The organism is Herpetosiphonaceae bacterium, from assembly GCA_036374795.1.
GTDB lineage: Bacteria > Chloroflexota > Chloroflexia > Chloroflexales > Kallotenuaceae > LB3-1.
This window is the reverse complement of the sequence record DASUTC010000112.1, coordinates 1-43,071: the sequence shown is the minus strand read 5'-3', so window position 1 is coordinate 43,071 and position 43,071 is coordinate 1. Positions and strand designations below refer to the sequence as shown.

General features: G+C 59.6%; 30 protein-coding genes. 13 read left to right on the top strand and 17 right to left on the bottom strand.

Annotated elements, in window-relative coordinates:
• The first annotated feature begins 761 nt into the window (after positions 1 to 761).
• From VFZ66_07620 to VFZ66_07605, 4 genes are all read left to right on the top strand, one after another.
• Positions 762 to 1,553: a thioesterase domain-containing protein gene (locus VFZ66_07620; GenBank protein ID HEX6289043.1), complete on the top strand. Its 792-nt coding sequence runs from the start codon at positions 762 to 764 to the stop codon at positions 1,551 to 1,553.
• A gap of 268 nt (positions 1,554 to 1,821) precedes the next feature.
• Positions 1,822 to 5,040, top strand: a complete 3,219-nt coding sequence (locus tag VFZ66_07615; GenBank protein ID HEX6289042.1) for an amino acid adenylation domain-containing protein — start codon at positions 1,822 to 1,824, stop codon at positions 5,038 to 5,040.
• A 252-nt stretch (positions 5,041 to 5,292) separates the two neighbouring features.
• Positions 5,293 to 5,673, top strand: a complete 381-nt coding sequence (locus tag VFZ66_07610; GenBank protein ID HEX6289041.1) for a DUF5655 domain-containing protein — start codon at positions 5,293 to 5,295, stop codon at positions 5,671 to 5,673.
• A 180-nt stretch (positions 5,674 to 5,853) separates the two neighbouring features.
• A complete protein-coding gene (locus VFZ66_07605; GenBank protein HEX6289040.1) occupies positions 5,854 to 6,351 on the top strand; it encodes a DinB family protein in 498 nt (165 codons plus the stop codon).
• An 83-nt stretch (positions 6,352 to 6,434) separates the two neighbouring features.
• Here VFZ66_07605 and VFZ66_07600 read toward each other — a convergent pair whose 3' ends face one another.
• The 14 genes from VFZ66_07600 to VFZ66_07535 form a co-directional block, all read right to left on the bottom strand.
• A complete protein-coding gene (locus VFZ66_07600) occupies positions 6,435 to 7,631 on the bottom strand; it encodes an AarF/UbiB family protein (protein HEX6289039.1) in 1,197 nt (398 codons plus the stop codon).
• Positions 7,632 to 7,896: 265 nt separating this feature from the next.
• Complete coding sequence (locus VFZ66_07595; protein ID HEX6289038.1) at positions 7,897 to 10,452, bottom strand: ATP-dependent Clp protease ATP-binding subunit; 2,556 nt, start codon at positions 10,450 to 10,452, stop codon at positions 7,897 to 7,899.
• Positions 10,453 to 10,561: 109 nt separating this feature from the next.
• The gene (locus VFZ66_07590; GenBank protein HEX6289037.1) at positions 10,562 to 11,065 is read right to left on the bottom strand and encodes a flavin reductase family protein; all 504 of its coding nucleotides are present in this window, start codon (positions 11,063 to 11,065) and stop codon (positions 10,562 to 10,564) included.
• 293 nt (positions 11,066 to 11,358) lie between these two features.
• Positions 11,359 to 12,075 carry a helix-turn-helix transcriptional regulator gene (locus tag VFZ66_07585; protein ID HEX6289036.1) on the bottom strand — a complete coding sequence of 239 codons (717 nt, stop codon included), beginning with the start codon at positions 12,073 to 12,075 and terminating at the stop codon, positions 11,359 to 11,361.
• A gap of 374 nt (positions 12,076 to 12,449) precedes the next feature.
• Positions 12,450 to 12,980, bottom strand: coding sequence for a hypothetical protein (locus VFZ66_07580; GenBank protein HEX6289035.1), 531 nt, complete (start codon positions 12,978 to 12,980; stop codon positions 12,450 to 12,452).
• A gap of 90 nt (positions 12,981 to 13,070) precedes the next feature.
• Entirely contained in the window at positions 13,071 to 13,334 is a 264-nt protein-coding gene (locus VFZ66_07575) for a hypothetical protein (protein HEX6289034.1), read from the bottom strand.
• A gap of 21 nt (positions 13,335 to 13,355) precedes the next feature.
• On the bottom strand, positions 13,356 to 13,781 hold the full coding sequence (locus tag VFZ66_07570; protein HEX6289033.1) for an acyl-CoA thioesterase: 426 nt from the start codon (positions 13,779 to 13,781) through the stop codon (positions 13,356 to 13,358).
• Positions 13,782 to 13,844: 63 nt separating this feature from the next.
• Complete coding sequence (locus VFZ66_07565) at positions 13,845 to 14,360, bottom strand: SRPBCC domain-containing protein (GenBank protein ID HEX6289032.1); 516 nt, start codon at positions 14,358 to 14,360, stop codon at positions 13,845 to 13,847.
• Between the two features lie 111 nt (positions 14,361 to 14,471).
• A complete protein-coding gene (locus VFZ66_07560; protein ID HEX6289031.1) occupies positions 14,472 to 15,404 on the bottom strand; it encodes an enediyne biosynthesis protein UnbU in 933 nt (310 codons plus the stop codon).
• 18 nt (positions 15,405 to 15,422) lie between these two features.
• Positions 15,423 to 17,366 (bottom strand): CRTAC1 family protein, encoded by a 1,944-nt coding sequence (locus VFZ66_07555; protein ID HEX6289030.1) that lies wholly within the window; start codon positions 17,364 to 17,366, stop codon positions 15,423 to 15,425.
• Positions 17,363 to 18,319, bottom strand: coding sequence for a DUF1702 family protein (locus tag VFZ66_07550; protein ID HEX6289029.1), 957 nt, complete (start codon positions 18,317 to 18,319; stop codon positions 17,363 to 17,365). Before VFZ66_07550 ends, VFZ66_07555 begins: the two co-directional genes overlap by 4 nt.
• Before the next feature lie 334 nt (positions 18,320 to 18,653).
• Positions 18,654 to 18,890: a hypothetical protein gene (locus VFZ66_07545; protein ID HEX6289028.1), complete on the bottom strand. Its 237-nt coding sequence runs from the start codon at positions 18,888 to 18,890 to the stop codon at positions 18,654 to 18,656.
• A 289-nt stretch (positions 18,891 to 19,179) separates the two neighbouring features.
• Positions 19,180 to 19,854: a response regulator transcription factor gene (locus tag VFZ66_07540; protein ID HEX6289027.1), complete on the bottom strand. Its 675-nt coding sequence runs from the start codon at positions 19,852 to 19,854 to the stop codon at positions 19,180 to 19,182.
• The gene (locus VFZ66_07535; protein HEX6289026.1) at positions 19,851 to 22,271 is read right to left on the bottom strand and encodes a histidine kinase; all 2,421 of its coding nucleotides are present in this window, start codon (positions 22,269 to 22,271) and stop codon (positions 19,851 to 19,853) included. The genes VFZ66_07540 and VFZ66_07535 overlap by 4 nt, the downstream gene beginning before the upstream one ends.
• A 526-nt stretch (positions 22,272 to 22,797) precedes the next feature.
• On the opposite strand from VFZ66_07535, the gene VFZ66_07530 reads away from it, so the two are divergent.
• From VFZ66_07530 to VFZ66_07490, 9 genes are all read left to right on the top strand, one after another.
• Positions 22,798 to 23,178: a response regulator transcription factor gene (locus VFZ66_07530; protein HEX6289025.1), complete on the top strand. Its 381-nt coding sequence runs from the start codon at positions 22,798 to 22,800 to the stop codon at positions 23,176 to 23,178.
• 26 nt (positions 23,179 to 23,204) lie between these two features.
• Positions 23,205 to 24,563 (top strand): polyprenyl synthetase family protein, encoded by a 1,359-nt coding sequence (locus VFZ66_07525; protein ID HEX6289024.1) that lies wholly within the window; start codon positions 23,205 to 23,207, stop codon positions 24,561 to 24,563.
• Between the two features lie 1,083 nt (positions 24,564 to 25,646).
• The gene (locus VFZ66_07520; GenBank protein HEX6289023.1) at positions 25,647 to 26,258 is read left to right on the top strand and encodes a DUF6073 family protein; all 612 of its coding nucleotides are present in this window, start codon (positions 25,647 to 25,649) and stop codon (positions 26,256 to 26,258) included.
• Between the two features lie 387 nt (positions 26,259 to 26,645).
• A complete protein-coding gene (locus tag VFZ66_07515; protein ID HEX6289022.1) occupies positions 26,646 to 28,190 on the top strand; it encodes an aminotransferase class V-fold PLP-dependent enzyme in 1,545 nt (514 codons plus the stop codon).
• A 160-nt stretch (positions 28,191 to 28,350) separates the two neighbouring features.
• The gene (locus tag VFZ66_07510) at positions 28,351 to 29,094 is read left to right on the top strand and encodes a hypothetical protein (protein HEX6289021.1); all 744 of its coding nucleotides are present in this window, start codon (positions 28,351 to 28,353) and stop codon (positions 29,092 to 29,094) included.
• Positions 29,095 to 29,387: 293 nt separating this feature from the next.
• On the top strand, positions 29,388 to 31,322 hold the full coding sequence (locus VFZ66_07505) for an FG-GAP-like repeat-containing protein (GenBank protein HEX6289020.1): 1,935 nt from the start codon (positions 29,388 to 29,390) through the stop codon (positions 31,320 to 31,322).
• 19 nt (positions 31,323 to 31,341) lie between these two features.
• Positions 31,342 to 32,271 (top strand): enediyne biosynthesis protein UnbU, encoded by a 930-nt coding sequence (locus tag VFZ66_07500; protein HEX6289019.1) that lies wholly within the window; start codon positions 31,342 to 31,344, stop codon positions 32,269 to 32,271.
• Complete coding sequence (locus VFZ66_07495; GenBank protein HEX6289018.1) at positions 32,268 to 38,117, top strand: type I polyketide synthase; 5,850 nt, start codon at positions 32,268 to 32,270, stop codon at positions 38,115 to 38,117. The genes VFZ66_07500 and VFZ66_07495 overlap by 4 nt, the downstream gene beginning before the upstream one ends.
• Positions 38,118 to 38,307: 190 nt before the next feature.
• Complete coding sequence (locus VFZ66_07490) at positions 38,308 to 39,261, top strand: helix-turn-helix transcriptional regulator (protein HEX6289017.1); 954 nt, start codon at positions 38,308 to 38,310, stop codon at positions 39,259 to 39,261.
• Positions 39,262 to 39,406: 145 nt separating this feature from the next.
• On the opposite strand, the gene VFZ66_07485 is transcribed toward VFZ66_07490, so the two are convergent.
• The 3 genes from VFZ66_07485 to VFZ66_07475 all read right to left on the bottom strand — a co-directional run.
• A complete protein-coding gene (locus VFZ66_07485; GenBank protein ID HEX6289016.1) occupies positions 39,407 to 40,390 on the bottom strand; it encodes a DUF1702 family protein in 984 nt (327 codons plus the stop codon).
• Positions 40,391 to 40,757: 367 nt separating this feature from the next.
• The gene (locus VFZ66_07480) at positions 40,758 to 41,333 is read right to left on the bottom strand and encodes a hypothetical protein (GenBank protein ID HEX6289015.1); all 576 of its coding nucleotides are present in this window, start codon (positions 41,331 to 41,333) and stop codon (positions 40,758 to 40,760) included.
• Between the two features lie 535 nt (positions 41,334 to 41,868).
• A partial coding sequence (locus VFZ66_07475) for a hypothetical protein (protein ID HEX6289014.1) occupies positions 41,869 to 43,071 on the bottom strand: 1,203 nt, incomplete at its 5' end.

The following is a 43,071-nucleotide window of genomic DNA, read 5'->3' as shown; positions in this document are numbered from 1 at the left end:
GACGATCTCCAGCAAAGCATCAATCGTGTGTATCACGATCAAGATCACGTGTCCTACCTGATCCTGCCTATTATTGAGCGGTAATAGCACTCGTGTTGGAGACTCACAGGCTTGCCGGGAGGTGCGCACTCACGACCCCGATTCCTCATGCTGCACCTCCCGGTCGAGCCATACCAGCGGTCGGTGTGGCTTGAGAACATCTTCGGTATTTCGAGCTAACCCTGCTCGATCTGTGTCGCAATGAAGAGCTTTTCTTTAATGCACCGCGATCCGTTTACCTTCTTTAACACATCCAGACGGTAACATCCTGACGCTTAAGCAGCTTCTCTATCTTTGCATCTATTCACAAGATCAGGTGCTTTTCTTGGAGTCAGCAACATACAAGAAGTATTATCCAGACACTCATCGTACACTAGCTATGTCAAGGTCGAGAGGAACCGTTCACACATCATAGCTGGTGTCGTCGTATTGGTTGCCGGTTAGCGGCTTTGTACTCGGTCATAGCGGTCGTCTGGATCTGGTCCTCTCGTTCGTGGTGGGGCGTTGCGTCATGGCTGTGATCCAAGAACTCATCACGAGTCGAGAATTGACATGCGCATCCGGCCACTTTTTGAAGCCAGCCTTCAGCTCTTTCTCTTAACACAACTAGTGATTGTTGTTCGTGCCAGGATGCTTCGATAGAGCGGCCATCTATCGATCGGCACAAACATATCTTGTGCGTAGGTCATATCAATGAGGAAAACCCCTGAAAGGAGCACACCATGACCGACACTGCCGATGTATCACCGGGTACCTGGTTCGTTGAAAATGACGAGCTATTTGTTTCGTCCGACGGGTGGCTCCGGTTTCCCCGTCCGCGACCAGAGGCTGAAGCGCGGCTGATCTGTTTCCCGCCCGCCGGTGCTGAGGCCTTTATGTACGATCGATGGGTCAACTTCCTGCCCGAATCGCTTGAATTATGTGCCGTCCAATTGCCGGAAGGGGAAGAGTATAACGACGTTCAGCAGGTGATCGCCACCCTGTCCGAGTCGATTGTCGAGCAGAGCCGCGCCGGTCAGAAGCTGATCTTCTGCGGTATCTGCCTGGGCGCACTATGGGCCTACGAATCGGCGCGCTATTTACGTGCCACCCACAACGTCGAGATTGCGCATCTGATTGTCGTGACGTATCCAGCGCCGGATCAGCAGGCTCCAACGATTGCGTTTATGCGCACATCCAACTTTATAAACATCATGACGAGCTACTTCCCGGCAGAATCGCCTGAGCATCAGTATGTGCTCTCGCGCCTGCCGTCGATGATGTATGCGGCTGATCTGGCCGAGCAGAATCTTCCTCCATTCGATCGACCGCTCGATTGCCCGATCACGGCCTTCGCCTCCATCCACGACCAGGTCATCGATCCGCAAGTGTTGTCGACATGGAAGCCGTACACCACCGGCAGCTTCCACGTTCACATGTGTGATGGCGATCACTTCTACGGCGATCATCATATGGAGGAGTTTTTGCAGGCGCTGGTGGGCTATCTTGAAGCAAGTGGATTGCAAAAAGTCTAGTTGCTCAAGCATACACATCAGAAGCTGGCGCTTTCGACAAGCTAGAAAGCGCCTGTTTCCCTTGACTGGTCGGACGACGATTTGCACGCATTGCTGACCGACAAAAGCTCGTCCATATCACAAGGAAACATGCATGAGCGAGAACAATCGTGTACGCCCGCTGGCACAGCTTTCCTCGGACCCACGGATAGCGAGCTTTCGCAAGCGCCAACAGCAAAAAGCGCAGGTCGTATCCAAACCACCGCAGATCCCGCGTCAGAGCAGGGCAGTGGCTATATTTCCAACATCGTTTGCGCAGCGGCGCTTCTGGTTGCTCGAAGCATACGCGCCAGCGCTGGGCCTGTGCCATGTCTCACAGGCGTATGACATCAGCGGTCAGATCGATCCCGCGGTTCTCCAACGATCGCTGGATGCTCTGGTTGCGCGGCATGAAGCGTTACGGACGACGTTTCACGCGACCGACGATCTGCCGGTTCAGGTTCTTGCCACGCAGAGTACGTTTCCGCTCAGTGAGATCGATCTACGGGCAGAGTCGGCGACGACGGTCGAGGCGCTCGCTCTTGATCTGGCAGCTCAGGAAGCGCAACGTCCTTTCGATCTTCAGTGCGGCCCGCTTGTACGGGCTTGCCTGCTGCGGCGCAGCGACGATCGAGCGCTGCTGCTGCTCACGCTGCACAAGATTATCGCCGATGCTTCTTCAATCCATATCTTGATGCGTGAGCTTGCATCGTTGTACAGCGCATTTGCCACCGACCAAACGGCACATCTCCCCGAGCTGCCGATCCAGTATGTGGATGTTGCTGTCTGGCAGCACCAGCAGATGGAAGCCGACAGGCTTAGCAACCAGGTAGAGTACTGGCAGCGGCAGCTGGCAGCGCTTCCGGCGCTCGAACTCCCGACAGATCGGCCTCGATCCGCGACGCCAACCTTTAGTGGTGCCGTGCAGAGTCGCGTGATGTCCGCCCGTCTGAGCCCGGCGCTCGAGGATCTGGCGCGGGCCGAAGACGCGACGCTCTTCATGGTGCTGCTGGCGGCCTTCAACGTGTTGCTGTACCGCTACTCCCAGCAGACAGACCTGGCAATCGGCACGCCGATCGTCAATCGCAACCGAGCAGAGATCGCGGATGTGCTTGGCGTCTTCAGTAACACGCTGGTCATGCGTAGCGATCTCAGCGGCAATCCCAGCTTTCGCCAGCTGCTACATCGGGTGCGCCAGGTAGCGATTCAGGGGTATACACACCAGGATCTCCCGTTTGAACGGCTCATCGAGCTGGTGCAGCCGGAGCCTGATTTCAGCCGTCCCGCGCTCTTCCAGGCCATGTTTATGCTTCAGCCGCCAGTAGCTGATCTTGCATTCGCGGGATTGACGCTCACGCCCCAGCTCGTCTCCAGCCAGGCTGCCCAGTTCGACCTGAACGTATCGGTACAACCGGCGACGCAGGGGCTATGCGTCGCCGCCGAGTACAACACCCATCTGTTCGATCCGGCGACGATCGAGCGAATGTTGGGCCACTTTGAAACCCTGCTCACCGCCATTGCTAGACAGCCAGACCAGCGCATCGGGGTGCTGCCGATGCTGCCTGACGCCGAATACCAGCGCATCCTGGTTGATTGGAATCGAACCGACGCCGACTACCCGCGGACGTACTGCCTGCATCAATTGTTTGAAGCGCAGGCCGCTCGTTCGCCTGAACGTATCGCCGTGGTTTGCGACGGGCAGCAGATTACCTATGCCGAGCTTGACCGGCGGAGTAACCAGCTAGCACGTCTCCTGCGTGAGCGCGGTGTCTGCCCGGATGCGCTGGTGGCGATCTGTATGGAGCGCACGATCGACCTGATCGTCGGACTGTTGGGCATCCTGAAAGCGGGTGGCGCCTATGTCCCACTCGATCCAGCCTACCCCGCCGAGCGACTGGCCTATATGCTTTCAGAGAGTCAAGCGACGCTGCTGCTGACTCAAGCACAGTTGATGCCTGCGCTGCCCAAACATAGCGCGCAGATCATCTGTGTTGATCGGGATTGGCCGATGGTCGCACAACAAGCATCCGACCCGCTGGTGCCAGAGGCGCTGCCCGACAATCTGGCCTATGTCATCTACACCTCCGGCTCGACCGGTAAGCCCAAGGGCGTACAAATTCCTCACCGCGCGGTGGTCAACTTCCTCCATGCGATGCGCCAGCGACCCGGCCTGACCGAGCAGGATACGCTGCTTTCGGTCACGACTATCTCGTTTGATATTGCCGGCCTCGAAATCTTCCTGCCGCTGACCGTCGGCGCGAGGACTGTCTTGGTCAGTCGCAGCGCCGCCGCAGACGCCGATCAACTGCTGGCAGCGCTGGCGAGTTCGCAGGCAACCGTGATGCAGGCCACGCCTGCTACCTGGCGGCTGCTGCTGGATGCGGGCTGGCGCGGCGATCCCACGCTGCGCATTTTGTGCGGCGGCGAAGCGATCCCGCAGGATCTGGCGCAGCAGCTACGGGCCAAGGCAGGTGCGGTCTGGAATATGTACGGGCCAACCGAAACTACGATCTGGTCGGCTGCCACGCCGCTTGGAGCGGAATCCGTTCTGATCGGCGAGCCGATCGCCAATACGCAGCTATATATCTTGGATCGCCAGATGCAGCCCGTGTCGGTGGGCGTTCCCGGCGAGCTGTTCATTGGCGGCGACGGATTGGCCCGTGGCTACCGTAATCGCCCGGATCTGACCGCTGAGCGCTTTGTGCCGAATCCATTTGCCACAACAGCTCCGGCGGGCTCAGGGAGCCGTATGTACCGTACGGGCGATCTTGTGCGCTATACGTCGAATGGCTTGATCGAGTTTGTGGGCCGGATCGACCATCAGGTGAAAGTGCGTGGCTTTCGCATTGAGCTGGGCGAGATCGAGTCGGTGCTGCGCCAGCATCCTGCCGTGCGCGAGGCGATTGTCCTGGTGCGTGAGGCGGGTGCCCTTGGGGCGAAACAGATTGTAGCCTACATCGTTGAGAGCCAGGAGGCGCAGGAGCAGAACAACGAACAACCAGCAGCCAATCCCAAGCTCGATTCTGCCAGGTTCTCTGCTCGCTGCGCTCCCCAGGAGCTGCGCCGCTTTCTCCAGCAGCGGCTACCCGACTATATGGTGCCGAGCGGGTTCGTACCGCTGGATACGCTGCCACAAACGCCCAACGGCAAGATCGATCGCCAGCGATTACTGGCGCTCAATGTTCCCGTCTCGGAGCCCGATCGCGACATCATCGCGCCACGCACCCCGACCGAGGAGCTGCTGGCCGGGCAATGGGCTGCACTGCTTGGTCGGGAACAGGTAAGCATCCATGACAGCTTCACTAAGCTTGGCGGGAATTCGCTGCTGGGCATCCGGCTGATTGCCTGGGTCCGCGAGACATTTCAGCTAAACGTCCCAGTACGCACGCTCTTTGATCGTCCGACAGTCGCGAAGCTTGCAGCCTGGATCGATCTCCAGCGTTCCAAAGCCGCAGCAGCAGAGCTGTGACCAACCGCTCCTGTAGCACTGGTTTTTTGAGCGGCTGACGCCCCACAGCACGCCTGCACGGCCTGGCACCTGTCGAGTCCGACAGGAAGCATCTGCCATAGCTGGTAGCCTAAAACTGTCGTGAGCGCGCTGTTGCCTGGCCGCTGCATCTGCTAGAGTACCTATCAATCAACCTCATCCAGTTTCAGGATGTGGAGCTGTGACGGAAGATTCGAAGCCTCTCGCTTCACGCCGTCAGAAGGAGAATCTCTCATGGAAGCCACGGAAACCGTTCTGGAAACCCAGCCGACCAGCGACCCGGAGTTGGATCGAATCTACGCAGGTGCTAAAGCAAAACTCCGCCCGATCCACGAAAAGCTAATGGCTCGCATCCAAGAATTTGGCCCGTTCGAGATCGCCCCGAAGAAAACATACCTCAGCCTGCGCCGGAAAAAACAATTCGCTACCATCGGCCCGGCCACGAATACGCGCTTCGAGGTCGGCATGAACAAGAAGGGCATGCCCCCGACCGATCGCCTGATTGAGCTGCCCCCTGGAGATATCTGTTCCCACAAAGTGAAGCTGACCGACGAGTCGGAGGTTGACGACGAGCTGGTCGCGTGGATCAAGCTCGCCTACGATAACGCAGGCTAAAACCAGCGCGGGCAGCAAGTGCTGACGTGATCGGCACCTGCGGCAAAGCCCGATGCTCCAAGCTCCTAACCTGGCTATCACCCCAGCTTTGTTGTACCCTGCCTTAACTAATGGAACACATGCATTCGATGGGTGCGCGCTGTTGCCGCACCCATCACGGTATGCACGAAAGGAGTTGGTATGACAACGCTCCCTGATGCACTGAGTGTGGCATCAATGCCAACGCTTCCCGATCTGATCGCACTGGTGGATATGGTCGGGCAGGCACAAGTCGACCTCTTCGCCCAAATCACTCCCAGGCAGCTTGATACGCGTGAACGAGGCGGCTGGACAGGGCGCGAAATTCTTTCGCATATCATCGGCTCGTGGCAGCGGGTTCCGCTGTGGGCCAGCTTCTACCTTGATGCCGATTCGACCACGCCGGTGCCGATCCATACCCACGATCCATTTTGGATTCGTGAATGGCAGACAACCCCGGTGACGGGCTTTAAGCTGAGCCTGGCTGCGGCGATTGGTGGTAATCACGTGTTTCTTCGGTCGCTGGACCCTGACGTATTGGGCCGCACGCACCCAACGCCGTTCGGCGTGATCCCGTTAGCTGCGTTTCTTCAGATTAACTATCAGTTCCATATCGGCGGCAATCATACGCCGCAGCTACAATCGCTGCTGGTAAGCTAAACCAGCAGCGATTGCCGCCCACAGACCGCCTTCGTAGCAGCTCGTGAGCCGCGCACAAGCGGATGTTGATGATGCATGGTGTTTTACGCGGGCGTGGCTGCCGCTGCTGTCGGCTCTACCTGGGCTGTCGTGCCGCTTGCTCGGCGTGACCACACCGGGATCAGTACCTTGAGCAGAAACGGCTGAGCTTCGCGCTGAAAGTCCAGATCGGCACAGTACGTTTTAACGATTCCTTCAAAGACCAGCAGCGCAAGGATTGCCATTACGAAATTTGGTGAGGCGCGTAATCCGAAGCGTCGTTGAATATCGAAGAGCTGCATCGCGAAGCCGGCGACCTGGAACTTATCGGCGCGAGTCTTGGTGCTGCGGGCGATGAGATCGCAGACCGCGCGCTCAAACTCAGGATACTCGAATGCTGGTGGCACCGATAGCGCGATGTCGCGCATGATCGTCGCGCATTGTTGCCCGCCATTGGTGACAATCCCAAAGAAGAACTTGGCGAAGAGGATCTGCTCCTCCGGGGTAAACTTTTTCACGAAGCCCGTGTCCAGAAAAGTGACGTGACCATCGCTCTGAAAATACATATTTCCAGGATGCAGATCACAGTGGATAAAACCATCGATAAAAATCATCTGGTACAACGCCTTGAGCGCGGTCACGATCGAGCTGCGACAATCCACGCCCCGCTCATACAGCTCGTTAATATGGGTCAGATCCGGTAGAAACTCCATGACCAGCACCGCGTCGGTGCAATATTCCTCGACAAGGGCTGGCAGGCGTACGTGCTGATCATGGGCAAAGTGGCTGCGGAATCGGCGGTTATGGTCGGCCTCATGGCGGAAATTGAGCTGCTGCGTGATCGCTTCGCCTAGCTCGTCGATGACTTCAACCATCGGCACCGAGCGAAGCGCCGGGATGCGTACCATCAGGCCGGCGGTCCAGCGCATCAGCCGCAGGTCGGTGTCAACCATGCGGATAATACCGGGACGACGAATCTTGACCGCAACCGCCTGGCCGCTATGGAGCGTTCCCCGATACACACAGGCGACGCTGGCACTGGAGATCGGCTGCGCATCGAACGTCGCAAAAACATTTCCTGGGGCAGTGCCAAGCTCCCTGGTAAGAATCTCCGGAACGTGCCGGGGATCAAAGGGAGCGACGCGATCTTGGAGGCGCTCCAACGGCTTGAGGATAGCCGATGGGATGAGGTCGTAGCGGGTGCTGAGCAGCTGGCCGAACTTAATATAGGTTGTGCCGAGCGATTCACACAGCTCAGCCACCGTTTCGCCTAGCAGCGATTGCCAGGAATGTGGCCGTTTCGTGATGGAGTACCAGGCGCTGCGCGCGGCCCAGCCCGCTGCTGCGCGACCAAGGGCCAGTAAGCAAACGCTCGCCCGGCAAACGACCTGGAGTGCATGGGTTAATCGATCGTAGCGGTGCCGCATGACATAGCTCCTCGTACGATTTCGTGAGGCGGCTTCCGGAAATGCCAGGAGCGCGAGGCTTGGGCTTGTGCCGCAGGCCTCGCGCTCGGTGGCGGACGTTCTAAGCGGGAATGCCTTCTTCGGCCATCAGATCGTTGAAATCATGCAGCGGCTGGAGCTGAAGCTCCATCGAGCCATCCTCCGCTGTCGTCGTCGTGACGATCACGGTATCGCCGGATCTGAAGCGTCCCTCAAGGATGCCTTTGGTGAGCGGGTCCACGATCAAGGAGGTGATGACGCGCCGCATCGGGCGAGCGCCGAAGACCGGATCGTAGCCGCGCTCGACCAGCAGCTCGTAGGCATCTTCGCGGACCTCAAGGAACAGATCGCGCTCTTTAAGTTGCTGCTCCGTCCGTTTGATCATCAGCATGGCGATCTGGCGAATCTCGTTGTTGGTCAGGGGCGGGAAGATAATCGTCGCGTCCACGCGGTTCAAAAATTCCGGACGGAACAGCTGCTTGAGCGCGCCGTCCACCCGCAGCCGCACATCGTCGGCATCGATGTCGCTCCGACCCAGATTCGAGAAGCCCAGCCGCGACACGCGCTGAATCTGATCGGTACCAACGTTTGAGGTCATAATAATGATCGTGTTGCGGAAGTCCACGCGCCGTCCCTGGCCGTCGGTGAGCTGGCCGTCCTCTAGCACCTGGAGCAGCAGATTGAATGCATCGGGATGGGCTTTCTCGATCTCGTCGAAGAGCACCACCGCATACGGCCTGCGTCGTACCGCCTCGGTCAACTGGCCGCCTTCGCCATAGCCGATATAGCCGGGAGGCGAGCCGACCAGCCGCGCCAGGTTGTGCGACTGCTGGAATTCCGACATATCGATCTTGATCAGCGAATGCTCAGAGCCAAAGAGAAACTCCGCCAGCGCCCGCGACAGCTCGGTCTTGCCGACGCCGGTTGGTCCCAGGAAGATAAACGAGCCGATTGGACGCTTGGGATCATTCAGGCCCGCTCTGGCCCGCTGTACCGCATTGGTAATTTTCGTGATCGCCTCATGCTGCCCAATCACCCGCTCATGCAGCGCAGCCTCCATGTTGAGCAGACGACTCATTTCGTCGCTTTGCAGCCGTTGCACCGGAATGCCGGTCCAGCGGCTCACCACCTCGGCGACGTCTCCCTCGGTGACGTAGGGCCGCTGCGAAGCTTCGCCGTCTCGCCCAACGCCAAGCGCGTGCTCAAGCTGCGCGATCCAGTCGAGCATACGCGCTTCTCGCTCACGGAGGCTGGCCGCCAGATCCGGCTGCTGATGCTCGCTGATCGCGCTCTGCTCTTTGCGAATCGCCTCCAGTCCGCGCCGGGCCGTTCGCAGCGATGGCGGCGTCGTGGGACGAAACACGCGCACCCGCGCGGCAGCCTCGTCCAGCAGATCGATCGCTTTATCGGGGAGAAAGCGATCCGGCAGGTAGCGCGCCGAGAGCGTCACGGCTGCTTTAAGCGTGTCTTCTGAGATCTGGAGCTGGTGGAAGGTTTCGTAGCGGCTCTTGATGCCGCGCAGAATATTGAGCGCTTCTTCTTCGGTTGGCTGCTCCACCAGCACCGGCTGGAAACGACGTTCCAGCGCGGCGTCACGCTCGATATGCTTGCGATATTCCGACACCGTGGTCGCACCGATCAGCTGGATCTCGCCACGCGCCAGTGCGGGTTTGAGCAGGTTCGCCGCGTCCAGCGATCCCTCACCGCCGCCCGCCCCGACGATCGTGTGAAACTCATCGATGAACACGATGCACTGCGTATCCTTGATCTCATCGATCACCCGCTTCAGCCGATCCTCGAACTGGCCGCGATACTTGGTGCCCGCCACCAGCGCGCCCATATCCAGCGAGACGACGCGCTTGCCTTTAATCGTGTCGGGCACATCGCCGGAAGCAATGCGCTGGGCTAGCCCTTCCACGATGGCCGTCTTGCCAACGCCAGGCTCGCCGATCAGCGCGGAGTTATTCTTGGTGCGCCGCGACAGAATTTCGATCACCCGCTCGATCTCCTGGATGCGGCCAATCACCGGATCAAGCCGCCCAGCCGTCGCCCACTGGGTCAGATCGATGCTGAGCACATCGAGATAGGGCGTTTTGCTCTGGCTCTGATTGGCGCTAGCGCTGGCGCTGGCGCTGGCGCTGCGGCTGGGGTAGCTGCTGGAGCGATTGGATGACATCGCCGCTGGCGGTCCAGAATCGCGGAGTGCCTGCATCACCTGATGACGCACCTGATCCGGCGAAACGCCTAGCATGTCGAGCACGCCGGTAGCTAGACCTTCACCACCGCGCAGCAGACCGAGCAGCAGATGTTCGCTGCTCACCTCTTTTTGATTGAGCCGGGCAGCTTCCTCATAGGCGCGGTCGATCACGTGGAGCGCTCGTGCCGTCAGCGGATGCTCGATATACGTCGATCCGTGGCCTGTGCCAACCAGGAACTCCACGGTCTGTCGCGCCGAAACGAGCTTGATGTCCAGGTCGGCAAGCGCCTGTGCCGCGATGCCCTCGCTCTCATGCAGCAGCCCTAGCAAAATGTGCTCGGTCCCGATGTGGGGGTGATTGAAGGCGCGGGCCTCTTCGCTGGCGAACTGCATGACTTGCCTGGCTTGCCTGGTAAATTGGTCAAATATATGTTCGGCCATAATCCCTCTCCAACCACATAGTCGGGACCATTCTCCGCCCCGGTTGCTGTCAGTTTGTTGGCATTGCAGGATTTCAGCGATCCTGCTGATCGATGTTGCTCAGTGCGGTCTATACCTGGTAGGCCAGCCTGACTTTCTCGAACTGCTGGTACCCGCCGCGATAGTAGAGCAGCGGGCCGCTATCCACCGTCCTGGTTCCGGTAGCCAACACCTGTCCGATCAGAATCAGGTGATCGCCGCCGTCGTAGCACGAGCATAGCTCACAGTCCAGCCAGGCCAGCGCACCGTCAAGGATCGGCGCGCTCGTAGCTTCTCTGTGCCACTGCTCGGTCGCGAATTTATCCTGAACCCGCCGCGACGCAAAACGCTGCGAAATCTCGGCCTGGTCTTCGGCCAGAATATTGACCGCGAAGACCCCGGTGCGCTGAATGACTTCCAGGCTGCTGCTCTGGCGATCGATACAGACCAGGATCAGCGTGGGTGAGAGCGAGAGCGACGTAAACGCGCTCACGGTCAATCCAGCTCGCACCGTACCGTCGCTCGTCGTCACAACCGCCACGCCTGAGGCCCACATGCTCATAGTCGAGCGAAAGTTTTGTGGATCAACTGTCATCGCAGCACTTCCCTTCTCACCGCCCCTGCTTCCTGCGCGTAAGCGCGCGCCAACGTTTGTGGCGGGTTTGTCTTCAGTAGTGGTGATGGACTTACCTGTTGATAGGGATGATAGAGGAGATCCGGCATGCGATCTTCTTTGAACTTGCCAAGTTTCGCCGCCAGACCAATGATCGATCATATACCGTTCAGCATGGCTCCCGGCTCGATCTGGTGCTGCCGGTACCGCCCACATGGTGCGCGGTACCGGCAGCATCGTTCAGGAACGTGATTCAATCACTGCGTTCAGTCGGGTCAGGCAGCGGCAATGCTACTCGCCAGCGTGTGCTGCGCCATGAACGACGGGAGCGCCGTTAGAATCGGCGGGTCGATCAGGCTGGCCCGGCGTAGCCTGACATCGGCACTGCCTTTAATAATCTGGCTGTCTTTCACGGTCAGCGGGTCTCGCGTCGCACCCACATACAACAGCGACTGATCGGGCAGCAGGTACTCCAGCGAATCGGCGTGCTGCTGGTATGCCACGGCGCAAACGTAATAGTGGCCGTCCGGCACATCCGGGATCGCGAATGTTCCTAGCTGCGTGGCGCAGATACAGCCAGCCGGTCTGCCCTGGGGAACCGGCGTCGAGAAGAGGCCGACAAAGATCGGGCCGTTGATCATGGCGGTCGTGCTGATCTGGCCGGTCACGCAAGGACCAGCATGGAGCGGATCGAGGATCTGATCGTCATACTCGACAAAGCCTTCGACATCGAGCAGCGCGTGGTCATCGGCAAATCGCCGGAGCTGGCGCGGCGACACGCCGACGAACTGGGTAAAGAGCGTCGTAAAGGTTCCCTGGCTGTTATAGCCGACCTCAAAGCAGACCTCCGTCACGCTCAGGTCCGTCGTCAATAGGAGCCGCTTGGCCGCTTCGATGCGCAGCGCGGCCAGGAACCGGCGCGGCGGAATCCCGGTAATATTGCGGAAGATGCGGTTAAGATGATACGGGCTTAACATGGCGACATCCGCCATATCTTTCAACGAAAGCGGTTCGTCCAATCGCTCGTACATTGCCCGAATCACTCGCTGGACGGCATCCCAGCGGGCAGCTTTGGTATTCGCACGGCAGCCTGACGATAAACGTTCCAGGTTAGGTGCCGATGTGCTTTCACCATCGAAAACAGGAGCGGTCAGCGCGTTAGCAAACATGGTGCTTTCCTTCTCTATTCAGCGAACCGATGTTCCCAAAGGCGTTTTTGAGCACAGCGATCCTCAGGACGCTCGTACGTCTGCATCGAGCGCCGAAGCCTGGAGCGTCGTCAGCGACAGAACGCTCCCGGTGGCTCAGTCGGAGCGGATGGTTAGGCCGGTGATCAGCCGGTTGCAGATGCGCGGGCCGACGGCTACTATGGAGCCGACACGTACGGCCTTTGATGGACGGCGCAGCTACAGGTCGTCAATGCAAGCTCCTTTACCGAGGGATAGCGGTGGTAGAGCATGGCGATCACCATCGGCACAAACACCACGGCGTTGTAGAACAGGTGCAGCTCCAGGCGTGGGAAGACCAGCTGAAGAAGACTTGTGGGCGCCGCTGCGCCAAAGAAGGGAGTGAGAGTCAAGGCCTGGATCAGGAGCAGCAGATGCTCGAAGTGGTGCCAGACCTGGATGACGAGCGCGATGTCCCACCAGGTGCGGCTACGGCCTACAAAGCCGGGACGCAGCAGGATGAAGCCGATCAGCATGACGATCGCATAGCCGTAGTGCAGCCACTCCGACGAGACGAGCCAGGGAAAGACGAGGCCAAGCGCGCCGCCGGCAACGCTGCGGTGCCAGTGCATGCCGTACACCTGATACGCCTGCACCAGATGTTCTACCCAGTGCGCGAGCACGATCACCAGAAAGACCATCAGGGCTGGCTTGTGCCATGATCCGTTCAACCTTCGCATCCATCCTTGCCCGAATGACGAGGTACTCTGTTCATAAATCGCCATTGTCATCACCTTCTTTTTAGCGCTATACCATGCTGCTTAAAAGAGTCTACGCAGACCCAGCGTGTGGAAACCCCAGATCAGGAAGCACAGGCCCAGGCTGACAAAGACCAGCGAGGATTGAACCAGGTGGACCGGCATGCCATCGCCGCTGCCGATCGCGAGCGTAAGACCGGCGAGTGCCGAGATCGCCGCCATGCTCCAGGCAAGCTGGCGCTGGAGCGGCTGCATGGCTACGCTGAAGCTGGAATGTTGCGACGGCAGCGATAGCTTCAGCTCCGGGTGATACGTCATGTCCGACATGCTGATCTTCTCCCTGCCCCGCTAGGCCGCTTCATACATCCGTAATGCTTCGCGCAGTGCGTGTGGCACCGGCACGGGACCTAATGTTTCGCCGCTGCGGCGCATACACGCAATCTGCTGCTCGCCGCGCGCTACTAGCTGCTCGCCGTCGTTTGATCGTCGCCAATATTCAAAGATCATCGTGACCCGGTTTTGCACCAGCGCTCCCAGCTGCATCCGAATCACGATCTCATCCAGCGCGAACAGCTCCGATAAAAATTCACAGTTGACTCGTGTCGTCACCAGGGCAAGACCCTGGGAAAGATCGTTGAGCACCGAGGGCGCGTGATCGCGGAGGAAGAGTTCACGACAGCGGCCTTGCCAACGAATATAGTTCGCGTAGTACACGTTGCCGACGAGATTGGTTTCCTCAAAGCCCACGATATGGCTATACTCATAGGCACGCATAGTTGCCTCCGGCAGCGCGCTCTGGACAGGCGTGCTGCGATTAACTCAGACGCTCGACGAGAATCAGACCACCACCACGCGCTTGAACACCCGCTGGTCGGTCAGTGATGGCTTGGCGCCCACCGCGTGGGGTACGACGCCGTAGGTTACTCCGTATTCCAGGTAATATTTCAAGCGTGTGAGTGCCTCGCCCCAGCCGGCAGCCGAGTCGATTAATACCGCCAGATCCTGATCCGTCGCGGTGTGGCCTTCCTCAGTCAGCTTCACGAGCGTGCCGCCTTCAAGCTCTTCCAGCATGATCGTGACAGTCGTCGGCACGCTCGCGACGATCCATTGGAACATCAGCTTGCGGTTTGGCTCGGCCTCAAGCACAATCCCGTTCGCCCGCAGCGTCAGGTGATATGGCCCGAAATCTTTCCAGTAAAACTGGATCTGGCCGCCTGCCTGTGGGTCGATCCGGGTTCTGTAGGTAAACCACGTATCCCAGCCCTTGCTGCTGGTCAGGATCGCATACACCTGATCTGGCAACACGTCGATATACGTGGTGAAGGCAATACTGGGAACCCTGATTAACGACATACAAGCCCTCCTGATAGATGCCTAGAAGATCAAACACTTTTGAATCATGCTGCGGGCGCTGTAGCATATATGGCTTGCGAGCGCCACGCCCGACGCTCACAAGCCCACGTCTTATTGCTCGTTGCTGGTCGCCACGGCGAGTGACGGTGCGGCAACCTTGCGATCCGCGAACTGCTGGACCTGCTGGCTCAGGTACAGGATCAACCCGCGACCGAGGCAGACGATTGTTAGGGCGAAGAACAGGCCGAAGACGATATGCAGTGTCATCAGCAGGCCATAGAATGTGGCGATGGCAAGGCCGAACACGATCTGTCCTCGTGCGCTGCTCGGCGTTGTTGCCGGATCAGTCACCATGTAAAAGGTGAAGAGAATAAATGCCACGCCGGTCATCGGCCCAAGCGACGCTTGAAACGCCGTGCCAAAGATCAGGTTGCGTACCAGCGCCTGTGCTGCGAAGCCACTCAGCCAGGCCGCGATCAGCGGCAGCCGACGGGTGAATTTGGCGTTCAGCATGGAGCCGGTCATGATAATAAGCGCCGGTAAGAGCCAATCAACCAGGCCGGCCAGATTTTCCGTGAACTGGTAGGGCGGCGAGATACTGACCCACGGGAAGCAGAGCAGGGTGATCGTGATGCCGAAGTTGGACGGGTTCAGGATGTGCCGCGAGCCATTGCCCACCGCAACGCGGATCAGCGTCTTCGAGCTGATCGCGACGGCAGCGGCGAACACAATCGGGAGCAGCCGATCGTTCGGGTAGAGCAGCATCGACACCGCGCAGGCAGCGATATGCGCCGACAGCAGGAAATCCACCAGATTCCTGATCCCGCCCCTGAACGCCACGGGTCGCCGGTCGCGCCAGGCATTCAAGACTTCATAGAGCAACTCCAGGGTATAGGTGGTCGCGATAGCCACCAGCAGATGCGCCCAGGATGGCTCAAAGCCGAGAATTAAGCGACCGATAACATTCAAGATCGTGATCGCGATGGCGAAGCGGCGTAATCCTGCCAGGCGAGTTGATCGATCTTCCAGAACCTGTGTCGCCATGATGCACTTCCTTTGTGATTAAGAGCCGAGTTGGATCGTGTGCCAACCCGCCGTGAGATAGGTGGTTTCGCGGTGAATCGTGCCGCTGGTGTCGCGCCATTGCAGATTGACCTGTAGCGGTGTCGTGCTCGGCACATCGCCCAGGCCAAAGTGGAGATCCGAGCTGCGCTTGCCGGAATGACCATTTCCACCGTCGACCTGCGCCACCAGGGTGCGACCGTCAGGCAGGTGCACGGTTGCTGTCGCGCCGACTGCCGGATGACCCAGCGCCACCAATCCCGACTGAGCCTGGATGCTCGCCGTCGTGCTGGTGCCGACGGGTAAGCGTAGCCGCAGCCCAAGAAATGCATTGGTGTTCGGGCTCTGGTTACGGTACACGCCCGAGGCAGACCACTGGTTCGCGATCGCAAGATCCAGGCTGCCGTCGCCGTCCACATCCGCCGTTGCCAGACCACGGGTTACATGCGGCTCGTCAACGCCGATCTCAGCGGCCAGATCGTAGTAGCGCCCATCACCAGCCCGGACAAAGAATGGGTTGTGCTGATGTCCGGCAATATCGGCGCCTTCCTCGAAGCGCGGCCAGCTCTTGGGATTGGCGAGCAGTTCGTCACTACTCATCGCCAGCTCTTGCAGCTCAGGCCAGCGATTAACCGAACCTCGAATAAACCCTGTCGCCTGGAGCGCTTCAAGCACGCCGTCATTGTTGAAATCGTCGAGGCGGACATCCCATCCCCAGCCGCCACGCGATAGCCCGAGCGGCTCGCTCTCGTCCACAAAGGGCGCGGTCCCGCTGCGGATCTTGTCGAACTGGCCCGTGTTAACAAAGAGCATGTTGCTTTCTTCCAGGGCGTACTCGGTGGCGATATTGCTGACAAAGATGTCTGTCAGGCCGTCGCGGTTCAGGTCGCCAAAGTCCACACCCATGCCTTTGAACGAATCATGGCCCAGGATTTTGGAGCCGGGTGTGGTGATGGTTCGTTCGCCCAGGAGCGGCACAAAATCCAGCCTTCCCGGCGTGGAGCGGTTATGCAGCAGCCGGTCGGGGCCGAAGTCGTTAGCAAAATACAGTTCGGGGAGCATATCGCCGTCCAGATCGCTTGCGCCGATGGCGAGAGTCCAGCCGGTCAGCATCCGGTCATCGATGCGCAGCGGTGTGTCGGTGAAGCTCACCGAGGGATGAGCGCCGCTCGTCGCACCCGACCAGAGCAGAAAATGCTTCCATCCGGCGTTATAAGCCCGTGACATCGAATGCTGCATCTGCTCGGGATGCTTCGAATTGGCATCCAGAATATGCGCGCCGTCGGGGAAGTAATTGCCGACGATCAGGTCGAGATGACCGTCGCCATCCAGATCGGCAAAGGTGGCGGCGTTGGTAAACCAGCGCTCCTCGCCCGGCACGATCTCCTGGCGGGCGTAGGTTGCGGATGACAGCGGCTGCTCCGCGACGCGAGATTGCTGGATGAAGGCAACGGGCGTGCGGCCCCAGTAGTAGGCCACCACGTCCATCAGCCCGTCTTCGTTGAGATCGCCCGGCAGGCAGCCCATAGGTGCCATCGTCGCGGGATCAAAGCGCAGCGGCGCGGCGTCAAGGGTGAAGAGCGGGTAGCGCTCGCCCGTTCCTGGCACCGGCGCGACAATCACCCGATCCACCCGTGTGTCGACATAACATGCATCGTTGGCGAGGCTATCGCCGTCCAGATCGTTGAGCGCGATCGACGCGCCGACCGAGGAGATCCAGGCCGAGATTTGCTTCAGGCTGGGATTGACGTTGCGGATCGATTTGAGCGGCAGGCCAGGCACTTCGGGCAACGGGGTGTAGCTAAAGTCGAATTGAGCGGCAAGCTCGTCACGCTGGCTCTGGGCATACGCGGGCGGCCAGGTCAACGAGTAGAGTGCGGCGATGATCGCAAGCGCGACCAGCCGCGTGCTAAAGCGGCGAAGAAAGCTTCCTGGTCCGGTCATGATGTCACAGCCTCCTCAGCAAAATGGGCGCGAATGCGCCGACGCCAGATCTCATACATCGGATCGGCACCGTCGGCGGGTAGCTGCGCAAGGGCGATGTCGGTTACATGGGCGGCATCATCGGCGGAGCGACCGCACAGCACCTCACAGGCCATGTTTGCATGGCTGGTTGGATTGCCAGCCCGCTGCCGCGCTTTGGCAGCGAAGGACGCGCCCTGCGCGAGGTGTACCCGATATGCGCCCGCGCTCTGTTGCAACGCTTCGATCGCCGCTCGATCCACGCCGCCCGCATAGGTGCATGCTAGTCCGACACCGCTCCACAAATCGGCTTGTCGCTCCGAGGGAAACGACTCGATCCTGTTCACAACGCGAGGGATGTCGGTCCCTTCGACAAACCACAGGCTGCGTCCAAGGCCCTGGTCGAACGCCCGCTGCGCGTAGCCCGAGATTCGTGGCGGCATCGCCCGCTCGACAATATATTTCTGCCAGTGGAAGTAGCCCTGGTGAAAGCCGTAGCCATCCACGGCCAGCCAGCGCAGCATTGGATCGAGCTTGGCAAGCGGTCGCTCGATCCGCCAGCAGAGCCGCGCCCACATCCAGCCGATGCCCACATGAATCATGTACGCGTGATGGTTGCCGGGACCTTCCAGAAAGGCTTGCACGCGATAGGGCCGCCACGGTGTCAGCTGATCCAGCAGCGCCAGTCCCATGCCTGCGCCCTCATAGGCAAAGCCGCGAAACTCGGACTCAACCTCGTCGAGCTGGTGGGCAAGCGTGAGGGGCGCGCTCGTCTTGATCGCGGCATGGTAGCCCAGCAGAAACGTTTGCCCGACGCGCTCCAGGCGCAGCCGCACATCCGCCTGATCGACCCGAAAGCCGCGACGGGCCACGGTCGTCTCGCGCATTGAGATGCCAAAGACCGATCTTCGTACATGTCCAAAAGATACAGTCATGATGTAACCTACATGTGAAATACAGAGCGACAACGTTTGCGAATCAGCAGGACTCAGTACGGTACTGGTGACTGGTTATGATCGGGCTGAGAGCTCGCCTCAGCGCCTCTGCGATTGTTGTATCACGCTGCCCGATGGCGCAACAACGACCGAGACGACAGTTTTACCCACCGTTTACGGCATATCTCCCCTGTCGTTTGCGATAGGTTTCTCGACATGGAAATGGCAGATCGTGGTGCAGGTGCGCCCGAGCCGCTCTGCTGGACAGGCGGCACATCTAACAATATCTGCTCATGGCGTGGGAGGGGCGAGGCGAGCATCTTGGAGCGATGAATCAGTAGCCTGGCTGCAATTCGCTCATGAAGGCGTCGATGCGGGTAATAAACTCATTCTTGAACTTGATCGGTCGATCATATTCCAGGGTCACTAAATAGTCGCCGGAGCGAAAGCGCGGCCAGACATAAATAACTCTGGCTGGAATCGCCGCTAGGGGATGTGATGGATGATTCTTAAATGCCAGGATCATCCCAACCATCGGCTTCGATTCATGGACACGAGCGCGGAGTACCATGATTATCCTCCTTTGGCTGTGATCAGCGGGCATACAGTAGGGCTCAGGGAGCAGGCTATCCATCACGTCCATCATCCAGCGCCACAGATATTATGTGAATTTTGAGACTGTGCATGAGCGTGATGGATAGCCTTTGTTACTGTTATTTGTATAACCTGGCAGTGGTAGATACAACGACACCAGCGACAGTTTTGCCTTGCCGTTAAAAGCACCACGCGCCTGTCATCAACGACAGGCGCGTGGCAGTTGTTTTCGTCAGGTCGCACCCGATTGGGCGCGGCTGCGCGCGCTACTCTTCGCCTAAGCGATTACGCACGGCCCACGCGATGGCCTGGCCGCGCTTCAAGCCGAGCTTATCGTAGATATTGCGCAGGTGAAAGCGCACGGTACGTTCGCTAATACCGAGCTGCTCGCCGATCTCCTGATTCGACCGTCCCTCTGAGAGCAGGCGCAGGACCTCGGTTTCCCGGCTGCTCAGCTCAGGCTCGTCCAGCGTATCGGTATCGCGGACGGTGTGGTCGAGCACGGTATCAAGCACCTGCGGGCTGAGCCAGGTTTTGCCCCTGGCGACAGTCCGCACAGCGGTGGTGATCGTGGCAGGCTCCTCGTCTTTCAGAAGGTACCCCTTGGCGCCCGACTTGATCAGGGTGATGACGTATTCGGAGTCATTTTGCCCCGTGATAATCAAGACGCGGGTCGGGCTGCGCAGGGCTTCAAGCTCGCGCAGCAGATGCAGCGCTTTCAGCCCTGGCATATTAACATCCAGCACCAGCACATCTACGTCGTATGAGCGGACCAGCGCTAAGGCTTGATCACCGTTAACAGCCTCGCCGATCACCTCGATATCGGGATGTCGCCGCAGCTCATTGGCGATGCCAGAGCGCATAATCGGATGATCATCGGCGACGACAACTCGAAGCCGGTGTGATTCTGGTATGGCCTTATGAGAAAGAGGATCAGTCATGGCCGTACGATTCCTTCATGCGGGGAATTGGCTAGCGGTGTTAAAGGAACGGTTGCACGGATACAAGCGCCTTCTCCAGTTAAAGAAGATACGTACAATGTACCGCGAATCATTTCTAACCGTTCGCGCAACCCAACTAAACCAAAATGATGGTCTTCAATCAGTTGACCAAGTCGTTGCGGAACGTGAAAGCCTTTACCATCATCCCGCACGACGAGACAGATTTCGTCTGGCTGGATATAGATCTGCACTTCGACGGTCTGCGCCTCCGCGTGTTTTAGAACGTTGTTCAGTGCCTCCTGCATCACGCGAAACAGCGTGAGCGCTACGTCCTCAGGAATCGGCTGGTGCGGATCGCCGCTCACATGCAGGAAAGCTTCGATCGAACTCTGCTGCTGCAGCGCCCGCAGCCGTGACCGCACCGCAGAAACCAGACCCAAATTATCAAGGGCGGGCGGACGCAGATCGGCGCAGATGCGTCGCACATCGACCAGCGTTTGTTGCAAGTTGGATTGCACCTCAACAACTTGATCCCCCTGATCCGGGCTCAGCTGGCTACGGAGATTGGTCAGCTGGTAGTTCATGCTGGCTAGCGATTGAATGATCTGATCGTGGAGTTCCCGCGCCACACGCTTGCGCTCCTCCTCGCGAGCGTTGATTACCTGCTGGTGAAGCTTTTCTTTCTCAGCCGCCTGTTGTTGTAGCTCATCGATAAACTGGATATTTTGCATTGTAACGCTCGACAGGCGCATAATGACCTGCACGATCTCAAGGTCGGTGACATCGAATACTTCGCTGCCGCGCTTAGGACCCATAATGTAGAGACCAAGCAGGCGACTACCAGCAAACAAAGGTATCCAGAGCCAGGTGTGCTCGTAGCCTAACAGCCGTATTTCATGCGCTGAGAGCGCCTGGTCGTTCAAGTGCGTGTGCATTTCCGAGGTGTAAACCGGGTACGGATGGTCGCGCAGGTATTGGGCGATCTGACTGGTCGTTTTCAGGTACACCTGATCTTGCTCCCCGACGCACTGCTGGCAGGATAGCCCGGCTTGTGTGAACATGCCGGTTGCATTCAGGAGGAGCAGGCGCACACACTCCAGCTGCATGGCTTTTTGAATGCTGCTGCACAAAATCTGAGGCAAGACCTCGGGGTTGCGCGGTTGATCCAGCGTGCGGCTCACCAGCTGCACCGCCGATCGGTAATCGTACGAGCCGCCGTAGAACACATAGTTGGCGATCGTCTGGAGTCGTCGGTACAATGGGATCGATGTGCTCGTCAACGCGACGATTGTCACCAGATTCGCCGTTGCCTGCTGCTGCCCGGTGGCGGGTATCACTTTCGTGAGGGCAATGTTAAGCACCAGGTACATACTGATCAGTGTTGAAAGGACCAGCATATAGGCTGCGATCCGGCTGACATAGGAGTCGAGCTGGATCAGGCGGTAGCTGAGAATCGCATAGCCATACGTGATCGGGATGATCATGAGCAGCAAGAAGGCGATGTCATAGGGCAGCAGTGGTTGATGAATCAGCGCGTAGGGCACCAGCAGCAGAATCAGAAACGAGATAAATGCCACGCCCCCGCCAAGCGCCACGAGCCGCAGTTGCCGCTGAATCTCAAGCGTGGTGGCTCCGCGATACGCCTGCCAGAGCAAGAATACGACACTGAGCAGGCAGGCTGTCATCCAGATCAGGCTGCCGGAGAAGAAGCCTGAGGGTAGGCCACCCTCCTGCAGCGACGAGCCAACCAAGGGCAGCCCACTCCCGAGGGCGGCGATGAGGTAGCACGCCAATATACTGAGCCGGGTATAGCGTGATTGCAACGACAGAGGAAAGTAGAGATGAAAATGAATCGTAATCGGGCCAACCCACCAGAGCAGTGATTGAAAGAGGCGCACTGTCCAGGGCCTACCGGTGAAGTTGACTGCGCCAAATACCAGCGCGCCAACAAATACCTGACAGAAGAGCAGGAAGAGCCAGCTCTGCGTTCCGGTCGGCTTGAGCGCCAGCACTACCACGCTGACGAGCCAAAAGGTGATCGCAACTATCACGGGCATCAGTCGCCGCAGTGTTACCAGCAGCGGTGCAGCTTGCAAACGAACTTGAGCGTCGCTTATGATCCCGGAACGGGATATTTGAAATTGGATTGTGTCGCCAACAGCTTTGGTGGCGTGAGATGATGCCGCATGAAGAGGAATGCCATCGATGGCAATGATTCGGTCCCCAACCTGGATCAGTCCATTCGCTGGACCATCAACATCGACAGCAATCACCGCGCCCGTGCTTTGTGACCAATCAGCCCCCGTATATGGGCTGCTGATGAGTGCTCGTACCGACCAGCCAATCCCGAGTAGGCTGAAGACGATGACGATAAAAGGGGCGAAGAGCAGTGTGCGATGAGATAAGGGGCTGTGCATGGCGATTCCCCTTTTCTGTTTGTACGTTGATATGTTGCCAAAAATCGATGGTGGGCGTGCGGAATTCCTTGATGACTTCTGGTTATGTCTAGGACCCAGCCCTAGCAGAGGAACTCCTTGATGACTTCTGGTTATGTCTATGGCCCAGCCCTAGTATAAGAAATAGGAAAAAAATTGTCAACAACTCGCAGAAGTTTTGCAAAGATCCTCTTATGAGGAATACATACAGTAGAACAGGTGTGGCACTCGTCGCATGATTGGGTCAGGCCTACCAATCTAAAGCTGATTCATGGAGGTCGGTAGTTGTATCAGTTTCTGACGACGCATCCATCAGGTAGATCCGCGATCGGACCTGTCGCAAACGACAGGTACCGGCTTGCCAAATCTGGTAAGCTTAAACTGTCGCAGGGGGGCTGGTCCTGATTTAACCCCTCTGTTACAGTTGGGCCATAAGGTTACCACATAGGACATGCGTGTCTTAACGGTGAGTACCCCACCACAGTTTACTCCCACGCATGTAAGACTTGTGATTACATTTATTTCTTTTCTTATTGTTGATGATACTGATTCCTACCGAAAGCTCTTACGTCAGCTTGTCCAGACCCAGTGCAACTGGGCTGTGGTTGGGGAGGCTGCTGATGGTATAGAGGCAGTTAGATTAGCCCTCCGGCTTACCCCGGATTTTGTGTTCATGGATGTTACCTTGCCGCTGCTGAATGGCATTGAAGCCACTCGACGCATCAAGCAAGTCCTCCACAACACCCATATCCTCGTCTTGAGCGGCTACGACGACGAGGAGTTTCGCCAGCAGAGTTTGTTGGCGGGGGCAAGCTATTACCTACGAAAGGAAGATCTTGATGTCGAGTTGATCAAGCAGTTCATCGCCACACTCTTTCCTTCCGCTTAATGCTTCGATTTTGGCACTGTCTATCGTTGTCCTCACGCCGGAGCTTTCCCCTCTCCCCTGCCTTGTCCGGTAGCCGATTGTCATACCCCTTTTTCACATACCGCATAGGCGGTGCGCGAGCGACCCTAACAGCTCGCAGGTGGTTTATGGACCTGGTACGGCTCGTTCAGAACATGGTTACGGACTCAGTCTTCGCGTCTCAGATGCAGCACGATACTGCCCGCATGCTTAACACGGCATGCTCGGCACTGGATGACGACGTCAAAGAAGCTATTCTAGCGATCTGCTGTGGCGATGGGCAGTGGCAGCGTTGGTGTAATCCGGCATTGAAGCTTTCTCTGCTGGCCTGGGCTCCGCCCGCCCCTGCGGCTCCGCCCCAGATGCACGTGCTGGCAGATACATCCAAGGTTGACGCGCGCTATGTGGATGCGCTGCATGCCAGTCTGCCAAAGAAACATCTGCCTCAGTCGGACTCCCACCAGAATCCTTCGTTGATGAGTCTTCCCGATCTCTGCTGCGCGGCAGCAGGTGGCGTTCATGAGCAGGCGCACGCCGTGGGCGCGGCATGGCAGATTTTGTACAGGGCCTTGCATATCCTGGATGCAATCGAGGATGATGATCGTCCCGATGGCGCGTGGGCGCAGTGGGGTATGGGGCCGGCGGTCAATATCACGACCGGATTACTCACCAGCAGCCATGAGGCGTTGGAAACCCTGCTCGATATCGGCGTGAGCGCTCAAACGGCTCGTACGATCAGAAGCGATTTCAACCAGACGATCCTGACCATGTGCGCTGGTCAGCATCACGATCTGACGATGCGCCAGCCAACTCTGGACGAGTGCTGGCAGATCGCCGAGGCGAAGTCGGGCCACTTCTTCGCGCTGGCAAGTCGCTCGGGTGCCAGGCTGGCGACCGATGATCAGCAGGTGATCGAAAGCTTCGGCCAGTTCGGCTTTCACCTCGGAGTGCTGATCCAGATCGGCGACGATCTCAGCGGTCTTTGGTCAACCTCCGAATCCCTCAGCGATCTCCGCGATCCCGATCGCTGGACGCTGCCGGTGGCGTATGCGATGAGTACCGCGTCGCCGGAGGATCGCAAGATGCTTGCAGCCTCCTTACAGGCAGCAGCGAGCGATCCTGTGGCTGAAGCCCAGGCGCGCGGCCTGATTATCAAGACGGGCGCGGTCCTGTACCTGATGGCTGAGGCACAGCGACATTATCAGCATGCCAGAACGATCTTGCTCCAGCTTGCATCGACGACGCTTGCCTGTGATGCGCTGCTGTCGCTGTTGCAATCCTATCTTCCAGGCGAAATGATCGGCAAGGCGAGTAGCTCGGCCACACCGCTGATGCAGATCCAACCGACTCTGGTTCAGGCTGCATAGTCTTAGACTTGTCGCACGTGGCCTGAAGATACCGCTACAACCGGTGCTCCCCAGTCGGCTTGTTCGGCATCACCGGCATGACAGCGCAGGCGTAGATGTTGAACGACAGGACAAGATTTTCCGGCCTCTCTTGGATGCAGCCCTTGCATCCAAGAGCTTGATTGTTCAACGCTCATGCCGCTGCTAGATCAAAGGCTCTTTCAAAGCGCTTGCATATCCGCTCCGCTGATCCCTCACCACAACTTGTCCAGGTTGCAACCACGGCACCAGGCCGGGTGTCAGCTAGACCACACATGCAGCCGTATCTCTCGCCCCAGCGAGCGCCCTGATTGGTCCCATACCCTCGTACGCAAGGCGGCAATGATCGGTGTATGTGCCGAAATATTTCGTGGCACCTGCCCATAGGCCCGTGCTCCACGCGGGGTGTGAGGTTGGTCCCGCGATCATTAGAATCATGAAGGGCGCGACGGGCTGATGTGCCATCCATTCCCTGAAGCCTTGTCGGAGCTGCTCGTCTGGTTCATGCGCACCCCGCGTCTTTTTTTTGGTCCAGCTGACCCGACGAATGGCACGACTCATGTGGCGGAACGAATAGCGCCGCCGAAGCATGAGCCCAGTGCTGGCACCGATCTTCCACGGTGGTATCGGGATCGGTTGCCTCCACCTGGCCCATGTGCACGGCAAGCGCCGCACCTTTGGTCGCCGGTTGTCCCGGTCGTGGCTTCGGGGTCGACTGGGCGGTTTAAACCCACGGCCTCCAGCCGCCCCATAGCTCGATCGACCGCCTCATGACGCGCCGAGGTCGATCTGCGGAAGAGGCTTTCATGCAAGGCAGGATGCCGAGCGTTCAGGTTTTATGCAAACCGCTGGAAGGTGATGATCGCGTTAATGATGTTCACATATACGAGTGCCCGAATCTCGCCTGAGGGGATCTGTGACGGCACGACATCGCTGTGAGCAAACTAGAAGAAACACATAGCAAGATTTGAGAAGGCAGCACGAACGCGAACGCCTACAATAGCCTCAGGAACAACGACGGAGTTCCTAAACAATCGGGGGATTAACCCCAAAAGGAGATCCACCATGTCAGCCACAGTGAACGCCGAGACGACCAAAACCCTGATCCCCAGCCCGAAGAGCCTGTCCGACCTCCAGCTGTTCACGATGCCCGAGGGTGGCACCGATAAGCTGAACTTCGTGACCTGGGACACCATCGAAGTTCTTGGCCAGGGCCAGGAAACCATCGAGTTCCGTGGCCACTACCAGATCGAGCGCGAGAACCCGACCTCGTCCGATTGGCGCGAAGCGTCGGTCACGATCCACATGCGTGAGCTGGCGGTTGCCGGCGTCAGCGAGAAGTTCGGTCGCATCGAAGTCAGCACCAACGATGCCTACCAGGCTTCGGGTGGTATCGTCCGCTCGGGCACGCACTACAACAACCTGGCGGACTCGCCCAAGCTGTGCCAGATGGACGGCTACATGATGTTCAACCTGGTTGACGCGGGCCTGACCGTGTTCAACAAGGATCGCATCCGCCTCGAGCACACGATCACCCACATCCCGCCGGTCGGTCAGGGCGGCGGCACGGCTCCTGGCGTCTCGGTGAACCTGTACAACGTCAATGATCCCGACGGCGAGCCAGTTGCGGTTCTGCATCGCGTCAAGACCCACATCGGTGCTTGGCTGGAAAACTAAATCCCTTCCCTGCCGCAATGACTCATCTGGGACATCGTTCGTGGTGGTTGAGTATCTCAGGATCAGCTCCGGTTTGCATTCCGGTTATCAAGCTGAAGGTTGAACAGCCATCTGGGACAAACCACCATCAACGATGTCCCCCAAACAGCGACCCAACAAACGAGTCAGCTCGTGACCTGCCCTCCCGGCAAGTAGTGGATATGGACACGAGCTGATTCCATAACCTGATAGATAGTCTCAATCCAGCGACCGCTACTCCAGCAGCGATGCGGCTCCGTCGATGGATTGAATATCGATATTGTTGAAGATGAAAAATCAAATGGTTCTTTTAGACGCATCGTGCTCTTCCATCCAGCTCAGGTAGATTATCTACGAAGCGAAGATAGTATGGCAAATGCAGCGATAAACAATGCAGACGATCTTAGAACAGCCGAGGATGACGCGGCGATCGATGGTTTAAGCTCGGCTGTTCAATCGCTGCTCCCGGCGCTGGAGCGTTTTACCCGCTTCGACCAGCCAGAGCGTACCGCGAGCGAGCGCGCTGTGTGGTCCGCCCAGCTTGACGAGCCGTTGCCGAAACAAGGCGCTGGCGCTGATGCCGTCCTCAAGACACTCAGCGATGTTGTGATTCCACACGGCCTGCGCATCGGCTCGCCTGGCTTCTCCGGCTGGATCGCCACAATGCCAACCATGATTCCTGCCGCCGCGCACCTGGCCTCGGCAATCGCCGGCCCGCTGATCGTCGGCGTGCAATCCTTTAATCTGCTGGAGGCGCTGGCGCTGCGCTGGCTAGCCGAGCTGCTGAACCTGCCCGCCAGCTATCAAGGCTTGTTCACCAGCGGCGGCGCGGTCGCCAACCTGATCTGCCTGGGCGCCGCGCGGCAGCATGCCGCCGAGCAGCGTGGCAGCGATCCGGCGCTTCACGGCATTGCCAGCCTGCCGAATCCTCGTATCTATACCACGTCCCAGGTACATCACAGCATCTACCGCGCCGGCGGCGTGCTGGGCCTGGGCCGCCAAGCCGTGGTTACGATCCCCACCGACGAAGCGCTGCGTATGGATGTCGCCGCGCTACGTCGGCAGATCGCGCAGGATCGGGCGGCGGGCTGCACCCCGATAGCGGTGGTGGCGAATGCGGGCACGACGAACACGGGAGCGATCGATCCGCTGCCGGAGATCATCGCACTGTGTCGCGAGCAAGACATCTGGCTCCACGCCGATGGCGCGTACGGCTTGTTCGGCGTTCTGGACCCCGCGATCGCCCATCTCTACGGCGACCTGAGCATGATCGACTCGATGGTGATCGATCCGCATAAATGGCTGGCAACCTCGATGGGCTGCGGCGGCCTGTTTGTGCGGGATGCGCAGCTACTCGCCCGCGCCTTTAGGCTTGAGGAAGCAGGGTATGTCGAAGGCTCCCTGCCGATCTACACCGCCGATACGCCGCTGACCTCGCAGCTCGACGATTTCGGCTACATGTTCCAGGGCTTTGGTATCGAGCACACCCTACCGTCGCGAGGCGTGGAAGTCTGGGCAGTGTTGAAAGAAATCGGTGCGGATGGGATCAAAGCCCGGGTGTGTCGGCACAACGCCTACGCCCGCTACCTGGCGGAGCGTATCCAGGAAACGCCGGAGCTTGAGCTAGTAGCGCCGGTTACGCTCTCCACCTGCTGCTTCCGCTACGTGCCGGAAGCGCTGCGCAGCAGGACGGATCAGGCGACGATCCAGCAGCTCAACACCCTTAACCGCTCAGTGCTGGGCCGAATGCGTGCACGAGGCCGGAGCTTGCCCTCGGCGACCGTGCTCGGCAGTGCGTTCGTGATTCGTTCCTGTTTCATCAATCCGCGCACGACGCTTGCCGACATTGAAGCTGTAGTGGAAGAAGCCGTGGCCTGTGGTGCGGAAGCCTGGGCCGCCATGAACAACAACTAGGGAATTAGCCGACCACCGTCCGAACGTCCACGACCGGGACGTGTTGCCCGGCGCAAGCGATAGAACGAGCGACCATGCGGCTTCAGAAGCATACCTTCGGCGCTATGCCATCTGGCCGAATACCAGGTCCACACTGACACAGTGACTGAGGAGATGCCGCATGTCACAGCCAACAGCAGTCATCAAAGTTGTATGCAAACCGGACAAGCTCGAAGAAACAGCCAATCTGCTTGCTTGGACGGTCGGCCATCGCGTTGAGGTCGCCGAGAGGACCTCGCATGCGGACGCGCGCTGGCTGTTTGTGTTCACCGATCTGGCGTATCACGACGACGACGACACGATTCTGGAGCATCTGGGACTGGACATCATCGGCAAGCTCGGCGGCGTCCTCTCCTGGACCGTCATTCCGAGCGATGTGCATGAGGCCGAGGCCAGAATGGCACAAGCGCCAGCGCTTCCGACCAAGACGTCGAGCCTGGAAGAAACGCTGACTCAGGTCTTGAGCGGCCTGCCGGTTCCAGTTTCGATCATGAAACGCAACAGCGGCAAATACGCCTGGAAATGGCAGGACGCGACCGGTCAGGCCGATACCTTTATCGAATCGGTCCTGTCGGCGCTGTCGCTGGCGATGCGCTCGTACAAGGCTGTTCAGGGCGAACTGAACCTCGCCGGGTCGTCGCAGCCGGGATCGGAACTCGCCATGTCACTAGAGACGGAACTGATGAATGAACTGGTCACATTGCCAACCCCGATGTTGGTGATGCAGGGGCGAGACGGCGCGTATCTATGGAAGTGGGGCAACGCGACCGGCCACGCCGAAAGCTTTGGGGAAGCCGTGACCGCTTGCGTAACCTTAGCGATGACCTCGTATGCTGCGACACGCAGCCAGCTTATCGGCTCGTAGGATTGCTCCAAATCCCAGCCCAACGCGACTGGCACGCGGAGTCGTGACACTCCTTGCGTGAACCATCGAGCCGATGCCAGTCGCTCGCCATACATGCTTGGCCTGCGGTCGCCGCTCTCAACGGCAGCGACCGCACCTGCACAGATGCGATAGTCGCCGCAACCATACATGATTACATGATCTCCCGCCGATCGGTGCTGCCGCACCAGCGGACGATCGCAACTGCAAGTCCCGCGCCTGAGAGCGGTTGCCTGGTGAGATTGTGATGACGACACATGGAGGAGGACGTTCTCATGGCATTGTTCACGTTTTTCAAGAGTCAAGCAAGCCGCCTCATCGCGATCTCACTGATCGCGGTGAGTTATCAGGTCGTGCGTTTGCCTGAGCTACCAGCCGCCGAACGTGCCGCCCTCCGCGATCGTTTTTCGTTCCAGGCAAGCGTGCTTCCCGAAGTCAGCGGCTATCCCGCACGAACGATCCGTACGGTGCATCCGAGCTTTGAGCGGAATATCGCCTGGATATCGTCGGTGGGCGCTGCTGCGGCCCTGCACGATCTGGATGGCGATGGTCTGCCCAACGATACGTGCTATGTCGATACCCGCATCGATCAGGTTGTTGTCGCGACCGTACCGGGCACGACCCAACGTTATCAGCCCTTTGCGCTTGATCCCGCGCCGCTGCGCTACGATCCCAACACAACCGCCCCGATGGGCTGCCTGCCCGGCGACTTCAACGAGGATGGAGCCGCCGATATGCTGGTGTATTTCTGGGGCCGCACGCCGATCCTGTTTCTGAGCCAGGGCGATCCCGCAGCGCCGAGGTCACTCAGCAGCGCGACCTATGCTCGCCAGGAGTTGACCACCAGCCAGGAGATCTGGAATACCAACGCGGCCAGCCTGGCGGATGTGGACGGCGACGGTCATATCGACATCATCATCGGCAACTATTTCCCAGACGGTATGCGCATCCTGGATGCCCAGGCTACCGATGTTGCGCACATGCAGTATTCGATGTCGCGGGCCTACAACGGCGGTCGCAACCGGCTTCTGCTCTGGTCGGGCGCGGACAAGAAGCAGCCAGCCGCCAGCTTCACGGAGCAGGTCGGCGCGTTCGATGCCTACGGCGGCTCCGGCTGGACGCTGGCAGTAGGCGCTGCCGATCTCGACGGCGATCTGCTGCCGGAGTTGTATTTTGCCAATGACTTCGGCCCCGACCGGCTGCTGCACAATCGCTCCAGGCCCGGCGCTCCCGCCTTTGCGCTGCTTGAGGGTCAGCGGTCGTTCACGACGCCGCACTCCAAGGTGCTGGGCAAGGACTCGTTCAAAGGCATGGGCATCGAGTTTAGCGACCTCAACGCCGACGGCCTGCTGGATCTGTATGTCAGCAACATCGCCGGTGAATTCTCGCTGGAAGAAAGCCATTTTGTCTTTGTCAGCACCGGCAGGCTCGACCAGATGCAGCAGGGGATCGCGCCCTACATCGATCAAAGCGAGCAGCTGGGCCTGTCGCGGAGTAACTGGAGCTGGGATGCGCGCCTTGACGATTTCGATAACAACGGCACCGCTGAGGCTATTCAGGCCACCGGCTTCCTGCGTGGAAGCACGAATCGCTGGCCGGAACTGCACGAGCTGGCGATGTCGAATGATACCTTGCTGCAATATCCGAGCAACTGGCCGGAGTTTCATGCCGGCGACGATCTGAGCGGTCATGCGCACAATCCGTTCTTTGTTCGCGCCTCCGATGGCCGCTACTACGATCTAGCGGCAGATATCGGCATCGACGATACCGAGGTCACGCGCGGCATCGCGATCGCCGATGTCGATGGCGACGGCAGGCAAGATTTCGTCGTGGCGCACCAGTGGGCGGCTTCGGCCTTCTATCACAATCAAAGCCCAAGCACCGATCGCTTCCTGGGCCTGCATCTGCGGCTGCCAACCACGTCCATGCCGACGACGGCAACTGAAGGTCATCTTGGCAGCGCGGGCAGCCCGGCGATCGGCGCGACGGCAACCGTGCATCTGCCCGACGGAAGCACCAAGGTGGTCCAGGTGGACGGCGGCAGCGGCCATTCCGGCAAGCGCAGCCCGGATCTGCATGTCGGCCTTGGTCAGATCGCGCCCGACGCCCAGCTCACCGTCGATCTGCGCTGGCGCACGCCGACAGGCGAAGTTCGTACCGAAACCATCACACTCACGCCAGGCTGGCATACCGTGCAACTTGGCTGGTAATGTTGAGGAGAAGATGATCATGGAACAGAATCAGATTCAGGCTAGACGCTTGGGTGGACTTCGCCGCTTCGCGATCTCGATCACGGTCTTCAATATTATTGGCCGCCTTCTGCTTGGCTTTGAACAGTCCTGGGCACAGATGTTTGCGGCGGCGATCACCGCCTATGTCGTCGAGCTGGGGCTGGAGTGGGTTTCGGCCCGCACCACTGGCCGCGCGCCCAAGTTTCGCGGCGGCTTCCGCACACTGGTCGATTACTTGCTGCCCGCACATATCGCGTCGATGGCGATCTCGATGCTGCTCTACAGCAACGATCGGGTCGGTCCAATCATGTTCGCCGTGATCGTCGCGATCGCCTCCAAGAGCATCCTCCGGCTGCGGATTAACGGCTCGTCGCGGCATTTCTTCAACCCATCGAATCTCGGCATTGCCACTACCCTGGTTGTTTTTCCCTGGGTTGGCATCGCGCCGCCGTATCACTTCACGGAGAACTTGAGCGGCATCGGCGACTGGATTCTGCCGGTAGCGATTGCGCTGGCGGGAACGATGATTAACTCGAAGTTCACCGGCAAGATGCCCTTGATCTTAGCATGGCTCGGCACCTTCGCGCTCCAGGCGATTGGACGCAGCCTGGTGCTGGGAACGCCGGTAGTTTCCGCGCTGGGGCCGATGACCGGCGTGGCGTTTATTCTCTTCACCTTTTACATGATCACCGATCCCAGCACCAGTCCGCTCGATCCACGCTCTCAGGTCTTCTTTGGCATGGCCGTCGCTATTACGTATATGGTCCTGGTGCTGTCGCATATTGTGTTCGGTCTCTTTTTCGCTCTCACGATCGTCTGCGGCCTGCGGGGAATAGGCTTATATCTTCAGGCGCAACTGGCGCGCTTCACGCAACGCAACGTTGTTGTCTCACCGCAACCAGCTCTTAGGACGGGGAACAAGTTATGACGAACAATCTTGCGATCGTTGGGATGGCCTGTCGCTATCCCGATGCTGCTTCACCACAAGAACTGTGGGAGAACGTGCTGTCACAACGCCGCGCGTTCCGCCTCATGCCGTCTGAGCGCTTGAATCCCGCCGATTACTGGTCAGCGGATCGGGCCGCACCCGATCGCACCTATGGCCAGCACGCCGCCGTGATCGAGGGCTACGATTTCGACCGACTGAAGTTCCGCGTCGTCGGATCAACGTTTCGATCGGCGGATCTCGCTCACTGGCTGGCGCTGGACATTGCGAGTCAGGCGTTGACTGATGCGGGCTTTCCCGATGGCGTTGGCCTGCCGCGCACCGAAACCGGCGTGCTGCTCGGCAACACACTGACTGGCGAGTTTTCGCGGGCCAATGTGATGCGGCTGCGCTGGCCCTATGTCCAGCGTGTGATGGATGCTGGTCTGCGCGAAGCTGGCTGGACCGCCGAGCAACGCCAGATCTTTTTGTCGCGCCTGGAGCAGCTGTACAAAACGCCGTTCCCACCGATTGGCGAAGAAACCTTAGCCGGCGGTCTTGCCAATACCATCGCGGGCCGGATCTGCAACTATTTCGATCTGCATGGCGGCGGCTACACAGTCGACGGAGCCTGTAGCTCGTCGCTGCTGGCCGTCTCATCGGCATGCTCCGCCCTGGTGGCTGGCGATCTGGATGTGGCGATCACCGGCGGCGTGGATCTCAGCCTCGATCCGTTCGAGCTGATCGGCTTTGCAAAAACCGGCGCGCTGGCAACCGATCTCATGCGTGTCTATGACGCCCGCTCAGCCGGATTCTGGCCTGGCGAAGGCTGTGGCATCATCGTGCTGATGCGCGAGGACGATGCCATCGCGCAGGGACGGCGCATCTATGCGACGATCGAGGGCTGGGGCATTTCGTCCGACGGCAGCGGTGGTATCACACGGCCCGAAGTCGAAGGCCAGCTCCTGGCGATCCGCCGGGCCTATCGCCGCGCCAAGATCGGGATCGAAAACGTGGCGTATTTCGAGGGCCACGGCACCGGCACCGCCGTGGGTGACGCGACTGAGCTGCGCGCCCTGAGCCAGGCGCGGCGTGACGCAGGCGCAAGTGTGCCTGCCGTGATCGGCTCGGTGAAGGCGAATATCGGCCATACCAAAGCGGCGGCTGGCATCGCCGGGCTGATCAAAGCCGCGATGGCGCTGTACACCCAGATCGTACCGCCGACGACCGGCAGCCAAACGCCGCATCCCGAACTAACCGGCGACGCTCCCGCATTACGTGTTGGCAGCAGCGGCCAGCTCTGGCCGCAGGATCAGCCACTCCGCGCCGGCGTTAGCTCGATGGGCTTTGGCGGAATCAACGCGCATATCGTGCTCGGCGGTAGCGCAATCGAGCGCCGAACATCGCTCACGACCGCCGAGCGGCTGGCGCTGTCAACGCCCCAGGATGGAGAGATCTTCTTCTTCAGCGCCTCCGACCGCCTGACCTTGCAGAGTCAGATCGAGGCAGTGCTTCAGCGAGCACCCCAGATCGCGTTTGCCGAGCTGAGCGATCTCGCCGCCGAGCTGGCCCGATCGCTCAAGCTGGGAACGATCCGCGCAGTTGTGATCGCGTCCACGCCGGCTGAGCTGACCGACCGCCTGGAAACCCTCAACTCCTGGCTCGCCGAAGAGCGCACCAGCGCCTGGGATGATGACGGCTACGTGTTCCTGGACGCGCCCACACGACCGCCACGGATCGGCTTTCTGTTCCCCGGCCAGGGCTCGCCCTCGTACCTGGATGGCGGCGCGCTGCGGCGGCGGTTCACGATCGTCGAAGATTTGTATGCACACGCGGCGCTGCCAGCCGGAGGCGATACCGTCAACACCGCAGTCGCGCAGCCCGCGATTGTGCGCTCCTCGATCGCGGCGCTGCGGGTGCTGCACCATCTGGATATTACGGCGCAGAGCGCCGTCGGGCACAGCCTCGGCGAGTTGACGGCGCTGTACTGGGCCGGCGCGCTCGACATTCCAGCGCTGCTGCGGGTAGCGACCGTGCGCGGCAAGGCGATGGCGCAGTTGGGCTCTCCTACTGGCGCGATGGCAAGTCTCAGCGCCGGTAAGGAGGTCGTCCAGCAGTTGATCGACGGTACGCCAGTGGTGATCGCCGGGCTGAACTCGCCGACGCAGACCGTGATCGCCGGCGAGGCGCAGGCTGTGACCAAGGTGATCGAGCGCGCGCGCAGCCAGCAGCTCAACGCAACGCTGCTGCCGGTTTCGCATGCCTTCCACTCGCCGCTGGTTGAGGCGGCGGCCAGTCCGCTGAAAACCTACCTGGCGACACAAACGCTGCACCCGCTCAAGCGCAAGGTCATCTCGACCGTTACGGGTCAGCCGCTCGCCAGCGACACCGACCTCTGCGATCTGCTGTATCGTCAGGTCACGCAGCCGGTGCGCTTCATGGAAGCCAGCACGATTGCAGGATCGATGGCCGATCTGTTGATCGAAGTGGGGCCGGGCCAGATTTTGAGCCAGTTGGTCAAACCTGTGCTGGATGTTCCTGCTGTCGCGATCGACGCCGGTGGGTCATCGCTGCTTGGTCTGCTCCGCGCGGTCGGTGCCGCCTTCGTCAAGGGCGCGCCGGTTCGAGTTCGTGAGCTGTTTGCCGATCGGCTGACGCGTCCGTTCGATCTTCAGTACCAGCCGCGATTCTTCGTCAGCCCGTGCGAGCTTGCGCCGCAGATCGACGAGGTGCTGGCACTGCCACTCCTGCCGCCGGTCGATGTCACGCCGATCGAGGTGGCGTCGGCTGAGCCGACCGTCGAGCCGATCGCCGCAAACGAGGATTCGGTGCTGCATGTGTTGCGCCAGTTGATCGCGCAGCGCGCCGAGTTGCCGCCTGACGCTGTTCGGCCAGAAGATAACCTGCTCAACGATCTGCACCTGAACTCGATCTCAGTCGGGCAGATTGTGGTCGAGGCCGCGCGTATGCTCGGCATTCAAAGCCTCGTTACGCCGACCGACTACGCCAACGCGACGGTCGGACAGGTGGCCCAAACACTGGAGGATCTCCTCCAAACCGGCAGGGAGGTTGCGGAGCCAAGTGATCCGCTGCCTGTCGGCGTTGATCTGTGGATTCGACCGTTCCAGGTGTCGCTGGTCGAGCGAGCGCGACGTTCTGCGCCAGCCGCTAGCCAGGGAATCTGGACGATCCTTGCGCCGAGCGGGTATCCCCTGACCGAGTCGCTCAATCGCGCGTTTGCCGAGAGCAATCAGGGCCAGGGTGTCGTCGTCTGCTTGCCGCCCGATCCTGATGTACAGCAGCTTGGATTGCTGCTGAGTGGTGCGCAGATGGCGCTGAACCGGCGATCCGGCACCTTTGTGGTGGTGCAGCATGGCGGCGGCGGCGCGCCACTGGCGCGTACAGCCCATCTCGAAGCACCGGCGATCGATACCTGCGTGGTGGATGTGCCGCTGGATCATCCCGAGGCGACGGCCTGGATTGTGGGCGAGGCGCTGGCGGCCCGTGGCTACGTCGAAGCCCACTACGATGCTGATGGCACACGTCGCGAGCCTCTGCTCCGGCTGCTGCCGCTTGCGTCGGAAGCCGATGATCTGCCGCTCGATCCCAGCGATGTGCTGCTAGTGACCGGCGGCGGTAAAGGTATTACCGCCGAGTGCGCGCTGACGCTGGCCCAGGAAACCGGCGCGAAGCTGGTGCTGCTTGGCCGCTCGCTGCCGGAAAACGATCGTGAGCTGGCGGAGAATCTGGAGCGGATGCAGGCTGCGCGGCTCCAGGTGCGCTACCAGGCGGTCGATATTTCCGATGCCGCCGCAGTCAAGCTAGCGATCCAGGAGGCCGAGGCCGCGCTGGGTCCGATCACGGCAATCATCCACGGCGCTGCGAGGAACGAGCCGCAGTTGCTCGGCCAGCTCGACGAGGCCGCGATCCGCAAGACCTTCGCGCCGAAGGTGGACGGTTTCGCCAATCTGCTGGCGGCGATCGATCCCGATCAGCTGCGTCTGCTGGTAACGTTTGGCTCGATCATTGCCCGCACGGGGCTGCGCGGCGAGGCCGATTACGCGCTGGCGAACGACCGCTTGGTCCGCATGACCGAGCGCTTCGCGGCGGAGCATCCGGCCTGTCGCTGTGTCGCGATCGAGTGGTCGGTCTGGTCGAGCATCGGCATGGGCGAGCGACTCGGTCGCGTCGCTGCGCTGCGCCGTGAAGGCATTACGCCGATTCCCCCGGACCAGGGCCTGGATCTGTTCCGCCGGTTGCTGGCCCAGCCGCTGCCGACCGTAGCGGTTGTCGTGACTGGCCGTTTTGGTGCGATCCCAACGTTGCAGGCCGAGCAGCCGGAGCTACCCTTCCTGCGCTTCCTTGAAGATCCGAAGGTGGCGGTTGCTGGCGTCGAGCTGGTGGTTGACGTGACACTTTCGCGCCAGAGCGATCCGTATCTGGACGATCACGTGTTCCGTGGTGAGCGCCTGGTGCCTGCGGTGGTTGGTCTGGAAGCGATGGCCCAGGTCGCTGCGGTGCTCACCGAATCGAGCGCTCCGCCGGTCTTTGAGCAGATTCGCCTGGATCGACCGATTGTGATTCCGGCGCAGGGAGCATCCAGGATCAGGATCGCGGCGTTGGTACGGCAGCCCGGTCTGATTGACGTAGCGATTCGTAGCGAAGAAACGGCCTTCCAGGTCGATCACTTCGCAGCGCGATGCTATGTCGCCGTGCCTGGAACGTTGCCACAGCCACAGCCATCCTTCGAGCCGGGCGATCTTGCCGCCCTCACGCCGGTGCCGATTAACCCGGATCGCGAACTGTACGGCGGGATGTTCTTCCATCGAGGCCGCTTCCAGCGCCTGCGCGCGTACCAGCAGTTGAGCGCGAAAGGCTGTGTTGCCGACATTCGCGTCAACCAGCAGACGAGCTGGTTCGACCGCTACCTTCCGGCCTCGATGTTGCTGGGCGATGCCGGCGCTCGCGACGCGATCTTGCACACCATCCAGTCGTGTATTCCGCACGCCAGGATCTTGCCGGTCGGCGTGGATCGGCTGGAAATCCACGATGTGAAGCCCGACACAACCTGGATCTCAACTGCTCGCGAACGATTCCGCGACGGCATGACCTTCACCTACGATGTGGAGGTACGCACACCTGATGGTGCGCTCCGCGAGCGCTGGGTTGGGCTGCGGCTGCGGATCGTCGAAGATGTACAGTTTGCTCAGGGCTGGCCTGCGGCGCTGCTGGGTCCGTATGTCGAGCGCTCGCTTGAATCGCTGATTCAGCAGCCGCCGCCAATCGTTGGCCTGGAGCACGACGCCACCAGCGACCGCCAGCAACGTGCCGAGCATGTGGTCCAGCGGATCGTCGGTCGCTTGAGTACGATCTATCATCGCCCCGATGGCAAGCCCGTGTTGAGCGATGGACCGTCGATCTCACTCGCGCATAGCGAGCCGCTCACGCTGGCGGTCGTGGGCGAGGGTACGATTGCCTGCGATCTTGAGTCGGTGCGGCAGCGCGATCCTGAGGCATGGCAATCGCTGCTGGGGCTGGAGCGGACGGCGCTGCTACAACAGCTTATCCGGACGACGGGCGAGGACCTCTCGATCGCGGCGACACGGCTGTGGGCAGCAGGCGAGTGCCTGATCAAGGCCGGCTTGCCGGTGGAAACACCGCTGCGCTACTCGACGCATCTGCCGGATGGCTGGGTGCTGTTCACGGCGGAAACGCTGGTGATCGCAACGCTGGCGACGCGCCTCCAGGATCAAGAGGCGCCGCTGGTGCTGGCGATCCTCAGCGATCCATCGTACTTGCCCGATCGCGAGCTGCACCTGGGCAATGGCATTGCTGCGCTGACGGCATGATCAGCCTGTGAGGGTGGGCGCTGCCGCGTGGGTATCCGCGCGTGTACGCGCCCGCTCTTTTGCGAATTCGGCTCTGCTCGATGCGCACGAAGCTCGTGACCATAGGCTTTGCCTCCGGGCGGAAAGGCTCAGCCGATTGATCCATCTCCTGCGTTGATTGATCCGCTCTTCGTCACCGTAAGGATTCGATATGTCGATCGATGTTCAGGACTACCAGGCTACAAACGTGGCGTTCTCCCAGCCATTAGCATCACTGTTTTTCCGAACAGAATCCGCTGCTCGCCTCGTGGCCCGGCGCGGCGGCAGGCCGACGACCTACCATCAGGCGGCTGAGCGAGTCATTCGCACGATCCACGAACGATTGGACGAGCCGCTGATGCTTCAGGATATGGCGGAGATTGCTCAGCTCAGCCCGTATCACTTCAACCGGGTGTTTCGGCAAGTTACCGGCATTCCACCCAGCAAATTTCAAGCGGCGCTGCGCTTGCAGGCGGCGAAGCGGCTGCTGATCACGACTCAGCTCAGCGTTACCGAGATTTGTTTTATGGTCGGGTATAACAGCCTCGGCACATTCACCAAGAGTTTCACGGAGTTGGTGGGGCTGTCGCCTAGCCAGCTGCGATCACGGGCGAAAGATTCCGCCTATGCTTCGATCCAGGCGTTTGCCGCTGCTGCCTCTCGGCACGATCGAGAAGCAAAAAGTCTGGATGGCTGGACCGTTCAGGGAACCGTTTCTACGCAGGAGTTGATCAGCGGTCCGATCTTGATCGGTCTGTTCAACTCGCCAATTCCAGAAAGTCAGCCGGTGGCCTGTACGCTGGTGCCGGAGGTCGGCGGCTATCAAATCCATAATGTACCGTGTGGTGAGCACTATATGCTCGTCGCGGCTTTCGATCAAGAATGTACCAGCGCTGCCGAGCTGATGCAGGATCAACCGATCCTCGTGGGCAAGGCTCGCAATATGATCGCGACTAAGACGACGCGCGCCGCGATCAAAGCCGATGTGTTCCTGCGACCAGCCCAGTCGATCGATCCGCCGATTCTGGTCGCACTCTCGCAGCTCCTCCACAAGCGACTCAAACATCTCCATGGCTACGCCGAGCATGATATCCTGTTCCGCGAGCGCGTGATAGGCAGGACCTAGCGGTAGCGGATCGATTCTTGCCTTCCGTGGCATCAGCGGTTCGTAATCCAGAGAGATTAAAGACCATCATCCAGATCCGACGAAACCGGCCCACCTGTTGCGCTCAATGCCTGTGCAGGTGGGCCGGTTGGTGGTGTGAGAACGATCAATCTGAATCTACGGCGTCTGAAAATCTGGCCGCCGTGACCGATTGCTGAATCCGCTGGCGCCAGATCTCATAGGCTGGCTCCGGAGCGTCGAACGGGAGATCTGCCAGGGCATCATCGGTGATTCTGGCGGCATTCCGCGCGGATAGACCATATAAGATCGTGCAGGCAAGATCGGTATAGTCTGTCGAACAGCCCGCCCGCTGACGCGCCTTCGCAGCCAGCGCCGAGCCGAGCGCCATATCGGCCTGGTATGGTCCGGCGCGCTCCAGCAATACCCTGATCGCGGCCTGATCCACGCCGCCCGCATAGGTGCAGGCCAGCCCTACACCGCTCCACAGATCCGCGCGGCGTAGCGGATCGAACTTGCCGATCATGCCGGGAATATGCAGCACGTTCGCGCCTGCCAGGAACCATAGACTTCGTCCCAGACCTTGATCGAAGGCGCGACAGGCATAGCCCGCCAGTTGATCGGGAACAAGCTGCTGGGTCACTGTACGATACGGATGAAAATAGCCTTCGTGAAAGCCATAGCCGTCGATCGCCAGCCAGCGCAGCAGCGGATCGAGCCAGGCCACGCGGCGCTCGGTGTGGGCTGGCAGCCGCGCCAAGATCCACCCGACGCCGATATAGCCTGCGTAGATATGTTCAGCGCCGACTCCATTTAAGAACCGTGGCAGGCGATTTGGCCGCCAGACCATCAGAAGATCGAGCGCCGTGAGCGTTGCGGCAGCTCCCTCAAAGGCAAATCCGCGCAGATCCCTATCGACCTCATTCAACTTACGCGCCAGCTTCTCATCATTAAACCCCAACAAAGCGGCCTGATAGCCATATACGAACGATCGTTTGATCCGTTCAAGCTGCTGGCGTGCAAGCATCTCGCTCTCGCTGGGCGCGGTCTGCGCCAGATCCGCTGCACGACTCGCCAGATGGTGATAGAGGAGTCTCAGCGCGCCAGGTACCGCTCCGCGTGGTTGGGACATGTTAGCACCTCACATCATCTATGAGGACGCGACGACTGTAGTTAAGGTGTGGAGGGAGTTCGACGGGATGTGGCGCAATTGCACCACCACGTCAACGGAACCATCTGCACTGCGCCGCCAGCATCCCAGGTACAAGCCTGCAGCAAACGTTACTGCCTCCTACTGACCAATCTCCATACTAGTGGAGGGCTTGCCTGAGATCTTCTTGGAAGTTGCCCGGCTTGGAAACATGTGAGTGTGGATATCAGATCTAAAGAGGCGTGCTGATTAAATATGAGAACCCGCCCTGGCGTAGAGACGATCCTGTCTCGTTGCCGGACGGGGTGCGGCGCGTCTGTGAATTGGCTGGCTAGATGGGGCTGACCAGCTAGGTCAGGGCAGGCTTTCGCAAGGCACAGCTGCACTTCACGCGGTGAGCCTCATCCGCAGATGGAAAGGAGTGGTAGAACATAGCAATGACCATTGGGGCGAAGACGACGGCGTTGTAGAAGAGATGCAGCTCCATGCGCGGAAATGCGAGCTGCAAAAGGCTGGTGGGGGCAGCCGCGCCAAAGAAGGGCGTGCCCAGCGCCGCCTGGATCAGCAGCAGCAGATGCTCGAAGTGGTGCCAGATCTGGATCGCCAGCGCGATGTTCCACCAGGTGCGGCCCTGACCGACAAAGCCGGGCCGTAGCCAGATGAAGCCGATCAGCATGACGATCGCATAGACGTAGTGGAGGAGCTCGGAGGAGACGAGCCAGGGGAAGAAGAGGCCGAGGAAGCCACCGGCCTGGCTGCGAGGCCAGTGCATGCCATACACCTGATACGCCTGCACCAGGTGCTCCACCCAGTGTGCCAGCACGATCACCAGAAAGACCATCAGGGCTGGCTTGTGCCATGCTTCATTCAACCGGCGCGTAAAACTGATTGGACGACGAAGCTGGTTGGGCTGAGCTTGGGCCATGTCAATGCCTCCTTGAACACGTGGTTCAACTACCACGAACAATCTGAGCGCCGCGCCATCTGCTCCAAATCCCGACATAGGCGAGCACCATCAGCAATCCGATACGAAACCGCATGATTGGGCCAAGAATAAATGTATAGTTCGTTCTAGTCGTCCAAATCTCGACAACCAGGCCATCTTGTACGCGGTATGAGGCCCAGACTTCGCTGGAAACCGCTGGCGAACCCCGAGCATCACCACGCCAGCGCCCGTACACGGTCAGAGTATGATTGGGACTCGTCACAATCCGGTCACAGTCGGCTGTTAGCTTAGCGACCCTGCTGTGCGATCGAATAAACGCTAGCCAGGTCTGCCAGGCGCTAATGCCCCGGAATGTCAGGCCGTCCATGTGGCTGATCACATCCTGATGCAGCACCGTTGGGGCATCAGCGGTATCTCGCGTGCCTGCGATCATTTCGACAAGACGCTCGACAACTTCCCGATCGCTAAGGACTGGCTCGTCAGTTAGTTGCATAGTCACCACGGGCTGTACGATTTACGGAGCGTCGCTAAATACCTTCGCCGTTTGCCTTTCTAGAGGGGCACGATACACCATACAGTAATTCTTGATCACCAGATTTGTCTCGCAGAGACGCGCAAATATCGCGCCTACCAGCCGCTGGGAGCGGGTGCCGTTAAGTGCTGTTGCTTTTGCAAGACGACGTAGGTTGGTCAACACAAAGCGATCGGACTGACGAATAATGCCTTCTGGCGTGACCTCCGGCAGCTTCGAGAGCGCGAACCAGTCGAAGGTGCTGTGGATGCCTAGCAGATGCCGCAGATATTCGTGATAGACACGTCCCATCTCCTGTGGTGCCTGTAAGACCTGTGGCGCGATCTGTGCCGCCGCAAAGCCGGTGCCGACACCGGCACCCGCCATCCACCAGACCTGGGCGTATGCCGGCCCTGCAAGCAGCCAGTTCGCACCATAGGCCCGCTCATGCACAAAGTAGTGGTGGTGGGCTTCCATAATCGTGGCTGACTCGACGAAGCATCGCCGGTAGTGCAGGCCGCGCCGCGCATAGGCTCGCTCGGCAACCGCAAGCAGTTCCTCATCCAACAGCTTGGTCGCATCTGCCGCCGTGCTCACCCCGATCGAGACGTAGCTGCCCAGCGGAATGCACCAGGCGATGCCATCGACGCCATCAATCTCGGGATAGAGCTTGACGATACTCGTCGCGGTTTCCCAGGGCTCGGGAGCGGGTGGCGTTTTTTTTAGGTGCTCTGGCAGATGGTAATGAGTGTACACCACGCGCTGCGGTACACCAATCGTATCGCGGCGAATACCTGTCGCGCGGGCTACGACCAGGCCGTGATTAGTTGCATCGAAGACGTACGTTGCCGGTAGTGTGGTGCCATCTGACAAGTGTAGCGTTGTGATTCGGTCCGTTTCACGCTCGTAGTCCATCGAGGTAACTTTGACATCGATCTGCGTACAGTAGGCGCTGGCGACCGTCTGCGCGTAGAGCGCCGCATCAAAGCCGAGTCGATCGAACTGCAAAAACTCTTTGGGTGCGGTGTAGCCCATCAGCCGGAAGAGAAGCCTTGCCAGAAAGGTTTTATTTGCCACAAAGTCACACGAGAAAACATAGTCGCCGAGGTAGGCCGTCACAACTTTTTTGCTGAAGAAATATTCTGAGAACTCAGGAAACATCTCTAGCAGACCAAGCGTACCTTCGAGGTTCAATGATTCGCCGAG

Coding starts and splice junctions, on each gene's coding strand:
- VFZ66_07620 (HEX6289043.1), top strand. CDS start 762: ATGACCGACACTGCCGATGTATCACCGGGTACCTGGTTCGTTGAAAAT.
- VFZ66_07610 (HEX6289041.1), top strand. CDS start 5,293: ATGGAAGCCACGGAAACCGTTCTGGAAACCCAGCCGACCAGCGACCCG.
- VFZ66_07605 (HEX6289040.1), top strand. CDS start 5,854: ATGACAACGCTCCCTGATGCACTGAGTGTGGCATCAATGCCAACGCTT.
- VFZ66_07595 (HEX6289038.1), bottom strand. CDS start 10,452: ATGGCCGAACATATATTTGACCAATTTACCAGGCAAGCCAGGCAAGTC.
- VFZ66_07590 (HEX6289037.1), bottom strand. CDS start 11,065: ATGACAGTTGATCCACAAAACTTTCGCTCGACTATGAGCATGTGGGCC.
- VFZ66_07585 (HEX6289036.1), bottom strand. CDS start 12,075: ATGGCGGATGTCGCCATGTTAAGCCCGTATCATCTTAACCGCATCTTC.
- VFZ66_07575 (HEX6289034.1), bottom strand. CDS start 13,334: ATGTCGGACATGACGTATCACCCGGAGCTGAAGCTATCGCTGCCGTCG.
- VFZ66_07570 (HEX6289033.1), bottom strand. CDS start 13,781: ATGCGTGCCTATGAGTATAGCCATATCGTGGGCTTTGAGGAAACCAAT.
- VFZ66_07565 (HEX6289032.1), bottom strand. CDS start 14,360: ATGTCGTTAATCAGGGTTCCCAGTATTGCCTTCACCACGTATATCGAC.
- VFZ66_07560 (HEX6289031.1), bottom strand. CDS start 15,404: ATGGCGACACAGGTTCTGGAAGATCGATCAACTCGCCTGGCAGGATTA.
- VFZ66_07555 (HEX6289030.1), bottom strand. CDS start 17,366: ATGACCGGACCAGGAAGCTTTCTTCGCCGCTTTAGCACGCGGCTGGTC.
- VFZ66_07550 (HEX6289029.1), bottom strand. CDS start 18,319: ATGACTGTATCTTTTGGACATGTACGAAGATCGGTCTTTGGCATCTCA.
- VFZ66_07545 (HEX6289028.1), bottom strand. CDS start 18,890: ATGGTACTCCGCGCTCGTGTCCATGAATCGAAGCCGATGGTTGGGATG.
- VFZ66_07540 (HEX6289027.1), bottom strand. CDS start 19,854: ATGACTGATCCTCTTTCTCATAAGGCCATACCAGAATCACACCGGCTT.
- VFZ66_07535 (HEX6289026.1), bottom strand. CDS start 22,271: ATGCACAGCCCCTTATCTCATCGCACACTGCTCTTCGCCCCTTTTATC.
- VFZ66_07520 (HEX6289023.1), top strand. CDS start 25,647: ATGTCAGCCACAGTGAACGCCGAGACGACCAAAACCCTGATCCCCAGC.
- VFZ66_07515 (HEX6289022.1), top strand. CDS start 26,646: ATGGCAAATGCAGCGATAAACAATGCAGACGATCTTAGAACAGCCGAG.
- VFZ66_07510 (HEX6289021.1), top strand. CDS start 28,351: ATGTCACAGCCAACAGCAGTCATCAAAGTTGTATGCAAACCGGACAAG.
- VFZ66_07505 (HEX6289020.1), top strand. CDS start 29,388: ATGGCATTGTTCACGTTTTTCAAGAGTCAAGCAAGCCGCCTCATCGCG.
- VFZ66_07500 (HEX6289019.1), top strand. CDS start 31,342: ATGGAACAGAATCAGATTCAGGCTAGACGCTTGGGTGGACTTCGCCGC.
- VFZ66_07495 (HEX6289018.1), top strand. CDS start 32,268: ATGACGAACAATCTTGCGATCGTTGGGATGGCCTGTCGCTATCCCGAT.
- VFZ66_07490 (HEX6289017.1), top strand. CDS start 38,308: ATGTCGATCGATGTTCAGGACTACCAGGCTACAAACGTGGCGTTCTCC.
- VFZ66_07485 (HEX6289016.1), bottom strand. CDS start 40,390: ATGTCCCAACCACGCGGAGCGGTACCTGGCGCGCTGAGACTCCTCTAT.
- VFZ66_07480 (HEX6289015.1), bottom strand. CDS start 41,333: ATGGCCCAAGCTCAGCCCAACCAGCTTCGTCGTCCAATCAGTTTTACG.